The organism is Tenacibaculum amylolyticum (assembly GCF_964511145.1).
Classification (GTDB): Bacteria; Bacteroidota; Bacteroidia; order Flavobacteriales; family Flavobacteriaceae; genus Polaribacter; species Polaribacter amylolyticum.
This window is the reverse complement of the sequence record NZ_CAZEFZ010000022.1, coordinates 1-53,633: the sequence shown is the minus strand read 5'-3', so window position 1 is coordinate 53,633 and position 53,633 is coordinate 1. Positions and strand designations below refer to the sequence as shown.

The 53,633-nt window shown below is 32.3% G+C and carries 40 protein-coding genes, 1 tRNA gene and 1 riboswitch; of the genes, 26 read left to right on the top strand and 15 right to left on the bottom strand.

Translation table 11 applies throughout. The features are described 5' to 3' along the window. Positions 1–79 precede the first annotated feature (79 nt). The 19 genes from ACKTTC_RS08280 to ACKTTC_RS08190 all read left to right on the top strand — a co-directional run bounded on the left by ACKTTC_RS08280 (position 80) and on the right by ACKTTC_RS08190 (position 23,811). A tRNA-Arg gene (locus ACKTTC_RS08280) sits at positions 80–153 on the top strand. Positions 154–300: 147 nt separating this feature from the next. Beyond that, the gene (gene cobW, locus ACKTTC_RS08275; protein ID WP_408039338.1) at positions 301–1,404 is read left to right on the top strand and encodes a cobalamin biosynthesis protein CobW; all 1,104 of its coding nucleotides are present in this window, start codon (positions 301–303) and stop codon (positions 1,402–1,404) included. Positions 1,405–1,407: 3 nt separating this feature from the next. Next, on the top strand, positions 1,408–1,989 hold the full coding sequence (locus ACKTTC_RS08270) for a cob(I)yrinic acid a,c-diamide adenosyltransferase (protein WP_408039337.1): 582 nt from the start codon (positions 1,408–1,410) through the stop codon (positions 1,987–1,989). A gap of 3 nt (positions 1,990–1,992) precedes the next feature. After that, on the top strand, positions 1,993–2,691 hold the full coding sequence (gene cobI / locus ACKTTC_RS08265; RefSeq protein WP_408039336.1) for a precorrin-2 C(20)-methyltransferase: 699 nt from the start codon (positions 1,993–1,995) through the stop codon (positions 2,689–2,691). Next, positions 2,688–4,055, top strand: coding sequence for a precorrin-3B C(17)-methyltransferase (cobJ, locus tag ACKTTC_RS08260; protein WP_408039335.1), 1,368 nt, complete (start codon positions 2,688–2,690; stop codon positions 4,053–4,055). The genes cobI and cobJ overlap by 4 nt, the downstream gene beginning before the upstream one ends. Position 4,056: 1 nt before the next feature. Next, on the top strand, positions 4,057–4,719 hold the full coding sequence (gene bluB, locus ACKTTC_RS08255) for a 5,6-dimethylbenzimidazole synthase (RefSeq protein ID WP_408039334.1): 663 nt from the start codon (positions 4,057–4,059) through the stop codon (positions 4,717–4,719). A gap of 208 nt (positions 4,720–4,927) precedes the next feature. Further along, the gene (gene cbiE, locus ACKTTC_RS08250; RefSeq protein WP_408039333.1) at positions 4,928–6,109 is read left to right on the top strand and encodes a precorrin-6y C5,15-methyltransferase (decarboxylating) subunit CbiE; all 1,182 of its coding nucleotides are present in this window, start codon (positions 4,928–4,930) and stop codon (positions 6,107–6,109) included. A 13-nt stretch (positions 6,110–6,122) separates the two neighbouring features. Then, positions 6,123–8,012: a precorrin-4 C(11)-methyltransferase gene (gene cobM / locus ACKTTC_RS08245; protein ID WP_408039332.1), complete on the top strand. Its 1,890-nt coding sequence runs from the start codon at positions 6,123–6,125 to the stop codon at positions 8,010–8,012. 135 nt (positions 8,013–8,147) lie between these two features. Next, positions 8,148–8,912: a precorrin-6A/cobalt-precorrin-6A reductase gene (locus tag ACKTTC_RS08240; protein ID WP_408039331.1), complete on the top strand. Its 765-nt coding sequence runs from the start codon at positions 8,148–8,150 to the stop codon at positions 8,910–8,912. Further along, complete coding sequence (locus ACKTTC_RS08235; protein WP_408039330.1) at positions 8,884–9,981, top strand: cobalt-precorrin-5B (C(1))-methyltransferase; 1,098 nt, start codon at positions 8,884–8,886, stop codon at positions 9,979–9,981. The genes ACKTTC_RS08240 and ACKTTC_RS08235 overlap by 29 nt, the downstream gene beginning before the upstream one ends. Next, positions 9,978–10,688, top strand: a complete 711-nt coding sequence (locus ACKTTC_RS08230; RefSeq protein WP_408039329.1) for a hypothetical protein — start codon at positions 9,978–9,980, stop codon at positions 10,686–10,688. The genes ACKTTC_RS08235 and ACKTTC_RS08230 overlap by 4 nt, the downstream gene beginning before the upstream one ends. 11 nt (positions 10,689–10,699) lie before the next feature. Then, positions 10,700–12,361, top strand: a complete 1,662-nt coding sequence (locus ACKTTC_RS08225) for an AAA family ATPase (protein ID WP_408039328.1) — start codon at positions 10,700–10,702, stop codon at positions 12,359–12,361. Between the two features lie 2 nt (positions 12,362–12,363). Further along, positions 12,364–14,412 carry a cobyrinate a,c-diamide synthase gene (locus ACKTTC_RS08220; RefSeq protein ID WP_408039327.1) on the top strand — a complete coding sequence of 683 codons (2,049 nt, stop codon included), beginning with the start codon at positions 12,364–12,366 and terminating at the stop codon, positions 14,410–14,412. A 273-nt stretch (positions 14,413–14,685) separates the two neighbouring features. Then, positions 14,686–18,432, top strand: coding sequence for a cobaltochelatase subunit CobN (gene cobN / locus ACKTTC_RS08215; RefSeq protein WP_408039326.1), 3,747 nt, complete (start codon positions 14,686–14,688; stop codon positions 18,430–18,432). A 173-nt stretch (positions 18,433–18,605) separates the two neighbouring features. Beyond that, positions 18,606–19,064: a hypothetical protein gene (locus ACKTTC_RS08210; RefSeq protein ID WP_408039325.1), complete on the top strand. Its 459-nt coding sequence runs from the start codon at positions 18,606–18,608 to the stop codon at positions 19,062–19,064. 1,123 nt (positions 19,065–20,187) lie between these two features. Further along, on the top strand, positions 20,188–20,601 hold the full coding sequence (locus ACKTTC_RS08205) for an immunity 22 family protein (RefSeq protein WP_408039324.1): 414 nt from the start codon (positions 20,188–20,190) through the stop codon (positions 20,599–20,601). Positions 20,602–20,764: 163 nt separating this feature from the next. Beyond that, a complete protein-coding gene (locus tag ACKTTC_RS08200) occupies positions 20,765–21,862 on the top strand; it encodes a toll/interleukin-1 receptor domain-containing protein (RefSeq protein WP_408039323.1) in 1,098 nt (365 codons plus the stop codon). A gap of 154 nt (positions 21,863–22,016) precedes the next feature. Beyond that, on the top strand, positions 22,017–22,835 hold the full coding sequence (locus tag ACKTTC_RS08195) for a hypothetical protein (protein WP_408039322.1): 819 nt from the start codon (positions 22,017–22,019) through the stop codon (positions 22,833–22,835). A gap of 139 nt (positions 22,836–22,974) precedes the next feature. After that, the gene (locus ACKTTC_RS08190; RefSeq protein WP_408039321.1) at positions 22,975–23,811 is read left to right on the top strand and encodes a HEPN domain-containing protein; all 837 of its coding nucleotides are present in this window, start codon (positions 22,975–22,977) and stop codon (positions 23,809–23,811) included. 1 nt (position 23,812) lies between these two features. On the opposite strand, the gene ACKTTC_RS08185 is transcribed toward ACKTTC_RS08190, so the two are convergent. Continuing rightward, positions 23,813–24,034: a helix-turn-helix domain-containing protein gene (locus ACKTTC_RS08185; RefSeq protein ID WP_408039320.1), complete on the bottom strand. Its 222-nt coding sequence runs from the start codon at positions 24,032–24,034 to the stop codon at positions 23,813–23,815. Positions 24,035–24,093: 59 nt separating this feature from the next. Between ACKTTC_RS08185 and ACKTTC_RS08180 the strand changes: the two genes are divergently transcribed. Next, entirely contained in the window at positions 24,094–24,300 is a 207-nt protein-coding gene (locus tag ACKTTC_RS08180) for a SymE family type I addiction module toxin (protein ID WP_408039319.1), read from the top strand. A 110-nt stretch (positions 24,301–24,410) separates the two neighbouring features. On the opposite strand, the gene ACKTTC_RS08175 is transcribed toward ACKTTC_RS08180, so the two are convergent. From ACKTTC_RS08175 to ACKTTC_RS08110, 14 genes are all read right to left on the bottom strand, one after another. Beyond that, positions 24,411–25,349, bottom strand: a complete 939-nt coding sequence (locus ACKTTC_RS08175; RefSeq protein WP_408039318.1) for a sirohydrochlorin chelatase — start codon at positions 25,347–25,349, stop codon at positions 24,411–24,413. Positions 25,350–25,366: 17 nt separating this feature from the next. Next, a complete protein-coding gene (gene cobA, locus ACKTTC_RS08170; RefSeq protein WP_408039317.1) occupies positions 25,367–26,089 on the bottom strand; it encodes a uroporphyrinogen-III C-methyltransferase in 723 nt (240 codons plus the stop codon). Next, positions 26,090–26,908, bottom strand: coding sequence for an SDR family oxidoreductase (locus ACKTTC_RS08165; RefSeq protein ID WP_408039316.1), 819 nt, complete (start codon positions 26,906–26,908; stop codon positions 26,090–26,092). Then, on the bottom strand, positions 26,898–27,737 hold the full coding sequence (locus tag ACKTTC_RS08160) for a (2Fe-2S) ferredoxin domain-containing protein (RefSeq protein ID WP_408039315.1): 840 nt from the start codon (positions 27,735–27,737) through the stop codon (positions 26,898–26,900). The genes ACKTTC_RS08165 and ACKTTC_RS08160 overlap by 11 nt, the downstream gene beginning before the upstream one ends. A 3-nt stretch (positions 27,738–27,740) precedes the next feature. Beyond that, positions 27,741–29,222, bottom strand: a complete 1,482-nt coding sequence (locus tag ACKTTC_RS08155; RefSeq protein ID WP_408039314.1) for a PepSY domain-containing protein — start codon at positions 29,220–29,222, stop codon at positions 27,741–27,743. A gap of 168 nt (positions 29,223–29,390) precedes the next feature. Then, a complete protein-coding gene (locus ACKTTC_RS08150; protein ID WP_408039313.1) occupies positions 29,391–31,730 on the bottom strand; it encodes a TonB-dependent siderophore receptor in 2,340 nt (779 codons plus the stop codon). Between the two features lie 92 nt (positions 31,731–31,822). Beyond that, positions 31,823–32,012: riboswitch (cobalamin riboswitch) on the bottom strand. A gap of 9 nt (positions 32,013–32,021) precedes the next feature. Next, positions 32,022–32,546, bottom strand: coding sequence for an AAA family ATPase (locus ACKTTC_RS08145; protein WP_408039312.1), 525 nt, complete (start codon positions 32,544–32,546; stop codon positions 32,022–32,024). Positions 32,547–32,555: 9 nt separating this feature from the next. Next, on the bottom strand, positions 32,556–33,485 hold the full coding sequence (cbiB, locus tag ACKTTC_RS08140) for an adenosylcobinamide-phosphate synthase CbiB (RefSeq protein ID WP_408039311.1): 930 nt from the start codon (positions 33,483–33,485) through the stop codon (positions 32,556–32,558). Next, on the bottom strand, positions 33,473–34,492 hold the full coding sequence (locus ACKTTC_RS08135; protein WP_408039310.1) for a pyridoxal phosphate-dependent aminotransferase: 1,020 nt from the start codon (positions 34,490–34,492) through the stop codon (positions 33,473–33,475). The genes cbiB and ACKTTC_RS08135 overlap by 13 nt, the downstream gene beginning before the upstream one ends. A 6-nt stretch (positions 34,493–34,498) precedes the next feature. Continuing rightward, entirely contained in the window at positions 34,499–35,971 is a 1,473-nt protein-coding gene (locus ACKTTC_RS08130) for a cobyric acid synthase (RefSeq protein WP_408039309.1), read from the bottom strand. Positions 35,972–36,198: 227 nt separating this feature from the next. Next, positions 36,199–38,502, bottom strand: a complete 2,304-nt coding sequence (locus ACKTTC_RS08125; protein ID WP_408039308.1) for a BspA family leucine-rich repeat surface protein — start codon at positions 38,500–38,502, stop codon at positions 36,199–36,201. A 189-nt stretch (positions 38,503–38,691) separates the two neighbouring features. After that, positions 38,692–39,237 (bottom strand): hypothetical protein, encoded by a 546-nt coding sequence (locus tag ACKTTC_RS08120; RefSeq protein WP_408039307.1) that lies wholly within the window; start codon positions 39,235–39,237, stop codon positions 38,692–38,694. A 20-nt stretch (positions 39,238–39,257) separates the two neighbouring features. Further along, positions 39,258–41,216 carry a T9SS type A sorting domain-containing protein gene (locus ACKTTC_RS08115; RefSeq protein WP_408039306.1) on the bottom strand — a complete coding sequence of 653 codons (1,959 nt, stop codon included), beginning with the start codon at positions 41,214–41,216 and terminating at the stop codon, positions 39,258–39,260. A 79-nt stretch (positions 41,217–41,295) separates the two neighbouring features. After that, the gene (locus ACKTTC_RS08110) at positions 41,296–43,194 is read right to left on the bottom strand and encodes a fibronectin type III domain-containing protein (protein ID WP_408039305.1); all 1,899 of its coding nucleotides are present in this window, start codon (positions 43,192–43,194) and stop codon (positions 41,296–41,298) included. A 168-nt stretch (positions 43,195–43,362) separates the two neighbouring features. On the opposite strand from ACKTTC_RS08110, the gene ACKTTC_RS08105 reads away from it, so the two are divergent. From ACKTTC_RS08105 to ACKTTC_RS08080, 6 genes are all read left to right on the top strand, one after another. Further along, positions 43,363–45,276: a tetratricopeptide repeat-containing sensor histidine kinase gene (locus ACKTTC_RS08105; protein ID WP_408039304.1), complete on the top strand. Its 1,914-nt coding sequence runs from the start codon at positions 43,363–43,365 to the stop codon at positions 45,274–45,276. 4 nt (positions 45,277–45,280) lie between these two features. Next, positions 45,281–45,919 (top strand): response regulator, encoded by a 639-nt coding sequence (locus tag ACKTTC_RS08100; protein ID WP_408039303.1) that lies wholly within the window; start codon positions 45,281–45,283, stop codon positions 45,917–45,919. 341 nt (positions 45,920–46,260) lie between these two features. Continuing rightward, the gene (locus ACKTTC_RS08095; protein ID WP_408039302.1) at positions 46,261–49,317 is read left to right on the top strand and encodes a sensor histidine kinase; all 3,057 of its coding nucleotides are present in this window, start codon (positions 46,261–46,263) and stop codon (positions 49,315–49,317) included. A 46-nt stretch (positions 49,318–49,363) separates the two neighbouring features. Continuing rightward, positions 49,364–50,083: a LytR/AlgR family response regulator transcription factor gene (locus ACKTTC_RS08090; RefSeq protein WP_408039301.1), complete on the top strand. Its 720-nt coding sequence runs from the start codon at positions 49,364–49,366 to the stop codon at positions 50,081–50,083. A 512-nt stretch (positions 50,084–50,595) separates the two neighbouring features. Further along, positions 50,596–51,177 (top strand): hypothetical protein, encoded by a 582-nt coding sequence (locus ACKTTC_RS08085; RefSeq protein ID WP_408039300.1) that lies wholly within the window; start codon positions 50,596–50,598, stop codon positions 51,175–51,177. Between the two features lie 181 nt (positions 51,178–51,358). Further along, positions 51,359–53,633 (top strand): hypothetical protein (locus ACKTTC_RS08080; protein ID WP_408039299.1); only part of this gene is annotated, 2,275 nt, incomplete at its 3' end.

Sequence of the window (53,633 nt, the reverse complement as noted above, 5' to 3'; positions counted from 1 at the left end):
TAGCCCGGTCATCGCGCCTGCTTTGGGAGCAGGAGGTCGCAGGTTCGAATCCTGCCACCCCGACTAAAAAAGAGTTACTGGTCGCGTAGCTCAGCTGGATAGAGCATCTGCCTTCTAAGCAGACGGTCACAGGTTCGAATCCTGTCGCGATCACAATAAGCCTTACTAATTTTAGTAAGGCTTTTTTGTTTTTAATAATGTCTCGTTCTTCAATTCTTTAAAATAAATTTCTTCAAATTAAAGTAGTTTAAAAAGAAATATAAAACCCTTATTTTTGACTCAAATAAATCTGAAGAAATCATGCTTACAAATAAAATACCAGTAACAATTATAACCGGATTTTTAGGATCTGGTAAAACTACTTTAATTCACCAAATTGCTAAAAATGCCAATGGAAGACGTTTAGCAATTATTGTAAATGAATTTGGAGAGTTAGGAATGGATGGTGAGATCCTAAAAGGAAATGATTGTGGTTGTGAAGAAGAAAATATTTTAGAGTTGAGCAATGGGTGTCTTTGTTGTACTGTACAAGAAGAATTTCTACCAACAATGCTGCAATTAATGGAGCGTAAAGACCAAATAGATCATATTATTATTGAAACGTCTGGATTAGCATTACCAAAACCTTTGGTAAGAGCATTTAATTGGCCAGATTTAAAACCACAAATTACAGTAGATGCAGTAGTTACTGTGGTAGATAGTGTAGGGCAAGCTACTGGAGAAATTTGTGATAGAGCAAGAGTACAAGAACAACGTTTAGCTGATGATAGTTTGGATCATGAGTCGTCTATTGAGGAATTGTTTGAAGATCAATTATCATGCGCTGATCTAGTTATTATGACAAAATCAGATTTAATTGATGAAGAGAAATTTAATGAAGTAAAAGACATTATTCAAAATAAAATAGGAAACCAGATTAAAATTATATCAGGAGTAAAAGGAGATATTCCTGTGGATGTATTATTAGGTTTAGATGCGAAATCAGAAGATTTTATAGAAGAAAAGCATTCACATCACGAAGAGCATCATCATCATGACCACGACCACAGTCATGACCATCACCACCATGATGATCATGGACATCATCATGATCACGACCATGATGAAACAATTAATTCATTAGTATTATCAGTTAAAGCACCACATACTCCAAAACAATTAATTAAAGCATTAGAAGAATTGGTTGCCGAATTTGAAATCTATAGAATTAAAGGAATTATAGATGTGCCAAACAAACCAATGCGTATGATTGTACAAGGAGTAGCGAGCAGGTTTGAAAACTATTTTGATAGAAAGTGGAAAGAAGACGAAATTAGAGGGACTCGTTTAGTAATTATTGGAGAAAAACTAGTAGAAAGCGAGTTAGAAAAAGCCATAGAAAGTAAATTAACCTTAGCTGTATAAAAGATGAAAATATATACTAGAAAAGGAGATGCAGGAAAAACAGGTGTGTTTGGAGGAAAACGTACCTATAAAAACTCTGCAAGAATAGAATGTATAGGAACTTTAGACGAAGTAAACTCTACAATAGGTTTGTTGAGAGCTAAATTAGGTCCAGAACACGAGTGGCAAACTAATTTACATCGTATACAAAAAGATATGATGGATATGATGTCACATTTAGCGCGTCCATCAGATTCCAAAAAAGAAAATCCAAACCCAAAACCTATAGATGGAGCCGCTTTTTGTGAAGAGTGGCTAGATGCTTTAGAAGCAAGTATTAGTTCTCCATCAGATTATTTTATTTTACCTGGAGGGAACGAAATTTCTGCATTATGTCATGTATGTAGAACACAAGTACGTAGAGGTGAACGTACCTTAGTAACACTTATGCAAGAAGATCCGGATAGCGTAGAAGAATACGTAATGGCTTATGTAAATAGATTGTCAGATTTATTTTTTACGATGGCAAGAGCTGAAATGGATAAGGAAGGTGTAGCTGAAGAAAAATGGCAATTGTTTCTTTATAAAAGAAAGAAGAAAAAATAAGATATGGTATATGGAGTGGCGTTAGGCCCAGGAGATCCTGAATTAATAACCATAAAAGGATTACGAGTTTTGCAAGAGAGTGACGTAATTTTTTATCCTGGCTCAACATTTAAAGGGATGCAAAAAAGTTATGTTTACCCTTTGTTATCATATCATAATTTAGAAGATAAAGATCTTAGAGGTTTTTATTTAGAAATGTCAGATGATAGATCACAATCTAAAAAAGTATATGAGAATACAGCCTCTGAGGTTCAGAAATTAGTAGCTGAAGGTAAAAAAGTAGCTATTGTATGCGAAGGAGATTTGAGTCTGTATGCATCTTTTACTTATATCATGGAACATTTACAACAGCTAAATATTCCCATTTCGTTAATACCAGGGATTAATTCATTTAGTTTAGGAGCTGCGAAACACCAAATACCACTAAGCCTTTTAAACGATAAAATAGCCATTGTACCTAGAGTAAAAACAATTGAAGAAATTAGCACCTATTTTAATGAGGTAGATACTTTGGTGTTAATGAAGGTAAAGACTAGTTGGCAGCATTTTTATCATAAGTTGAAAGAACAACCTTGGGCGTTTTATTATTGTGAACGTTTGGGTACAGATGAAGAATACATTACAACGAATTTACAAGAAATTTCAGAGAGAGAAATACCGTATTTCTCTCTTTTAATTATAAAAAAGCAACAAAACAAATGATTAAAGTTGTTGGGATAGGCCCAGGACATAGACAATATATGATTCCTATGGCAGTTGAAACAATTAAGAAAGCTACTGTTATCATAGGGTACCACTATTATTTTCAATTTATTCAAGATTTAATAGACCCAAATGCAGTTTGTATAGGAAAAGAGTTAAGCGAGGAAGAAAAAAGGGCAGAAATAGCGATTGAACATGCATTAAAAGGAGAAAATGTAATGGTTATAGGTTCTGGAGACGCGAGTATCTATGCAATGGCTTCTATAGTATATCAAAAAGTGGCAGAACAAAATTTAGAAATGCCTGTAGAAACGGTGCCAGGTATTTCAGCATTTATTACGGCTGGGAGTAAATTAGGAGCTATTTTAGGTCATGATTTTTGTTGTATTTCGTTGTCGGATTTAATGACTCCATGGACAACTATTGAGAAAAGAATAAAAGCGGCAGCTCAAGGAGATTTTGTTACTGGTTTATATAACCCAAGAAGTAAGAAGAGATATTGGCAATTACAAGCTTTAAAGAATATCTATTTAGAGCATAGAGAAGCTTCAACACCTGTTGCCATTTGTAAGCAATTAGGAAGAACTGAAGAAAACATACAAATTACAACTTTAGGAGAATTAAATGTTGAAGATGTAGATATGTTTAGTGTTGTTTTGATAGGTAATAGTCAAACATTTAGATACAAAAATCATTTAATTACGCCAAGAGGATATTTAAATAGAAAACCTGAAACTGGACAAGAAATTCAGGATGCCAGTTTTAAGGAAATTGTAGAAAACTTACCAGAAAATAATCTAGATAAAGATCATTTGTGGGCAGCAATTCGTTGTATTCATACTTCGGGAGATTTTGACTATATCAATTATATAGAAACTTCAAAAGAAGCCATTGAAAAATGGAATACTTATTTAAAAAACGGAGGTGTAATTGTTACGGATGTAACAATGGTAAAAGCAGGAATTACCAGAGCTTTTACAGGAAAATACGATAATGAAGTTGTTTGTTTATTAAACGATGAGGAAACACTAAAGTTAGCTGCAGAAGAAGGATTAACTCGATCGCAAGCAGGAATTAAAAGAGCCGCAGTAAAATATCCAAATGCATTATTTGTTATTGGAAATGCACCAACGGCACTTATCGAAATTGTAGACCAAGTCCATGAAGGAATTATTAACCCTGTGGGAATTGTTGGAGCCCCAGTTGGTTTTATTAATGTAATAGAATCTAAAGAACGTTTGAAAATGCAAAAAGACACCGCATATGCATTGATTTCTGAACGCAGAGGAGGTAGTAATTTTGCAGCAGCTATTGTAAATGCTGCATTTACTTTAGATGAAGTATCAAAATTAGAACTATTCTAAAATGGAACAAGAGGCGCAACGTTTTTTTACTGAATCAGAACAACAAGTTTTAGAAGAAATTTTGTTACATCGAAGAGATGTTCGAGGAAATCATTTTAAAAAAGATCCAATAGCAGAAGAAGATATAAATCGAATTTTGCAAGCAGCTTTGGCAGCGCCTTCAGTTGGATTTTCACAGCCTTGGGAATTTGTAATTATTCATGATGAAGAAACAAAAAAAGAAGTAAGAGCATCGTTTCAAGAAGAAAATGAGAAGGCCCTAGCTCAATTTTCTGATGAAAAACAACAAAAATATATTCGGTTAAAGCTAGAAGGAATTACAGAATCTCCTTTAAATATAGCAGTGTTTTATAAACCTAAAAACGAACCTGTATTAGGACAAACAAGTATGCCTAATATGGGAAAGTATAGTGTGGTATGCGCGATACAAAACATGTGGTTAATGGCACGTTCTCTCAATATTGGTATGGGCTGGGTAAGTATTTTAGATCCTGAAAAAGTAAAAGAGATTATAAATGCTCCTAAAGAAAATCAACTAATAGGATATTTATGTTTCGGATACACCGATAAGTTTTATAATAAACCAGAACTAGAAATAAAAAAATGGGATTATAAAAAACTACAACACGAAGTGGTTATTCAAGAAAAGTATAACAATCAATGAGTTCAACTGACTAATGAGTTTCAACTCATTGATATTGGTGTCTAATAAGTATTAAAAATATTAGTTAATTGTTTAAAAGCAATTTTAACCAATCAATGAGTTCAACTGGCCAATGAGTTTCAACTCATTGCATATTAATTAACTGCTTAAAACCAACTTTAACCACCCAATGAGTTTTAACTCATAGTACTAATACAAAGAAATTCAAATGATTTTTCATGTAATTGGCATAGGAAATAAGCAACCAGTTTTTTCAAAAGAACAAAAAAAACTGATTGATAACAACACAGTTTTTAGCGGAGGAAAACGTCATTTAGAATTGGTAAAAGATGTGCTTCCAGAAAACTATCAATGGATCTATATTAAAAGTCCAATGACTGCTGTTTTTAAACAGTATGAAGAAGCAAAAGAAACCATTATTGTATTTGCTTCAGGAAATCCGTTGTTTTATGGATTTGCTAACACACTTCAGAATAAATATCCACAGTCTAGTGTTTATACAGAACCTTATTTTAGTTCCATTCAATTATTAGCAAACAAAACTAGTACCAATAGTAATGAGTTGGTAACGATTAGCGTGCATGGAAGGAGTTGGGATGCTTTAGATGTAGCACTTATAGAGCAACAATCATTAATTGGAGTATTAACAGATGGACATAAAAATCCGAAAACAATTGTAGAAAGATTACTTCAATATGGATTTACAAACTATGAAATAAGTATTGGTGAAGATTTAGAAGGAGAGAATGAGAAAGTGCAAACCTTATCTTTATCAGAAGCAGTAACAAAAAACTATCACAAACTCAATTGTATTTTATTACATCGAAAAGAAAAGAGAAAGCAATACTTTGGAATAGAAGATAGTAACTTTGAAGGATTACCTGGAAGACCTAATATGATAACTAAAATGCCAATTCGTTTAACTACGTTGCATTTGTTAGAAGTATTAAATGCAAGTGTTTTTTGGGATATTGGATTCTGTACAGGTTCTATTTCTATAGAAGCGAAGCTGAAAAATCCGAATTTAGAGATTGTAGCTTTTGAAAAAAGAGAAGAGTGTGAAGAAATCTTATTTACAAATCAAAAGAGGTTTGGAGTGCCAGGAATTAACGGAGTGATAGGAGATTTTTTTGAACAAGATACAAGAACATTTAGGCAGCCAGATACTGTATTTATAGGTGGACATGGAGGTAGGTTAGAAGAATTACTTATAAAAGTAGATGAAGTACTTTCTTCGAATGCTATTATTGTTATGAATACAGTAAAAGAAACAAGTAAAAATACATTTAAGAAAAGCTGTGAAAACTTAGGTTGGAAAGTAAAAGAAGAGATAAATTTAACCTTAGATTTGCATAATCCTATATGCTTATTAAAAGCAATAAAAACATAAGGAACAAAAGAAGATGGCGGAACAAGTTTTAAAAGTAGCAATTGTTAGTTTTACAGATAACGGATTCGAAATAGCAAAAACTTTACAAAGTGAATTTTATAGAAGTAAAGTTTTTACTACTAGAACCGTAGAAGAAACAAAAGAAATAAAACGAATAGACTCAGTAATGGAGTTAATGGAAACTTCATTTCAAAAATACGATGCATGGTTTTTTATTGGAGCATTAGGAATTTGTGTACGAAGTATTGCAACTGTAATAGCAGATAAAAAAACAGATCCAGCTGTAGTAAATATAGATGATCAAGGAACTTTTGTACAATCGGTTTTGAGCGGACATATAGGTAGAGCAAACGAATTAACCACACAAATAAGTAGAATATTACAAGCAACTCCTGTTGTTACAACAGCTAGTGATTTACAAAACCTGTGGAGCTTAGATACACTTGCTGAACAATTTAATTGGGAGTCTAAACATAATGAAGAGCTAAATAAAATTATCTCTTTGTTTGTAAATAGAAAACCAACAGCCTTAGTTTTAAAAGTAAAAGACAAAGGAACTGAGTTTTTAGAAAAAACGTTTCCAGATTTTATTACAATTTATTACAATATTGATGAGGTAGATACTTCAAAATATGAAATGTTATTATATGTAGGGTATGAATTAGTTTCCCTGCTACTACCAACATTAGCTTTTTATCCTAAATGTATCGCATTAGGAAGTGGTTGTGCTAAAGACATAGAACCTGAATTATTTGAATTCGAATTACGAAAAGCATTAAAAAACGAAAAAATAGCCATAGAAAGTATAATGGCATTAGGTTCAGCAGATATTAAAGCAGAAGAACAAGCGTATTTAGATCTAGTTGCCAAATTAGATATTCCTTTTGTAACGTATACAGGAGATGAATTGAATTCTGTGACAGTTGCAAATCCATCAGAAGTCGTAAAGAAAAAAGTAGGAGTTTATGGTGTTTCAGAAGCTTCGGCAGGTTTATTATCTAACACAGAAGAATGGTTAGTTGAAAAAACAAAAGTCACTACTGAATCAGGTAAAAAGTTTACTTATGCAATAAGCTTGGTAGCTGATTATGAGCGAAGATCGAGTATTGCTATTGTAGGAGCAGGTTCTGGAGATCCAGAATTACTGACTTTGAAAGGACAGGCTATTTTAGAAGCTGCAGATTGTATTTTATATGCAGGAAGTTTGGTGCCAGAAGAGTTAACACATATGGCAAAAGAAGGAGCATTGGTTCGTAATTCAGCTTCTATGACACTTGAAGAGCAAATGGAAATTATAGATCGTTATTATGAACAAGGTAAAAAGATAGTACGTTTACATTCTGGAGATCCATCAATTTATGGAGCTATACAAGAGCAAATGACTATTTTCGATGCCAAAGGATATGATTATTATATAGTGCCAGGAATTTCTTCATTTCAAGCAGCAGCAGCGTATTTAAAATCAGAATTTACTATTCCAGAAGTTGCGCAGACTATTATTTTAACAAGAGGAGAAGGAAATACACCAACACCAGAGCATGAAAAAATAGCTGATATGGCAAAGCTACGTGCTACAATGTGTATCTTTTTAAGTGCAGGAATTGCTAAAAAAGTACAAGGAGAATTATTAGAACATTATCCGCCAGATACACCTTTAGCTGTTTTATATAGAGTTAGTTGGAAAGACGAAGAAGTATGGACAGGAAAACTAACTGAGCTTACTCAAATTATAAAAGATAATAAGTTAACCAGAACTGTTTTAATAGTAGTTGGAGAAGCTGTTGGAGCAAGAAAAAACCGTTCTTGGTTATACGATGACAAATGGTATCATATTTTTAGAAAGAAAGCTAACCAAGGAGTTTCAACTCCTGAATCAATGGGTTTAAACCCATTGGAAAACTAGAATAGCGTAACGAACTAAATAATCTCATAAATATTCAAGGGATTTCAACCCCTTGTATAACTTATAGAATTTACCCTATTGGAATAGAAAGATGATAACTAACCAAGGAGTTTCAACACCTTGAAAAAGAATAAAATGATACTCGTTTTTGGAGGAACAACAGAAGGAAAACAAGTAGCTTCATTTTTGGATGAAGTAGGACTTCTGTATTATTATTCCACCAAAACAAAAGTACCATTCACAGGAAAAGGAATTCCGATAGATGGAGCGTTAACAAAAGAAGCATTAGAACAGTTTTGTTCAGAAAGAAAGATTACTCATATTGTAAACGCTTCACATCCTTTTGCTGAAGTATTGCATACAACAGTAGCATCAATCGTAACCAATATTCCGCTTATTCGTTTTGAACGTGAATTTACACCAAGAGTAGCTCATGAATTAGTTACTTATGTAAATTCCTTTGAAGAAGCAATTTCATATTTTCAGGAAAAAGAATATTGTTCGTTATTAGCACTTTCGGGAGTGCAAACCATTGCAAAGTTGAGTAATTACTGGAAAAACAATAAAGCCTGGTTTCGCATTTTGGATAGAGATAGCTCGAGAGCAGTAGCAAAAAAAGCCAATTTTCCATCATCACAATTACTTTATGGATACCCTCAAAATAAAGCAGAAGAAGTGTTATTACTTAAAAACATAACACCAGATGTAATATTTACCAAAGAAAGCGGTGTTAATGGAAAGTTAGATCAGAAAATATCAGCAGCAATAACTACGCAGATTCCCATTGTCATTTTAAAGAAACCTTTGTTGTCAAATAGGTATCTTTGTATAGATTCAACAAACGAATTAGCTAAGATATTTAAGGAGCAAATTGAGCGAATTACAAAAAATACCCGATAGACCTTTACGCAAAGGTTATACTACAGGAGCCTGTGCTACTGCCTGTGTAAAATCAGCTTTATTGGGATTATTGACTAAAAAAACTCAAGAAAAAGTAAGCATTACTTTGCCTATAGGAGAAACAGCTACGTTTTATATAAAAGATCCAATTATTACTGAACATGAAAGCTCTAGCACTACAATTAAAGATGCAGGAGATGATCCTGATGTAACACATCTAGCAGAAATTACGGCAACGGTAGCATTAAACAACTTTCAAGAAGTACTTTTTAAAAGAGGAGAAGGAGTAGGGTTGGTTACGTTACCCGGATTAGAAATTGAAGTAGGTGAACCTGCAATAAATCCAGTACCTAGAAAAATGATGCGCACTGTGGTACATAAATTATTAGCCGATTTTAATCTAGAAAACCATGGAGTAACGATCACAATTTCAGTAAAAGATGGAGAAAAATTAGCAAAACGAACCTTAAATAGTCGTTTAGGAATTTTACATGGGATTTCTATTTTAGGAACATCAGGAATTGTAACACCATTTTCAGCAGCATCTTATATTGCTAGTATTCAACAAGGAGTAGATGTAGCTGTAGCAAATAATGAACAAGAATTACTTATTAATTCTGGAGCAAGAAGCGAAAAAATATTACGGAAGATATTTCCAGAAGTTAACGAAACAGCATGTGTGCATTATGGAAATTGGATACAAGAAACTTTTGAAAAAATAGCAATGACTCCAGAAGTAAGCACTGTAAACATGGGGATTATGTTGGGCAAGGCGGCTAAACTAGCAAAAGGAAATCTAAATACACATAGCGGAAAAACAACTTGGGATAAACAATTTATAGCAAAATTAGCTATTGAAGCAGGATATACTAAGGAAATAGCAGAAACTATTTTGTCTTTAAACATGGCGGGACGTTTACGTGAAATATTTATTTTTGCGCAAGATGAAAGGTTTTATCAAGTGCTCTTAAAACATTGCTTTATGCATTGTCAAAAAATAGTACCTAAAGTGAAACTAAACTTATATCTAATTAATAACGACGAGACGTATATAAAATATATCGGATGAATTTAATGAACCTAACCAGACCTTTAATAGCTGGTATTTTACACTCTTTTGAAGCAGATCATATGTCTGCGGTATCTGTATTAGCTGCTGAAAATGCAGTCAATAAAAAGAAAGTAACCTTTAAAACTGTTTTTACAGCTTCACAATGGGCATTAGGACATTCGGTAACTTTATTATTATTTGGAGGTATTGCATTATTATTTAAAACAGCATTATCGGCATTTATACATAATATTTCTTTTTGGGCAGAGCTTAGTGTAGGCCCAATTATGATTTGGTTAGGAATTGTTGCCATTCGAAGAAATCATAAGATCAAAGAACAATTGGCAGATCATAAGAAGATAGAAGAGCACGAGCATGCTGCTAATAATCCAATTCATTTACATGGAAAAAGAGGAGAAGAAATAGCAATGAATCCTGTAAATAGATCGTTTTGGGTAGGAATGGTACATGGTTTAGCAGGAACAGGGGGAGCACTTACTTCAGCTTTAATTATAGGAGCAAGTACAATGTCTGAAGCAGTTTTAATTTTAATAGTAGAATCTATTGGAGTTATTTTGTCAATGGCAATATATAGTTACGTATTGATTTATGCGATGAGTCGATTTATAGAAAGAAATGTAGCTATTTTTAAATGGATGAACGGAGTTGTAGGGGCAATTTCTATAATTGTTGGTTTTTACATGATTTACAAAACAGCTTTTTAAAACTAAAATATATGAATGCTCGTTATTGCTTTCCATTTACTGCTATTATTGGTCAAGATGATTTTAAACTTTGTTTACTATTAAATTTAATAGATCCAACTATTGGAGGAGTACTAGCTACTGGCGATAAAGGAACAGGAAAAACAACAACGGTTAGAGCATTAAGTCAGTTAATGGGAGCAGCGTTTCCATTTGTAAATTTACCTATCGGTGCTACTGAAGATCGTGTATTAGGAAGTGTAAATTTAGAGGCACTCATTAATCAGAAGAAAACAATAGTAGATAAAGGACTATTGGCAAAAGCACATCAAGGTTTTTTATACATAGATGAAATTAACCTACTAAACGATTATTTAATGGATGTCTTGTTAGATGCAGCTGCATCTGGAGGGTATCATTTAGAAAGAGAAGGAACTTCTGAATGGTTAGATAGTCGATTTTGTTTGGTAGGAACTATGAATCCTGAAGAAGGAGAATTACGTCCGCAATTAAAAGACCGATTTGGATTGAGTGTGCAAATCTCAACTCCTAAAGAGATAAGCATACGAAAGAAAATAGCTTTACAACGCTTAGAATTTGATACAAATGCTGAAGGTTTTTATAAGAGTATATTACAAGAAGAAACAGCGGTAAAAACAAAAGTTCTTCATGCAAAAGAAGAACTAACAAGCATAAAAATATCAGAAGAAGTACAAGAAGCAGCTGCAAAATTAACTATAGAAGCCAATGTTGAAGGATTACGAGCTGATATTTTGTTATTAAAAACCGTTCGTGCTTATGCTTCTTTTTTAGGTGAAGCAGAAACTACGGTAGCTATGCTATACAAAATAGCTCCTTTTGTTTTAGCACATAGAAGTAGTGACTTTACACCACCAAAAGAAGAAGAGAAATCACAAGACGAAACACCAAAGAAGGAAGAAAATAAAGAGACTGAAAACATACAGCAAGAAGGTGGTACTACTTTTCAACTTCCTGAAGCTATAAAAAACGGATTGAAATTTTCAGTTTCACAAGCGTCAAAAAAAAAAGACATAACACTTCCAACGAGTAAAGAACTCAAACGAAGCCCTTATATAGCAACTGAGTCACCCAATATTTCTTTAGTAAAAACAGTTAAAAACTATGTTGTAACGCAAAAGTTTACAAAGATCTATAAACAGGTAACTAAAAAAGCAACAGCGAAAATTGTTTTTTTATTAGACACAAGTGCTTCTATGGCAGTAGATAAGCAATTAGGATATATCAAAGGAATTGTTCAAAAGACAACAACTACAAATCCATCTAAAAAAATAGAATATGCTATTGTAGCATTAGAGAACTCTTCAGCAAAAATTCTACAATACTTTACAAGCGATAGTAAACGAATAGAAAAAGTAAGTTACGAATTAAGAGCAGGAGGAAAGACAAACTTAGGTAGTGCTTTCTTAAAAGTATTCGAATTATTAAAATCGATTAATATTAAAACGGTACAATTATTTGTATTAACCGATGGGAAAGTAAATGCTGGACACGAACATCCGTTTGAATTTGCTGTAAAAAATTACAAAACTTATTTATCAAAACTATCAAATACAACGATTGTGGATACAGAAAACGGTTTTGTAAAACTAGGGAGAGCAAAACGATTAGCAGATACATTACAACTGCGTTATATACCTTTTACATCTTTATAATTATGAGTAACGCATTTTTAATTGCAGCTCCTTGGAGCAATTCAGGAAAAACAACAGTTACACTTGGATTAGCACGTTATTTTAGTAACAAGAATTATAAGGTACAAACTTTTAAATGTGGTCCAGATTATATAGATACAATTCATCATTCTAGAGCCGCCAAAAGTCCTAGTATAAACTTAGATAGTGTATTAATGTCAGATGCACATATTCAAGATGTTTTTAGGAAGTATAGTAGTGCGTCAGATATTACCATTGTAGAAGGTGTCATGGGATTGTTCGATGGTGCGGTTAAAGATCAAGGAAGCTCAGCTGAGTTAGCAAAAAAACTTGATATTCCAGTAATATTAGTCGTGAATGCCAAAGCAATGGCGTACACTATAGCACCTATTTTACACGGATTAAGAACTTTTGATCCCGAAGTAAAGATTGCAGGTGTCTTATTTAATTTTGTAAAAACTGAGTCTCATTACGCATTTTTAAAAGAAGCCTGTGAAACAGTTGGAATTCCATCATTAGGATACATTCCCCCAAATGAAGACATCAAAATACCTTCTAGACATTTAGGTTTGCATATTGAAGATAAATTTGAAGAGTTAATAGAAAAAGCAGCGGAACATGTTGGGGGGCATGCTAAAACTGAAAAACTTCTCGAACTTACTCAACGAAATACATCCAATGGGATTCATCCAATTTACCAAATAACTGAATCTTTTATTAAGAAAGAGTCAGATAAATATCTAGCCAAGGGGATGAATCCCCTTGAAAAAAGATCTCTTAAAATAGCTATTGCCAAAGATGAAGCGTTTACGTTTACTTATGTAGAAAATTTAGCCTATTTAAAACAAATAGGAGAGGTCGTTTTTTTCAGTCCGATTCACGATACAAAATTACCTGAAGCAGATATTATCTATTTAGCTGGCGGATATCCAGAGCTCTACTTAGAACAATTAAGTAAGAATGTAGAAATGAAAAAAGCTATTAAAAAAGCAGTAGATACAGGAGTGAAAATATTAGCTGAATGTGGAGGAATGATGTATTTGGGGAATCAGATTATTAATAACGAAGGAAAACCTTTTGACATGGTTGGAGTTTTTGACTTTAGTACAACCATGGAGCAAAAGAAATTACACTTAGGATACCGAAAAGTAGTATTTGAAGACGAAACACTTTTGGGACACGAATTCCATTATTCATCAATTTTAGAAGATCATTATGCTTCAATAGCAGAAGTATACACAGCAAGAGATAGAGAAATAGAAACCAAAGTATACTCCTATAAAAATGTACTTGCGAGTTACATACACTTATATTGGGGAGAAGGAAATTTTAGCTGGTTGTCTAGAACCAAGAGGATTCATCCCCTTGCAAAAGAAGCAGAAGATAAGACAGATGATGTGCACTTAACCAATGGAACTTATCCCATTGCTAAGAAAACTATTGATAGAAAAGATGATGAACAATTGAACAATGGGATGAATCCCCTTGGAGAAGAGGAAATTGAGAAGACTGTTGAGCCATACACAACCAATGGGATTTATCCCATTGAAAACTCAGTTGAAGAAGAATACTACTTCGTAACCTTTGCCACAGCAAAATCTAGAATTTCAGATCGAATGGTAAAGTTTAACACACGAAGCTTTATAAGAAATTTAGAAGCTTTAACCTTTGAACAGAGTGATATAGAAAAAATGATGGAGCTATTCAAAGAAGCCTTTAAACGATATGAAATAGATGTTGTCTGTTTTAATATTTTACCAGATCATGTACACCTTTTATTAAAAGTTGAAGATGAAAAAGAGTTAATAACTCAGATTAAAAATTTAAAAGGATATACATCATTCAGCTATCAGAGATATAAAGAATGGGAGAAAGAAGCACAGAAAGTTTGGGCACAGAAATTTCATAGAAAAAGAATCTCAAAAGTAGATAACTCTATAGAAAAGGTGACCAATTATATTAAAAACAACCATTACAAACACGAAGCACGCTGGGGAGAAGAAATGAGTACATTTATTGAGTCACTTCATTCCCAAGAAGAAGAAAAGTAACCAAAGGGATTCATCCCTTTGTAAAATGAAAGAGGTAGTTCTAAATTGGACTAAAAACCAAGGAGATTTATCCCCTTGAAAAAGAAACGATTTTCAAAAAGACAAGACCAAAGGGATTTATCCCTTTGTAAAGAAAGGTAATTATCGAAAAAGTCTAAGACCAAGAGGATTCATTCCTTTTAAAAAGAAACGGTTTCGAAAAAAACTAAAACCAAGGGGATTCATCCCCTTGACAGTAAGCAGGGATTCATTCCCTTACATAAAAACAAAACTATGCATTTAATAGCTACAATACCAGGAGGGTGGAATCCAGATGATGACGGAGTATTTTACATAGAACAAAAACCAGGAGATATCGTTTTTTTAAGTGCGGGCGATACAGAAATACATACCGTAAACGAAGCCTATAAAACGTTATACGACCAAGAAGGGGAGAAGCTACCAAGTTTACGTATGACCAATTTGGTGTATCTAAAACAAGAACTGACGATAGATAACTATTTAGAAGATGTTTTAGAACAAGCCAAAGTTATTGTTTGTAGCCTTTTAGGAGGAATTAGCTATTATAAATATTTAGTAGAATCGTTAGTGGAATTGCAAGAAGAAACTAACTGCGTCTTGTTGTTTATTCCTGCGCATGAACCCGATTATGAATTAATGAAGTTGTCCTCTGTACCATTGCAAACAGTACATCATTGCCGACAATATTTACAACAAGGAGGAAAAACCAATGCCGTTAATTTTTTAAACTACATCCGTAAAAACTTCTTTAACCAAACAGTTGAGGTAGCAACAGCTGAAGATATAGAAGATTTATTTTTATATACGTTTGACAAAGGAATTGTAACACAAGAAGAACTGGATGCAAGTATAGACAAGGAGAAACCAACGGCTATTTTATTAGCATACAGAACACATTTTTTAGCAAACAACTTAGAGCCTTTACAAGTATTAAGTGAAGCTTTGGTAACACAAGAAATCAATCCTGTAGTTGCTTTTGCAAATAACTTAAGAGATCCAGATACATTGGTCAATCTTGAAAAATTGATGACCAACTCCGGCAATAGAAAAATTGCAGCGATGATTAATACAACTGGATTTACAATTAAATCATCTGATACCACAGACTTTATCTTTGATAGACTAGGAATTCCAGTATTGCAAGCCATTTTTTCTACTACAAACAAAACAGTCTGGGAAGAAGGAATGTTTGGATTACCACCTACGGATATTGCTATGAATGTAGCTTTACCAGAAATTGATGGAAGAATTATTGGAAGAGCCGTTTCTTTTAAAAAGGAAATAGAAAAAGACGAACTAACAGATAGTACTATTGTAAAATACGAAGCCCATAAACCAGCATGCGAATTTATGGCGCGATTGGCAAAAAACTGGATTTCGTTGCAAGAAAAGAAGAATGAAGAGAAACGAGTAGCTGTTATTTTACCAAACTATCCGAATAAAGACAGTCGATTGGCCAACGGAGTAGGCTTAGATACACCAGCAAGTTGTACTGTATTATTACAAGCATTACAAGAAGCGAATTATACTCTAGGAGAACAACTACCAACTTCGGGAACAGAACTCATGTACTGGATCACGCAAGCAACAACCAATGATACAAGCACCACGCAAACCAGACCACATGCAATTCTATATCGTTTAGAAGATTTTAATAAACGATTTGCATCTATTTCAGAAAAACTACAAGAGAAAATAGTAGCACAGTGGGGAACACCAGGTAACGATCCGTATTTTACCGAAGAAGGATTTATTGTATCAGGATTTTTATTGGGAAATATCTTTGTGAGTATTCAACCCTCAAGAGGATATAACCAAGATCCGCAAGCAATTTATCACTCGCCAGATTTAGCTCCCACATATCAATATTTAGCCTATTATTTCTGGTTACAAGATACGTATCAAGCAGATGCAGTCATTCATTTAGGAAAGCACGGAAACTTAGAATGGCTACCAGGAAAAAGTGTGTCTTTAGACCCAGAAACTTGTTTTCCAGCCATGTTGTTTGATGCATTGCCTCACTTTTATCCGTTTATAATCAACGATCCTGGAGAAGGAACACAAGCCAAAAGAAGGAATCAAGCGGTAATTATAGATCATTTAATTCCACCGATGACTCGTGCTGAAAGTTATGGGAGTTTAATGAAATTAGAACATTTAGTAGATGAATATTATGAAGCATCAAATTTAGATCCAAAACGTTCTAAAGTTCTAGAAGAAGAAATAGCCAATTTGGTAAAAGAAACACAGTTAAATGTTGATTTAGGAATTATTTCTGACGACGTAGATGAATTGCTAGTAAAACTAGACGGATATTTATGTGAATTAAAAGAAGCACAAATACGCGATGGCTTGCATATTTTTGGAAAAGCACCCGTAGATGAGCAATTGATAGACTTGTTAATTGCTTTGCACAGAATGCCAACTTATGAACAAAAAGGAATCACGCAAGTATTAGCAGAAGATTTTGGGATTGAAGAGAATATTTTAGCTTTAGATTATGCTGAAAAGTTAACACAACATATTGAAGGAAAAGACTGTAAAACGGTTGGACAAGTAGTTGAACAATTAGAACATGTAGCAAAACAACAGTTAATACAATTTTTAGAAGAAGATGTGTTGTCAACTTCGTATCCAAAACTGAATGAAGTACTAACAATTATAAAACAAAAAACCTTAGTTGCTGTACATAATACTACCGAAGAAATTACAAATTTATTATCAGGACTCAACGGACATTATGTGCCTTCTGGGCCGTCGGGTGCGCCAACAAGAGGGCGTGTAGATTTGTTACCTACAGGGCGTAATTTTTATTCGGTAGATGTACGTACCATTCCTACGGAAACTGCTTTCCGATTAGGAGAGAAAAGCGCACAACTCATTATAGATCGTTATATCCAAGAACATGGTGATTATCCTGAAACGATTGGAATTTCGGTATGGGGAACATCTACCATGCGAACGGGTGGAGACGATATAGCACAGGCATTTGCTTTAATGGGGGTAAAACCTATTTGGAAAAATGCCAACCGAAGAGTAAGCGATTTTGAAGTGATTCCGTTATTAAAATTACAACGACCAAGAGTAGATGTAACCTTACGAATCTCTGGATTTTTTAGAGATGCTTTTCCCGATGTCATTAATTTATTTAATACCGCAGTAGCTAGAGTTGCTGAGTTAGACGAATCTTTAGAAGAAAACCCAATTCGCAAACGTTTTTTAGCAGAAAGTAAAGATTGGGAAGCTAAAGGTTTAGATGTAGAAGAAGCAAAACAACGTGCATTATACCGAGTGTTTGGTTCTAAACCAGGAGCTTATGGAGCAGGTTTACAAGCGGTAATAGATGAAAAGAACTGGGAAACCCAAGAAGATTTAGCCAAAGTATATATCAATTGGAGTGGCTATGCGTATGGAACTTCAAAGAAAGGAGTTTCTGCACACGAATCTTTTACGCATCGTTTACAAGCCATGCAAATTGTAATGCACAACCAAGACAATAGAGAACACGATATTTTAGATAGTGACGATTATTACCAATTTCAAGGAGGTTTGGCTAATGCCGTAGCTACCGTAAGAGGAAGCGAAGCTGAGGTGTATTTTGGAGATCACTCTCGACCAGAAACACCAAAAGTTAAAACCTTAAAAGAAGAATTGTTAAAAGTGTATCGTTCTCGTGTTGTAAATCCAAAATGGATTGCAGGAGTGCAACGCCATGGATACAAAGGCGCTTTTGAAATGGCGGCAACGTTAGATTATCTATTTGCTTATGATGCCACTACGAATTTAATAGATGATTTTATGTACGAAGGCATTACAGAAAGTTATTTATTAGATGAAAAAAACAAAGCCTTTATCAAAAAAAACAATCCTTGGGCTTTAAAAGACATGAGCGAACGTTTACTCGAAGCCATTCAAAGAGGCATGTGGCAAGATCCTTCTGACGAAATTAAACAACAATTAGAAGAGTTGTATTTAGAAGGCGAGGGGATTGTGGAGTAAGGTTTTTGGCTAGTTATCGATAGTTCTGCTGAGCAAATCCGAAGCACAATTTTAGGTTGTTAGCACTTTGTAAAATCACTCGAACTGTGACAAAAAAACTTATCCAAGATTCACATTAAATAAGAAGAAAAAAAATACAGTTTTTATAAGATACTGTTAGATACAATTACTAAATGAACAGAAATTTAAAAAAAATAGCTATAGGGTTTGGATTAGTTTTTTCAATCCTTTTCGTTTATGAAAGATATTTCTTAACCAAATGGTATGATCTGAAAATGGGAAATATAGAAGTAGAGGTAATGTCAGATGAATGTGAGACTTGTTTTTCGGATTGGCCTATAGATCATACGATATGGATTAATTCTGAGGGAGGAATTAGTGAAACGTTTGAATTATACACAGAAGGCCCTCGTTTGGAGTTTGGATTTAATGAAGACAATTCTGAGTTAGTAATTAACTGCCCAGGTTTTTCGAATTTATTTATTGATGTCAAAAAAATGAAAGAAATAGATGTATCATATGTAGATAGAGATACTAAATTGGAAGAATATAAAATTCAATGGATTATAACTAGAAGTAAACAACTAGTACAATTAGATTCTTTAAGATTACCAGATAAAAACTGGGATTAAATAATAAAAAACACTTAATACTGTCAACAAAATAGGGCTCAGCAATAATGAAATTGATTATTACTTATAAACTCTCTCAGATCATTGATTTGGTATAGTTTCTAAGGTCAAAGTTTTGTTCCGCGTGGCTCGATGACGGTTTCTAAGTCTAAAGTTTTGTTCCGCGGAGTTCGCTGATGGTTTCTACGGTCAAAGTTTTGTTCCGCGTGGTTCGCTGACGATTTCTACGGTCAAAGTTTTGTTCCGCGGAGTTCGCTGATGGTTTCTACAGTCAAAGTTTTGTTCCGCGTGTGTCGCTGATGGTTCTGCAATAGAACAATGACATCAGCACAGTTCGTTGATGGTTTCTAAAGTCGAAGTAAAATTTTACGCCGTTAACACTTTGTAAAATTACTCGAACCGATAAAAAAAAGCGACCTCTGAATCAAAATTTTAAAAATCAAGGAAGCAGTGTTGGCTGAAAGATAAAAAGCTGTTTGAGCGTTAGCGAAATCGTAAGATTCATGAACTCATTAATGTAAAAATATAAGCATAAGCAAAGTGAATAATTCTTTTTATCAGCGGAAGGTTCCGTAGTATTTTCTTAAATTTTTATTCGAAGTCTTGATTTTTGTTTTCCTGTACTGAGTTTATCGAAGTGTTTTCATCAAGGAAAAGAAAGAGGAGTTAATTATTATTTTTTACTCTATTAACTTTTTAGAGCAATCGATCATAAAATCACTTTAGCAAAGAGAAAATTCACCTAAAGATTCACATTAAACCATACCCCAAACCATTATAATGTGCTCTAAGTGTATTCTGAACCTCGTAGAAGGAACACGAAAAACTTCCACTATATTAGGTTTTTTAGGAAGAACACTTTTAATGTATAAGGCCTTCCAGAAAATAATATATCAAACTCATATAAACTACTTTGTTTTACGGTAACTCGTATTAATTTTATACAGTATTTTGTATATTCAAACCTAGAAAAACTGAAAAAGAGTAGTCCCCCTAGCTGTTCCTTTTATTTTTCACCAATAGAATGTATTAAAATTTTAAAAATGTGTTTATACGCTTGTTTTTGTAGTATAAAGGCAACAAAAAAGAATATATAAATAAGTTGGCAAACATTTAAAAATCGATGATTAAAAAGATAATTTGCGTTTGGGTTGGAACTTTTGAATCTGAAGACAAACTCTACAAAAACTACTTGAATTTTAATTATGAAAACGATGACGAACCTGAATCGGAATTCGCAAAAGATTCTGGGTTAGAATTTTATGATGAAGATTTTATGGAAAGCTGGTGGTTTAACAAACTGGAATTAAATAAACTGACTGAATATAAAGATGACTTACTCGACTCTGAATATTTTTTCGATGAACTTATTGCGGAATTAAAAAACAGAAACTTAACTAATCGGAATTCGATTTCATTCTTGTTTGGAGAAAATGGAGAACATTCAACAAATGAAATGTTATTTAAATACAATGGAATGGAATCTAATGGTAAACCAATTGAATTTGTTTTCCGAAAAGAATACGAATTGAAATAAAAACGATTTGCCAACAACGTGTATAATTAATTACTTCTGAATTTCCTAAACGGAAATTCCTAACAATTAATTATCTTAGGCACTAATCGGAAAATGACTCGCGTCCTTTTCCGTAACTAATCATACACAAACACGTTGTGCATAATTATGACCAAAACACCGAATGGAAGAAAATAACCCAAAAGTATTTATAAGTTATAGTCACGATAGTAAGGAACATCAAGACAGAGTACTTGAACTATCGAATAAGTTAAGAAGTGAAGGTATCGACTGTTCTCTTGACCAATATGAAGACTCACCACCAGAAGGTTGGCCAAAATGGATGGACAGAAATGTAAAAAACTCTGACTTCATTTTAGTTGTCTGTACAGAAACCTATTATAAACGAGTTGATGGAACAGACGAAAAAGGAAATGGCATAAAATGGGAAAGTACTCTAATTTACCAACAGCTTTATAACGCAGGAACAAACAATACTAAATTCATTCCTGTCATTTTTAAAGATGGAGAATTTAAGTATATACCAGAGCCATTACAGGGTTCTACCTTTTATAATGTTGACGACAGTGATGAATACGAAAAGTTATATTGGAGATTAAGAGGTGTTAAAGCTACAAAACCCGAGTTAGGAAAATTAAGAGAGCTGCCTGAAAAGCCACGAAAAACTCTATTCATTTCGGGATTAATCGACCAGGAAAAATGGGATGATGCAAAATGGCAGGCGGGAGTTGCTTATTTATATTCAGCCGAGGGAGATTTACCACCAGTAATTACCGTTCTATTTAAAAACTTGGATTTAGGAAAAGAAATTTTTGAAGAAATAATTGAAAAAACTGGTGTAGAGGACAAAACCGAAAGGTTAAGAGTTTCGATTGTTGAAGGAGAAGTTCCTAATCAGGAATATGGTTACTTTGTAGTAATTGGTGAAAACGTGGAGTCGACAAATAATCTCATATCAAAACTTCCTGAAAATAAAGATATTCAATATGTAGGAATCAATCAGCGAATTCACAGAATGAAACCAAATAAAGGTTTAGACAATCTTTCCAATTTCAAAAGGGAAGTCGAAAAACACGGTTGCTATTATATTGCACCAGCTAAACAAATTAAAGACCCTGAAAAAGGAATTGGATATAAAATTGAAATGGACTACAAAATTTTGAAAAGAAAAATCGAATTCAGGGAATATGACGAAATTCCTGATAAAAATGATCCAGACAGCATTTTGAAATCTGAAGGAGTTCTAAAACACAAATTTTGAAAATAACTAAGTACAACAAAGGCTATAAGTAATTGCTTGTTCTCACTTGCTTCTGAAAATCATTGTGGATTTTCAGCTTGTTGTGTACTTGCAAAGTTAAGTACTAAACCACGCAACTACTCATAGCCGAGACCGTTAGTTGCAATATTAAAAAATGATAGATAAACTAAAAGAAGCATATAATTCAATTAAAGATTGGTTTTGGGCTCTTCCTGTTTGGAAACGAGCAATTTTCTCATCGATAATTGGTGCTTTTGGTGGCTCGTCAATGATTGGTTTTTTTAATAAATATGCATTGTATTATTATTCTGTTTGTCAAGATTTTAGGGTCCAGATTGAAGGTGTTGAATATATAAATCTTGCTATAACAATAATTTCATTTGCATTTATTATTATTTCGATTGCTGGAACAATCTTAATCTATAGTATTTTAAAACTTTTATCGAACTTTTTCACATATCTAGTAGCACGAAAAGACAATTCAGAGCGTAAAAAGAAATTATCAAGGTCTTTTATTACTATTATCTCTATTGTAACAAGTTTACTTACAGTTGGATCTGCCCTTACCGACGTATTTCGATCAACCGAAATGTTTTCTGGTAAGCTCAGAATCCCTACTCAACTATTGGGAGTATTATTGATAATATTTACGATTATTTGGATTGGCTACATATTTGCTAAAAGTGATTCTGGACGAAAAGTTTTTACGCTAGTAATAGTGATTCTTGGCATTTCAACAGTTACTGCTTCATTATTTAACCAAGGTGTATATAAAACATTTCTAAAAACGATCAAATATGGTGGAGAACTACCTATTGAAATTGAATATAGGAAAGCTAATAGTACTTCTGCAAACTTAGATGGTATGCTGATGATAAAAACAAACAATAGCTTAATCCTTAAAAACAAAAGTACTGGTAATATTGAAGAAATTCCTATTGAAAGAGTTTCAAAAGTGATTTATAACAAATAAAGCCAGCTAGTACCGTGTATAATTAATTGTGGCTAAATTTCCTCTCCAGAAATTGAATCTTATTAATTATCTTTCCGAAACAATGTAAAAAGTCATACACAAATTCGTTGGGAGTAATTAAAGAAATCTATAAAACAAGATGAATGAACCAATACCCAAATTAGAACCATTATCGGATAATCTTAAAGACTTGGATATTGGTGAATTTTTAAAGTCAAGAGAATTTAAACGTTATTGCATTAAAGCTGGATTAGATGGTTATTGGAGAGATTTATATAATCACGTTAAAAATAATCGTACATATTTATCACTTGGTATGGATCATGAAAAATATGATTCAATTGATGCTTTAAATTTATTATTAAATAATCTTTATCAAGATTACAATAATCAATTCTACAATTTTATAAAAGACTTCTTGTACGCATTTTCAAATTGGACAAATGAAACATTGAATCTAAGAAAAATAGTTGAAGATTTAGAATTATTAAATTGTCCAAAAGAAATACTTGAAGTTGTATCAAATTTAGATAATTTCAACACAAATGCAGTTCCAAAATCTGATATTCCAGATATAGTAGATAATGCGAGAAAGCTAGAAGAATCTCTTGAAAAAATGGACGGTTCAATTAGAAACAATGAATTTAATCTGACTTTAACATATGCCTATTCCTGTCTAGAAGGTATTTTTAAGGCATATGTAGAAAACAAACAATTACCGGAGAGTAGTGAGACTGAATTATCTAAACTCTCTAAAGCGGTAAAAACAAATTTAAAACAACATTTTGAAGAAAATGGCAAAAAGTACCCTGAACAAATGTTGAATTTAATTAGTACAATAACTAATGCAGTATCTAATGCAAGAAATAATTTTAGTGAATCTCATTTTGATAAAAATTCTGATAAGTGGTTGGCTGAATTTGCAAGAGATTGTGTTAATTCAATTGGAAGGTTAATATTGAAATTTGTTGAGTGATTTAACTCTTCAAAAGCTCACTAATTGACATATCTAATCCATCAGCAATTTTTATTAGAGTAAGTAAACGTGGGTTTGTTCTACCTTTTTCAATCATATACAATTGAGTTCTACCAATTTCACAATCAAAAGCAAATGACTTTTGGTCAATCTCCTTTTCTTCTCTTAATTGCTTGATTTTAGTACCTAGTTTTTGAAAATATTTAGATTCTTTCGTGTTCACTATACCGAATTTCGATAAAATATTTATATCTTGTGTTCGTAATAACGAACAGTGCTTCAGTGAGTCGATTTAGAAAACTTAAAATCTATAAAAAACACCAGTCTCGTGATTGGAGTGAATATGCTATTGTTCCTGAGATTCGACTTGAGGGGAAATGGTTAAAAGAACTTGGATTTGAAATTGGAAAAGAAATAGAAATTAAGCAGCAAAAAAATAAATTAACTATTACACTGATTGATAAAAAGGAGAAAAATTATATTGATTAAGGTTTTTAGTATAAAAATAATTCAAAGTGAAAGTCTTATCTTTTAAAAAAGATTCACATCAAATAAAACTAACAATTACTCCAAAGGGTTTAAACCCCTTGGAAATCTTACTAGATCCCTAATATCTTTTTAATTGTATTTCCAATACCACCTTTCTTATCACCAGGTTTTTCGTCTTCTTCAAACAAAATTCCTTTTACATTTAAATGATGTCCTATTTGTTCTTGTCCTACATACTCTTCAAAACCAACTACTTGTTTTCGGTATTTACATAGCTGACAGTTCATATTAGCCACACCGTTTTTAGCTTCTTCTAATCGCTCATCAAAAGCTTTCAAAATTAACTCGTCGGTACCAAAAGGATCGGTATATACATATTCATTTTCAGAAATTTCGTTCCTGTCTTTTACAGCGTCATAAATACGCTCTAACAATACACCTGTAAAAAAGAAAAACGGAATAACAATAGTACGTTTAAAACCTAATTTATCTACCATGGCTAAACTTTTTTTAATATTAGGATAAGCCGTACCACTATATCCTACGGTAGCAAAACCAAAACCAAGACCTTCCCATAACATATTGGTTAGTTTAGCAACATCGCTATTAGCATCAGGATCTGTAGTTCCTCTACCCACAACAACCAAACAAGTTTCTTTACGATCTATAGGCGAAAGTTGCGCTTCCGTTTCTTCAATACGTTTTACAGATAAATCTAATAAGAACGAACTTACACCAATATGTTTTGCCATAGAAATAGTTAAATCATCGTGATAAGTTTGTAAGGTGTTTAGCTCAAAAGGAATATCATTTTTAGCATGCGAACCTGCAAATAAAATAATAGGCAAGGCATATATTTTTCGTACACCATTTAAGTACATACGCTCAACAGCAGCCTCATAGGTAGGATGATTAAACTCTAAAAAACCGTAATCTACTTCATACGTATCTTGATAACGTTCTTTTAAAATACTAACCAATCGTTTAAACGATGTAACGGCAGCTTCTCTTCTAGAACCATGTCCGCATAATAAAATTCCTTCTTTCATCTATCTTGTATTTTATTTTAATGTATTGGTGTAGCCCCGATAATAAAAACTACGGGCATTGCCATATCGCTTTTGGCTATTTCAGTTTCTATAGTTCCTAAACTAGCGGTAATAATTTCCTGTTTTTCTCTAGAAACATTAGAAATGGCATTTACAGGAATGGTTTCGTCTTTACAAACTTCTAACAATTTAGGAACAATTCTGTGTAAACTTTTTAAGCCCATATAAATAGAAATGGTATTGCCTGCTTTTAACATGTGCGCAATTCCATTAAGTTGTTCAAAAGAATAATCTGCTGTATGTGCGGTGCAGATTAACATGGCATTGGAATGGTTGCGTTCTGTAATAGGAATGTTCAAGGTATTTGCCGCAGCAATAGCTGCTGTAATTCCCGGTATAACTTCAAAAGGTAATTGATGTGCTGTTAAATAACGTGCCTCTTCCGCAGCTCTTCCATAAATATAAGGATCGCCCGATTTTAAACGGACTACTTTTTTTCCTGCTAAATACTGTTCGTGCAATAACTGATTGATGCGATCTTGTCGGCTAATTTGATCTGATTTATCTCCAAACTTTCTACCTACATATATTTTTTCAGCCTGTGCATTAATGGCTAAAATTTCAGGAGATACCAAGTTATCGTGTAAAATAACATCAGCATCAGTAATAAACTTGTGTGCTTTTACAGTAAGTAATTCTGGATCTCCAGGGCCAGCTCCTATAATAGTTATTGTATGCATTTATGTAACAAGCGTTAAAGGATCAGGGTACTTATAGGTATAGTTTAATAAAGTCTTACTTTTTGTATTCGATATCTTTTTAAACTGAACAGTATCAGATTTTTTAAACTGAGGCGGTACCAAACCTACCTTTTCGGCGGCTAAGATATAAAATGTTTCTCGTAACGGATGCTCATCTGCACAACCATTAATAATGGTTCCCCATGCATTTTGAGTGATAATAGCATTGATCAACCCAATACAATCGTCTTGATGAATAACATTGATTGGAGCTTTGCCATTGGCCACTTCTTTTTTCTTAGCTAAAAAACGACCAGGAACTCTATCGTAACCAATCAATCCAGCCAAACGAAGTATCGTAAGATTTTCTTTTAGGTGCGATTGTAATAGTTGTTCAACAGCTAAAACTGCTTTTCCAGATTCTTTTTCAGGATGATTTTCAATCGCTTCAGTTACCCAATCATTCGTGTTTTGATATACAGAAGTAGAACTTACAAAAATTACTTTCTGTGTTGATTGTATATACGGTAAAAGTGCATTGATCTGTTCTTGATAAATAGTAACGATGTCTGGAATGCGTTTAGGAGGAAAGTTGATAACAATGATTTCGCTATCGTTTACAAAATCCTTTAGTATTTCTTCGTGATTCTTTTCTCCTAATCTAAAGACATAAGGTTGAATAGCAGCATCTTTTAAAATCGGCTCTTTTTCCTTAGAAGTTGTAGAGCCTTTTATATGATATCCTTTGGTAATAAGGTGTTTGGCTAAGGGAAAACCTAGCCATCCACATCCTAATATGCTAATTTGTTTATTGTTCAAGAGACACAACTATTTTAGGGTTTTTACTATCCATACTTAAATAAATACTAAGAATGTATTCCCAAAGTGCATTGTTACTTTTAGGAATGCTCAATAATACTAAAAACTTTCCTTTTCTGTTCTTTAAACGAATATGTGCGATGTAATCCGCATCTTTTTGTGTCCAAATAACTTCTGCAACCCCAACTTTTCGATCAATTATTTCTTGTGCAACTTCTTTTTCCATGGTCTTTGTAATTGGGCCAATGGCTAAAGTTAGATCTACTTCTGAATCACTTACCACAATATCAAAAGTATCGGTATAGGTTACTTTGTGTGATTCAGTTACTACTTGTGTACTTTGGTTTGGGAAAGTAACTTGTATTTGTGAAGGTGTTTCAAAAAGCTTTTTAAATAAAGGATATAAAAACTGATCTGAAGCTGGAGCTCTTGCAACTAAAACCTCACCATATTCAGCATCATTTTTTTCAGTAAAAACAACTGGTTTTACAGTTCTTTCATTATCAGATACTAAACTCTCATCACCATCTTTATATAACAAATAGGATTCAACAGGTTGGTTGGTTGTTGTATGCGCATCTATAATTTCAACTGCTTTTTCTGGAGTTAGGTTCTTATACCAGAAATTACCAGGTTGTACAATCCAAGTGGGAGCATCTTCACAACGTCCATTGCATCGTGTTCTAATAGAATGTGTGGTATCCCAAAGTCCTTCGTTTCTTAAATGTGCTCTTGCTTCCCTAACAGCCATTTCGCTTTTTGCTTTTTTGCAAGAACCTCCATCGCAAAATAAAAAGGTAGTTGTAGCTTTTGCTATGTTTTTCCCCATGTGTTACAACGATTTATGATTGAGTTTTTTAGTTTTTTTCTGTTGATGTTTTTTCTTTTTCCATTTTCTTTTTAAAAATCGATAGCCTAAAACAGTTCCGGTAAAACTAACAATAGTACCACCTATTAATAAGATAAACAGTGTAATATCCCAAAGTGGTCTATTCCATGCTAAGAAGGAAAAGTCTAAGCTATGCAAGCCATGATATATCCAACGTTGAATTCTATTTTTAGTAGCACACTTATAAAGAACTTTAGTGGTTTTAGGGTTTATATAATAACTTACATCGTTACTAGTATTTACCCGTATTACAGGCAGTTCTTTAGTGTTATGTCTACTATAATAATAGTTGTCGTACGAATCGAGTAAATTTACACTTTTAATAGGATTGTTTATGTTAAAAGATTGAACAGTAGCTGCATAATTTTCAACGGAAGGAAGTGTATTTGGTTGATTTAAATTGTAAAGTTCAGAAGCTACTGAGGTGTATACAATAGCAAAAGTCTCTTTATTAAACAATGTAAAACTACTTTCTTGGATGGATGTATGCTTTGTTTGATCTAAAAAGTTATTCCATATTTCAGGAGAAATATCAGACAATACCAAACTTCCTTTTTGCCATTGTTGTAGTTCGTGTTTGTTTAAACTCGTACTTGGTGTCCAGCTAAACGGCGTCATACTCATCCATCCACTAAATATCCAAGTACACACAAAAGTTCCGAAAAACAAACCAAAGTAATAATGGAAGTTATACCATTTATTTTTAAAACGCTTGAATTTCGCTTTTGGCTTCTTTTTATATCGAACAATTCCAGTAATAATTCCTGTAAGCACCATAAGAAATCCAAGTCCAGATAACCATACGATTACTTGAAACCATAAGGTATTGTGAATTCGGATGTCTTTAAAATAAATCCAATGAGGAATAGCACCTAACCACGACCAAAATCTTTCAGAAACAGTATTGGTTGCTAAAACTTCTCCTGTAACAGAAGAGAGATATGCATAGGTTTTATCTGGATTTTGAAATGTGATTTTATAAATAGGGATGTGCTTTAGAAAACGCGTTCTAGGAATCCATTGATCTAATTCTGCGATAGCAGTTACTTGTGCAGACGTATTAATTTTTAAATTTTCTTTAGCAATGGCTAACGCTTTTGTTTCAGAAATATCAACAGGATTTCCCGTGTCTGCATAGTTAGATACTAATTTTCCAGAAGGTGTTATTGCATGAAATACAGGTTTACCTAATTGAAAGTTAAGCGTAAGACTGTGAATACTATCTATCGCATTGTTTTTAAATACTTCTTTAGGACTCAAAATGCTATCTATTTGCTCAGAAGGAAGCATCGCTCTTTGTTGGCTTTTACTTAAAAACGGAAATGTATGATACATCATAACAAAACCAGATAAAAACCAAATAAGAAAGAGTACACTAAAAAAGGTACCTAGCCAATGATGTAAAGAAATTATTTTTTTGATCATAAAAAGAATTAGGCTAAAAACGATGCTATAACGTCATTACAAACGGAGTTTACGAAGTGAAGTAATCTTTTGATCGATATATAGATTGCTTCTTTACACTGAGTTTTAATCGCAATGACGTATAAATAATATTCGCTGATAGATTGTTTCTTAGCGCTTTCAATGTTTTTAAAATGTATAACTAATATTTACTTTATAATTTCTTCCTTGTCCTACAAAAAACTGATTTCCGTAAATAGCATCTGTAAAATACAGTTCGTCTGTTATATTGTTTAGATTAAATCCAACTCTTATTTTCTTAGCTTGGTAGTATATGGTTCCGTCTAAAGTAGTATAAGCAGGGAGTTCGAAGGTATTGGCAGAATTAGTGTAATTACTTCCTACATAGTTTCCTCCGAGTCCAATTCCTAGACCTTTTAATGTTGGTGTTTGAAAATCGTAGTTAACCCAAAAGTGGGCAGAATTTTTAGGAGCAAAACGAAGTTGGTTTCCTGGAGCAATTGTTTGAAGAGTTTCACTATAAGATCGTACTTTGGCATCTACAAAAGCATATCCTGTTTTTACATATAATCCTTTAAGTGGTTGCGATTCAATATCAATTTCAAACCCTTTAGAATCTGCTTCTCCAATTTGCTGAAAATCGTTTACATTAGTTCTTTCTACAATATTGTTTTTTAGCATATAATACGTAGAAACCGTTGCTGCAAATAGATGGTTTTTCTGAAATTTAAAACCTCCTTCAATTTGATATCCTTTTTCAGGATCGAAAATTGTACCGTCTGGCGCAATTCTTCTAGAAGGTTTGAAATAGTTTGAGTAAGAACCAAAAATACTTAGTGCGTTTTTAATGGGCTGATATACTAAACCAGCTCTATACGTAAATGCATCTGAAGGAATATTTGTTCGATCGCCATTGGTAATAATATTTCGATCATTATCAATCATATCTCGGTAATATGTACCATCAAAAATGTCGTAGCGTAATCCAACCAAAGCTTTGAATTTATCTGAAAACTCTAACCAATCTTGTACATAAAAACCACTAACGGTTTCATTGGTAACATCCACTCTTTCATCTACGGGTTCTATATGCCCTTGGTTTAAAATAGGATTTTGAATAGCAATTGTTGTAAAAGTCCCTGGCCCTATAACACTTCCTCTAAATGTTTTACGATCTAAATAACTGAACGAGTTTCCTACAAGGATTTTATGTTTGATACTTCCTGTAGTGGTAGTGTAACTTAGATCTAATTGATTTTGAATTGTTTTTGTTTGATGATTAAAATAAAACGGAAAATCTCTTCTAAGAGAATCTTTTGTGCTGTTGAATACTAAAAGTTCTGTAGATAAATAATCGATATCATCGTCTGAATACGAAAGATGGTTGGTCAATTTAAAATTTGCATTGAATTCGTGTGTATATTTTAATTGAAAATCGAATCGTTTGTGTTTTAAATAATCTTGTGGATCGTTATATCTCGTTTCAGGATTCATTCCAGGAACTAAAGAACCATCATCATCTACAGGAATTCCTGTATCAGTATCATATGTGTCGTTATTAGCTTGCGCGTAAAACTCAAAGATATCTTTATCTGTAGGCGTATATTCAAAAGTAATAGAACCGTTATTAGTTGCTACACCATAGTCTCTCCACCCATTGGTACGCGTCATTCCAAAATCTGTCCTATATCTCAACTTCTCAGAGATAGCACCTCCAAATCCAGCAGATAAATTGTAGGTATCAAAACTACCATAAGAAGCACTAAAACCACCTTGATCGTTTGCTGTTGGCTTTTTTCTTACAATATTAATAATTCCACCTAAAGTAGAATGACCATACAATACACTCGCAGGGCCTTTTAAGACTTCAATTCGTTCTACATTGGCCAAGTTAGTAGTAGGAGCACTGGTAGAAATATTATGTCTTTCATCTCTAACCCCATCGATTAACAATACAAAATTGTTAAATCCACGAATTCTAAATGTTTGGAAACCACCGTATCTATTTATAGGACGTACTCCAGTAGCACTTTTAACTGCGTCGCCTAAATCGGTAACATTACGAAGTTGTATCAATTTAGAATCTACACTGTTAGTCGTAATAGGAGCGTCTATATCTTTAACAGGTAATTTACCTACATTCAATACTTGGTCTTTTAACTTTTTTTGTTTTGAAGTAATGGTAACTTCATCTAAAGCAATGTCTTGTTTTTGTAGAAAAACTAGAAGAGGTTGTTTTGCATTGTTGTTACTAATATTTTTTTGAAGTGTTTGGTAGCCAACTTTCGAAAATCGTAGCGTTGTATAATTTTCTGGAAGTGTAATGGTGTAGTTACCATTAGCATTAGTAGTTGTTCCTTTAGTTAAATTTTGAATGATAATTGAAACATCAGGAATACTTTTGCCCGTTTTAGCGTCTTTTACTGTTCCTGTAATAGTAGTGTTAGATTGTGCTATAGCAAAATTAGCTAATAACAAAAACACACTGCATAATACTAATCTTTTCATTATAAAGAAAATAAGTTTTGTGCAGGTAATTTGTAGAAAATACTACGGATGTGTAGTTTAAATTTTCCAACCCTTTACCCGAGAGTTATTAATTAATGTAATGATTTGAGGCAGGTCTCCTGACTTGGTTCCAACGGTATCGCCTTCCCACTTATTAAAAAGCAGTGGCATATTGATATGTTGTTTTTAATGAACCTTACAGTTGCGGGAACAGTTTTGGATTTGCACCAAATTCCCTTTTAATTTTTACTGTCATAAAAAACCAAAAATCAGCGGCAAATGTACTGTTTTTTATTTTAGAGTAGTTGTAATGAAATCTAAACGTTGTTCAACTGTAGTTTTAGGAACGAACACTATGGTAAACCCTAGCTCCTTGTAAGTATTTAAAAGTAACCGTTCTAATTGTTGTACTTCTTCAAAAGATTGTAAACGTTGTGGATCTTGTATATAAATCTCTTTCCAAAGTGGACAAAAGAAGACGGTATTATGATATGGTTTTTGATAATTGAATTGTAAGAAACAATTAGCAATAGGTTGCTGTTTTAACTGTAAATAAGCAATATTATCGGCTAAACCTCTATCTACAAAAGCATGTTGTTTTATGGGAGTTTCGAGATTCTTAAGTGTTTGTTGATATACTAATTTTGTAAATCCAGTAACATCTTCCCAAGGAGTTTTATTTCCATTTGTTTGCTGCTGAACACGAATTACTTTTCTAGATACTTCCTCAAATACAATATGTCCGTTTTGTTCTAATGCGTTTATAAGAGTTGTTTTTCCTGTACTCGGTGCGCCTGTGATGATGTATCTTTTCATATATCTATATCACAAGCAAAAATAATAAAGCAAGCTACTTAGTACAAGAAAGAAAAATGTAGTAGCATGGTTTATTTTGGCAACGGTAGAAAAATGATCATTTGCTATTTGTCTATTGTGTTCTCCAATAAAAGGTTTGTCTACCAATTTTCCATGGTAATAATTAGGACCTCCAAATCTACATTTCATAATATAAGCCAAAGCAGCTTCTGGATAACCAGCATTTGGACTTGTATGTTTTTTTCCTTCTTTAAATACGGTAGCTACATATTGAATTTTACCTGTAACAATAAGCATGATAATCGCTGTAATTCGTGCAGGAATATAATTAAAGACATCGTCTAGTTTAGCTGCAAATTTCCCAAAATAGAAATAACGATCGTTTTTATACCCAATCATAGAATCTAAGGTGTTTACCATTTTGTATAACATAGCTCCGGGTACGCCTAATATTGTATAAAAGAATAGTGGTGCAATAACGCCATCGCTTAAATTTTCTGATAAGGTTTCGAATACAGCTGTTTTTATTTGTTGTTCATTCAATTGAGAAGTATCTCTACCTACAATCCATGAAAGTCTTTTTCTACCTTGAACGATTCCTTTGGCAAGTTCATCAAATACAGCTTTACCTTCTTGTATCAAACTTTTATTAGCTAAGGCATAGAATACAAAAATACTTTGTACGATGATATAAAGAACTGGATACGGTTTTAAAAGTATTTGTATTAGATAAAAAAAAGTAAATGTACTTGTTGTGAGTACAATGGTTAACAAAGCTCCTTTTAAAAAGAGAGGTTTTACATTATTTAGTTTTCGTTCTCCAAAAGCAATTAAATTTCCAAACAATCGAATAGGGTGGGGAAGCCATCTAGGATCTCCTAAAAGCAAATCGAGGAGATAGCCAATAATTAACGGGAGCAAGAACATTAGTTTTTCCATTCACGTAAGGCTTTAATCAACAAGTTATTCTTTTGTGGAGTTTGACTAGCAATTCGAATATAATGCTCATCTAGAGTTCTAAAATTTGAAGCATCTCGTATTAATAATTGATGTGTCTGTACTAAATACGATTTTAATTCTGAGGCTTTTGGTTGAGATAAGCGAACTAAAAAATAGCTTGTATTTGTAGGAATTACTTCAAAACCATCTAAAGCATTTATTTCGTTTTGCAATGCTATTGCGTCTGAAAAATAGTTTTTGAAATCAGGTAAAAGATCGATGTAGTTTTGAAATATAAATTCACCTGCATGCAGCGCAATACTGTTTACATTCCAAGGCATTTTGTGTTGCATGAATTTAGAAATAATAGCACTATTACCAAGTATATACCCTAAGCGTAATCCAGGAATACAAAATAGTTTGGTCAATGATTTTACAAGAATAATATTTGAGTGTTTGAGAAGCAATTCTACACAAGAAATAGTACTGCTAGTAAAGTCTGTATAAGCTTCATCAATAATAAAATACGTGTTTGGATGTTTTGCAGCTATGGTTGCTATTTCATCACTAGTGTTTTCATAACCATCTGGATTATTAGGATTGCAGATAAACGCTAACTGCGTTGTAAATTGATGTTGAAGAATTGACTTTCTATGAATAAATTCTATTTGCAAATTATTAGCCATACAGGCTTGCTCATACTCGGAAAAGGAAGGTGTGCAAATAGTTACACTACTACCATGAAAAGTATTAGCAATTAGATAAAATGCTTCTGTAGCTCCATTGGTTACCAAGCAATTTTGAGTAGCCATTGCATGATGTTTCGCAATAAGTTCAGTAAGTATTTCACTACTAGGAGCAGGATAACTTTCTATAGTATCTAACTGTTCTTTTAGATATTGTTTCAGCTGATTATTGGCTCCTAAATTATATACATTGGAACTAAAGTTCGCTTTAAAAGTAATTCCGTTAAACTTATATTGATCGTCTCCGTGTCCGTAATCCATAACGATTTATAATGATGATTGCATTTGAGCAATGATATAATCCATATCTAAATTAGATACTAAATGTGCCGCTAGCTTGTCGTAGTTTTCCTCTTTGTATTTTTTATAGTCAAATGTTTCTGAAGTGTTTTCTATTGAAAAATTTTTAAGAAGATCATCGATTACAATACTATTATCAAAGATTCCATGAATATAAGTTCCCCAGCAATGTTCATCCATATAACCTTCTGGAGTATTATTAATAGTATTTAATTTTTGTTGATGTTCAAAAGAAGTTATTCCCATATGAATTTCATAACCTGTACATGTTTCTTCGTATGCTTTGAATGTGAAATTACATTGTGAGGTAGTCTTTTCAGCAGCCATTGTAGTATGTGCAGGAATAATGCCCAAACCAGGAATAGTGTGGATATCATTTTCCACATGATGCGGATCAGAAATAGACTGACCTAACATTTGAAAACCGCCACAAATACCAATTACTTTTTTCTTTTGTTCGTAAGCGTTTAATATTTCTTGAGCGAGCTCAGCATTTCTTAAAAACTGCATGTCGGCAATGGTGTTCTTACTACCAGGAATGATAATGATATCAGCTTTTTTAAGATCTTCTTTAGAGCGAGTGTAAAATAAATGAACTCTTTCATCTTTTTCTAATCGGTTAAAATCAGTAAAATTTGAGATAAAAGGTAGTAATACAACAGCAATATTAATCTTACCAGTTGTTATAGCTTTGTTCTTCGTATCTAAAGCTAAGGAATCTTCTTCTTCAATATAAATATCTTTAGCAAAAGGAATGACTCCTAATACAGGGACATTCGTAAGATCTTCGATCATTTTTTTTCCTTCTTCAAATAACGAAATGTCGCCTCTAAATTTGTTAATGATAATGCCTTTAATGAGTTTTCTTTCATCTTCATCTAATAAAGCAATACTACCGTACACACTTGCAAAAACGCCGCCGCGATCTATATCTGCAACCAAATATACAGCTGCATTGGCATATTGCGCCATACGCATATTAACAATATCTCTGTGTTTTAAATTTAGTTCGCTAATACTACCGGCACCTTCTAATACAATTGGACTGTATTGTGCTTGTAGTTTGGTAAAAGCTTTTTTGACTTCCTTAAAAAGTTCCTGCTTGTTATTTCCTAAAAAGTAGGAGCGAGCAGTTTGATCGCCAATAGGTTTTCCATGTAAAATGACTTGCGATTTATTAGCTCCTGAAGGTTTTAGCAAAACAGGATTCATTTCTGTAGTACACGAAATACCTGCTGCTTCCGCTTGTACCGCTTGTGCACGTCCAATTTCTAAACCATCTTTAGTAACAAAGCTATTTAAAGACATGTTTTGCGCTTTAAAAGGAGCAGGAGTATATCCTTTTTGTTTTAAAATGCGACAAATACCTGTAACTAATATGCTTTTACCCACATCTGAACCTGTACCTACCAACATTATTGGACGTAAATTTTTGGTCATTTTAATTTCAAATAAAAATGCTAAAATAACAAACATTCCTAATGAAAAGCTTTCTAATCAGAAAGAAGGTTATCCTAATAAGTTGTATCTATATTTTAATATGATATATCTTTTTAGAGAAGACTGAAAGAAAAATAATAATGATCCTTTTTAAATAAAAAACACCGAGATAAAAACCTCGATGTTTTATTATGTGTATTAAAACGTATATATATTAATACTGATTCTTATGGAGTACAATTGGTAAAATTTGGACGATTGCTATTAACAAGTGCAGAATAAGAGTTAGTAAAATGGGCGCATTGAGTTACATTAGCTACATCCCATCCTGTTAAATCTTGATTAAAAGTTGAGTTATCTGCAAACATATAGCGCATATTTGTTACATTACTCACATCCCAACTACCAATATCTTGATTAAAAGCTGAATTATTTGCAAACATATATGACATGATAATAACATTACTTACATTCCATCCACTAATATCTTGATTAAAGGCAAGAGCAGCTTCAAACATTCTATCCATATTTACGACTTTATCCACTTTCCAGTTCCCAATATCTTGGTTAAAGGCTTCTGCATGACGGAACATAAATCGCATACTTGTTACATTACTTATAGTCCATCTACTTAAATCTTGGTTAAAAGCTATTGCATTTTGAAACATACCTGCCATACTTGTAACTTTCTCTGTCTCCCAATTCCCTATATTTTGATTGAACTTACGAGCGCCGGCGAACATAAATGACATGTTTGTAACATTACTTACATTCCATCCACTAATATCTTGATTAAAGGCAAGAGCAGCCCCAAACATAGATTCCATATTGGTAACATTACTCACATTCCAACCACTAATATCTTGATTAAAAACCTCTGCACCGGAGAACATAAGAACCATATTTGTTACATTACCTACCTTCCAGTCTCCTATATTTTGATTAAAAGCATTAGCACCACGAAACATACCTGACATATCAGTAACGTTATCTACTTCCCAGTTACTAATATCTTGATTAAAAGTAGTAGCACCACGAAACATACTTGACATGTCAGTAACGTTATTTACCTTCCAACTGCTAATGTCTTGATTAAAAGCAGTTGCTCCTGTAAACATAGCACCCATGTTTGTTACATTATCTACATTCCAACTATTAATATTTTGATTGAAAGCCTCAGCTGATTCAAACATCCCTCTCATGTTTGTTACATTATCTACTTTCCAATTTCCGATATCTTGATTGAAAGCCTTTGCTAAAGTAAACATCCCTCTCATGTCTGTAACATTATTTACCTTCCAATTTCCGATATTTTGATTAAAAGAGGAAGCAAAATTAAACATTGATGCCATATTTGTAACATTGTTTACCTCCCAATTACTAATATCCTGATTAAAAGCAGCTGCTCCTGCAAACATTCTATCCATATTTTCAACATTACTCACATCCCAGTTACTAATATCTTGATTGAAAGATATTGCACTTTGAAACATTCCAGTCATATCAGTAACATTAGATAAATCTGGCGCATCGGTAGCTAATTCTTTCATATTTATACAATTCTTAAAAGCAAATCTCATGCTTTGCCAAGTAATTTTTCCCCATTGGTCAATAGATTTAAGTTTTTTTCTATTTTCTTGAGAAGAAGCAAAAAAGCTTATTGCTGGAAACGTTCCGGTAATTGCTACTTTATAAGTACCTGCGTTAGCATATATATGTGTTGCATCACCAGATACACCAGTATCTATAGTACCGTCACCCCAATTAATGGTATAATTATAAGTAAATTCAGGTTGGTTCGCATTTGTATAGATTATGATTTCCTCATTAGCTGTAGTGGTTTCCCAGGTAGTAATAAAAGCGTCAGTTTCATCTACATCGGTTACATTTATAATAATAGAGGCTGTGCTAGAAAGCATACCATCGCTTACAGCTACTTCTAATGTATAACTTGTAGTAGTCTCATAGTCTAGTGCAGTTAATACTTGTAATTCACCATTAGAAGCTATACTAAATTCAGTACTTTGTGTAGTTAAGCTATAAGTTAGTGCATCTCCTTCTGGATCTGTAGCTACAACTTGTCCAATAATTGCATTTGCAGCATTATTTTCGGCAATTTCAAATATTTGATTCGCAATTACTGGAGCCGTATTTTCGTTAACATCTACCACATTTATGGTGATTGTAGCTGAAGCTTCAGCTTCACCATCGCTTACTTTTACAGTAATAGAATGTGAAGTGGCTGTTTCAAAATCAAGACTTTTTCCTGAGGCTAAACTCAGTTTACCTGCATCAGTAATTTGAAATAAGTCATTGTCATTAGTACTAATACTAAAAGTAAGTTCTTCATTAGGATCGGCATCAGATGCTTGTATATTTCCTATCGTTTCTGTATCTGTTATTGCTTCCGATACATTAAATGATTGTGCCTCTATTACAGGCGCTGTATTTTGAATACTATCATCATCTTTTCCGCAAGAAATAGCAAAGACTATTAAACTTGCTAATACTATTTTTTTAAAGGTTCTCATTTTAGGAATTTAAAGTCATTTTATTCCGTAAATGTATAGTTGATAGTAAAATGATTTTTAGAGCAATTGCTGAAAAGCGGTTTTGAGTTGCTAAAATGATTTTTATGGACAATGCTATAGTAAATAGGAGGTTAGCACGCTTTTGAAAATAATGATTTTAGGATAATAATTGTATTTCTATTAAGTGAATTACCATAATAGAAACTGAAGTTCAAAACTAGTTAATTCTGATAGCGGTTTTATATGCACACCAGCTAGTTTAAGCTTGTCAAACTTTTCTTTAAGAAATGTATTGATAACACGAAAAGAACCATATTTCCAACGTAAATCGAAAATTGGCAATACTCCAACTTGTGTTTGATCAATGTCAAAAGTTTTGGCTGGATCAGTTCCTAATGTTTTGTTTTGAATATCAGGTACTTTGAGAACTAGGTTGTATCCTGTTTTTTTATGTCCGCTTTCATTTAGTACTAGTCTAACAGGTTTTATAACAATAGGAAGTTCTAGTGTTTTTAAAACTCCACATATTTTATCGGAATATACATTAAAACCGCCGCCACCAATAATATCGCTCCAAAGTTCAGGTTGTACTACAGTTATCTTATTGTCTTTATAAATAATAACATCTGGAACCCTAGTAGTTTGTTCATCTCGAAAAAAAGTACTGTCAATAGAATTGTATCCAGTGCGTTTTTCACACACTTTTTTATGTTGCCCTATAAAGTAGTATTCCATTATGAATAGAATTTAGCTTTTTAGTTTTTTATGATTTTAAATGTAGTGTTTATTTTTTTTGATTGAATTGTAACTAGATAAACTCCTTTAGAAATATCAGCCAATTCAAGGTTGATTGTTTTAGCTGCTAGATACTTTTTTTCAAAGATAGTTTCTCCTAAAATAGATTGTAAAGAGATGTTTACGTTTGCTACTTCTTGGTCTAATTTTATAGAAAATTGATCTTCAAAAGGATTAGGGAAAAAAGTTATTTGTTTGGTTATTTCATCTTGAGGCACATTTAATATTCCTTGATCGTTAGCAAGAATCCAATCCCATGTTCGTACAGAGTTAGATCTATGTTGCCAATTCCATAATCTAGGAACTATGGATATTGCTGCACAATCAGATGTAAATATTCCAGCCCTTAGTTTATCTAATCGAGCTTTCAATCGAACTTTATTAGAAGGATCAGTTTCGAAATAATAAGCAGTACCTAACACTAAAATAGCTTCAACATTGTGTGTACTTGTATACCAAGGATACCAATCGTCTGAACTGATGGTGTCTTCAGAAGCATATGCGCTTGCAAAATAAGTTAAATCCAACCCTTTTCTGTCATTCATACATGGATGAGAGCGACTATTTATGGAAGCGAAAGGTGTTTTAAAATCATAGTTGTTTGTAGTAGAATTATAAGACGTTGTGAAACCATATCGCTCAACGGCATTACCAAGTTGTCTGAGTATTTCTGGGATATCAGGATTATTGGTAATCCAATACGCGCTCCATAAGAAATCGGTAATATTTTCACTCATCCAAGGAGAAAAACCTCTGTCGTTTGTATTGGCAAGAGGAGCAGAAGAAACAGAATAATTCCCTTCATGAACTCCTACAGAATGTGTAAAAGCTCCACTTTTAGGTGTCCAATTATTAGAAATATCCCAGCTTTTAGAAGTTTGTTGCATATCTTTCAAGCTAGCAATGCGTTCATTCATATGGTTTAAAATTGTAGCATCGCCAGTAATTTCATAGCTAAATAATTCGGTCATACCTACAATTCCTGCAGCTCTTTCTGTAAAACCTTCTGTTTCTTTATCGTATGTGTCTCTGGTTCTGTACTGATTCCAACCTAAGTCTGCCTGTAAAGCCATATCTATAATAAGTTGGTTTGTCCATTGACTTTTATCTCCAATTAATCCAAGCAAAAGTTTTGCAGGTTGTGTATAAATATACTTTCCATCTGCGCAGGCTGTTGCACCCCATGTCCAACAACCATTTCCTCCTTGAGCAGCAGGAGTAGTTTCGTCTTTTCTTATGTGTTCAAAATAAAATTGTTTTGATAAAAAAGCTTCTTTTAAATATTTGACATTACCAGTGGTCATATACGCTTTTGCCATTGCAGTAGCCCTATCGAATAACCAGTTTCCATTACTAGAATTGGGGTAATCTAAAGATCCAGCCCAATCATCAAATTGTTTTTCTTTATATAGTTCAATTGCATCTGTATTAGATGGAGCAGAAATATAGGGAGGAACTAAATTACTTTCTGATAAATATACGATATCATGGAGTACAAAAATTCTAGGATAAGACATATTACTTTTATTTGCACCAGCTTGTACCCATCCATTATGATGAGGTAGCATAACTAAATCATTTGCCGTATTCCTACCATCATCAGTAATTGTTAAAGAAACATTACCTTTTGTCATGTCAACTCCTTGTAATTGTATAATAACAGAACGAATTGAATTATCTGACCACCAGGTTAATCCTTTTTCTATACTAATAGCTTGTTCAGTACTCCCAATTGTTACTTTAACATCGGTAAGATTTGTTAAAAGTCCTTTTTTAATAGGAAGCCCAAAGGTTACCAATTCATTATTAGTTGGAGTAATGTCAGTATCAGTAACCAACTCAACTGTTGTTTGTAGTTGAGCGATTACAAGAGTGCTTGTAAAATAAATCCAGAGGAATAAGATGTAAAATAAACGCATAAGGGGGATGTTTGATTAAACTTTGTATTAATTGAAACTTTATAAAGAAGCAACTGTTGTGAAAAAGGAAATTTGTTAGTTATTCAGAACAATTACCATTTAAAATCTCTTCAGGAGTAGGATTGTATTTATTTTCTTTAATAATTAATCTTCCACTGCTAGCTGAATCAAAACTATCTTTGATTCCACAAAAATTATCTAAAGAAGGATTATTGGAAAAGATCCAAAAAATATCAGCTTTCTTTTGAAGAAAAGATAAACCGTCAAGATTTTCTAATTTGTCATTATTACTTATAATGAGAGCTCCTGGTAGAAGGTTATCTACCATTTCACCTTCTAACGATTTTAAATTTGGATTACCATACCACCTAGCACTTAACCAATACTTTAAATCTGTTTTTAACAGGTTTTGATTAAAGAAAAAAACTGAAAAGCCAACTCTAGCTTGTAAAGAAACTTCTTCTAGTTTATTACAAGTACTAACTTGAAGAGCTATGATTTGTGTTACGTTTTCTAAGAAATCTAGATTACTTAATGCTGGAAGGTGTGAAAGCCTGACTTGTTCAATATTTCCTGTTAATGGAAGATCTATTTTAGTTAGTTTTTCATGCCCATAAAGTTCTTGGGCATTAGCCTCATAAGCATCAACTATAAAGTCATCATTTCTTATAGAAGTATTAGGAAGCTTTCCAATTGAAATAGCTAATAGATTGGTAAGTTTAGACATAATTATTCCCTCAACTTGATTATTGCCAAGTAGTTCTAATTCGCTCAATTCTTTTAATTCAGGAAAGTTAATACTTGTGATTTTAGGATTATCTTTAATGCTAATGAGTCTTCCATTTTCTAATAAAGGAAAGCTTACAGGACCTGTGAGTAAAGAGTTTTTTTCTATGGTTATATTTGCTTGAGAATTTATTCCTCGTAAGAATTTTAAATTACTAAAAGCATTAAGATGCGTTAGATTTGAACTTTCAGAAACTTGTATACCACCAATAATTTCAGTGTATTTTTTCTCGGCTATACTATCTGCTTCTTCCTGAGTTTTTATCATAAGATCTCCAACATAAAGGCGTGTTCTTTCATTTTCTTTAAAAGTTACATCGAAAGTTGTTCCTCTACCACTTAGATTACCATTGCTATCAATTATATTAAGTCGGAAATAATATTTTTTATCATTTTCTAAATTTGTAAAAGTATAAGAAGTATCACTAATTTCTTCTCCAATAAGTTGATAGTTAGATGGTGTTTCACTCATATAAATGTTATAGCTTACTGCATTATCTATTGGTGCCCAATCTATAATACGTTCAGTAGTGCCAGCAGTATTAAAACTCCATGTTTCACTTGCCTTTTCTGCAATTCCAGATCTAGCAACTACTTTCCATTGATAGGTTGCATTTGGAGACAATCCAGAAACTTCATAAACTGGTTGTGGAATATTTGTAGCAGTAGGAGTTTCAGGTAAAGTCTCTCCAAAATATACATCATATACTAAATCACCATCATCGTATTGTGCATTCCAAGTTAATTCAAATACATTTTCAAACTCAGTTAAAGTTGCTTCGTTTGCAGGTGCTGTTAGATTAATTGTAGGTAAGTTCCCCGTAGAGAAATTTCTAATTTCACTACTTGTTTTATGAACTCCATCTGTAACAATTACTTTCCACTGATACGCTTTTCCTAATTCTAAATTTTCGAGTAAGAAAGAGCTTTCTGTTAAGTTCGTTTTAAAAGGAGTAGCTTGTACTGTGTTACCAAAATATAAATCGTATAAAAGGTTATTGGTATCAGCATCATCTTGTCCTTTCCATTCTAATAAAACAGAAGTACTGCCAGGTTGCACTTTAAATTGGTCTATAGGACTTTCTAAAGTAATCGTAGGAGGTTCGTTTATAATTTCATCTTTATCGCAACTGTTAAAAATGATGAGTATTAGTAGAGAAATTATGTAACGTAATGTAGTCGATTTTTTCATTTTATTTTTTCTTTGGTTTTTATCCAAAATTAAGCTCAGTCTGAATTATAACACTCATTAGAAATGAGTATTTTTAAGTATAAAGAAGAAGAAAAGAGGAAATACATGGTAAATCGATGTGCCTAATTTGTACTTTTAAAGAGTATAATTTTATGAGATATGCTAACTATGCTAGAAAAATACTATAGAAGTTTCTTGTTTTTTGTTTTGATGTCTATTGTTACTTTTGGACAAGATAAAAACGAAGAAAAGTTATTAGATACGCTATATTATTTTGCAGTATATAATAAAGATAAAGAGTTTAAAGATTTAGCATATAAAGTACTACACAATAGTAAAAGTGAAACAACACGTATAAAATCGCTAACAACCCTAAGTTTTTATCATCAAAAAAAAGGGAACTACGATTCTGTTATTTATTATTCAAACAAAGCTTTAGAAATTCTTAAAAACAAAGAAGACACTCTTAGTTTAAAAAGAAAAAATAGAGAGTATCATACTTTGGGTGTAGTTAATAATAGTAAAGGTCTTCTAGAAAATGCTATTGAATGGCATATTAAAGGGATAAATACTTCAGAAAAAATTAAAGATAGTTTAATGTTGCTAAGTCATAAACAAGGATTAGCAGAAGTATATAGAAAAAGAAAAGAGTACCAAAAAGCATTAGCGTTGTATGAATTCTCCTTACAGCATGCTAAAGATCCAAATGTTATTATGAGATCCTATATAAACATTGGAGTATTATTGGCAGAGGAAAAAAAGATAAAAGAGTCAGAAATATACTTTAAAAAAGGATTGGCATTTGCCAAAGAATCTAAAGATCTTATAGCACAGGTAGTCATACTTATCAACTTAGCAGAAAACAATCACTATGAAAGTAAAAATTATAAAGAAGCAATTATCTATTATAAGAATGCAATTGAATTAACAAAAAAACATGATTTTAAATATTATCTCTCCGTAGCTGAATTAGGTTTGGCAAGAGTTTATGTAATTCAAGATAAATATAAAGAAGCTTCGAGAACATTAAAGTTACTTTTAAAATTAGCAAAAGAGGAACATTATTATAAGCTAGAGAAAGACATATACGATTCTTATGAAAAATTATATGTGAAGCAACAAAATTATAAAGAAGCATTTACAGTAAGTAGGAAAAGGCAATACCTATCAGATTCTATACAAGCAATTCAGAGAGATAAGGAAATTAAAGAGTTAGAAGTTAAATTTAATATGCAGCAAAAACAAAATGAAATTGCTTCTTTAAAAAAGGAAAATCAATACAAAGCAAAAGAACTTAAAACACAAGAAAAACTGAAATTTTTACAAGCAAGTTTTTTAAGTATCTTTTTGTTGTTGAGTATTATTTTAGCCATTGTTTTTTATCAAAAATGGAAAACTCAAAAGTTACATGCAATTAAACAGGAAGAGTTGAATACAGAAAAAGTACTTTCTATTTTAAAAGACCAAGATTTAAAAATTGTAAAAGCAAATTTACAAGGACAAGTAAAAGAACGAAAAGAAGTAGCAAAAGAGTTACATGATAATTTGGGGAATTCAATTGCTAGTATTAAACTGCAAGTAAACGCTGTTAAAAAAAGTAGCATGCAGTTAGAGTCGGTTATTCATCAATTAGATAATTTATATGATGTTGTAAGAAATTTTTCACATGATATTTTAGTAAAAAGATATGTAAAAGATAATTATGTAAAACAAATAAAAGATTACATTGAAGAAGTAGGGAAGGCAAGTAGAATTAAAACAGAGGTACATTTATATCCTGAAGAAGAAATTGATGCTTTAGATATAGAATTGCAATACGAGTTTTTTTCCATCATACAAGAGTTAGTTACGAACACTATAAAGCATGCAAATGCAAGCTTTATTAGTTTAGATATAAATGTATTAGAAGGAAGTATAAATATCATTTTTGAAGATAACGGAGATGGTTTTGAAATTAGCCAAAAACACAAAGGTATTGGCCTGACTAATTTAGAAGAACGAATAAGTTTTAGAAAAGGAAAAGTAAGTATAGATAGTTTATTAGGAAGAGGTACCATTATAAATATTGAAATACCGAATTAAGTATATGGAACAAATTCGATTATTAATTGCAGACGACCATGTGTTATTTCTAGAAGGAATAAAAAAGCTATTACAAACAAATCCTAAGTTTGAAGTTGTAGAAACTGTCACTAATGGTATAGCGTTGTTAGAAGCGTTAAAAAAGAAAACAGTAGACATTGTTATTCTAGATCTTAGTATGCCAGAAATGGATGGGATAGAAGCATGTAAACATATGAGAAACAAATTCCCAGATATTAAAATATTAATATTAAGTACTCATAGCCATTTACAATTAGTTGTTCGTTTAATTAAATACGGAGTTAGCGGATACTTGTTAAAGAATATTGTACAAGAAGAATTGTTTTTGGCTTTGGAGGAGATTTATAAAGGAAATACTTATTTCAGTAAAGAAATCCAAGAAAAAAAAGAAGATAACGATAGAAAAATACGCATACATAAAAACTCCATTACAGAATTAAGTAGGAGAGAAAAAGAAATCCTACTTTTAATAGTAGCAGAAAATACTACACAAGAAATTGCTGATAAAATTTTCATTAGCACTAATACTGTTAATACACATAGAAGAAACTTATTATCTAAACTTAATGTAAAAAACACTGCGGGTTTGGTAAAATATGCGTACGAAAACGGATTGGTTTAAGGAAAAATACATTCTTTAAATTGTAATCGTAAGAAGTGTAAGTTTAATATTTATTACGATATTCTTAATTTTTTTATGAAATCTAAGAATAATTTGTATTTTGCTTCCCAAGTTACCCCTCAATCTATTAATATGATAATAACTTCGATTCAATCTATTTCATTAGTATTTATAAAAATTGCCACATTACAGAAAAATAAAAATATAAAACCCTGCAAAATAATAGTCTAGAAAATAATTGCTAAAAGCACATTGAATATTTAAAGTTTTAAAACTTGAGGGAAGGGAGGTCGTTTTTATCCTCTTTGTTTTATAGTTCTGTTTCATAGAGGTTTTATTTTATGTTGTATTTAAATCGTAGTTGTTTACTTACTTTTCTTTTTATTTTAGTTAAAGTTACATCACAAACTCATCCTACTTATCAAATAGATGTTTCGTATAAAACTCGTAACTCTATACATAGTAATATTGTTTTAGATAAAAACGGGTATCATTGGTACGCTACAATAGATGCATTGGCTAGAAGTGATGGAGAAGAAAGAACAATAATACCATTAAAATTTACAGACAATAATGTAAAAGGTCTATACGAGTATAATGCAAAAAGAGGAATTACAGGAGTTAGAACGTATGAAGATAATTATGATAATTTAGGAATAGACGTATCTCAAAACCTTTACATGACTTCCCATAGAGGACTTTTTGTGATAGATTCTTTAGGGAGAAATGTTCAACTCATTCAATATAAACTACCAGAATCCGATAAAATAACTCCGTTAGCTTCTTTAATTGTAAATGAGAATGTTGTATATGTAGCAGATAAGTTGGGATATTTTTTTAAAGTTACTAATGGCAAACTAAAGTTATTAGGAAAAGTTAGCGAAGAATTTACTGCAGATGCTCGGTTAAAAATAAATGACTTAGGGCAAATAATATTGATATATCATAAATCTATTTATGTTTATAAGGATAATAAATTACAATTAGTAAAAAAGAATTGTTTTCCAAATTCGGAGAACATAATATCCTTACTAGGAATAAAGAATGTTCCTAATTTTTTTAAAGATAAAGGAAGCTACTATTTTAATGGAAGACCATATAAATACATTTACCTTCCGGAAATAGAAGAGTACTGTTTAGAAATTCCTTTTGATAAACTATTATTTAATAAAACACTAGATCCAAATTATAGAATTGCTTTTAATAGTGTAGAGCACCCAGGATTACTATTTGGAAAATTTTATTCAGATGAAAAAGGAAAAATTACCTTACGCCCGATTGAAGAAGTAAATAAATTTGAATATATAAATGACCTTACTTTTGATAAGAAAAAGAATGTTTTATGGTTGAACAAGCGAAATTCAATTATAAAAATTAAAATTCTAAAAAATAATTTTGTCTCGTACCTCAAAAATGCCCCTCGTAAAAATGTTTCCTGTAGAGCTATCCATCCTACTAAAGACGGAGGAATTTATGTAAATTCTTATTCAGGAATTTTTGAATTGAAAAAAGATAGCACGAAACTTATTGATGGAATGAGTATCTATACCATGATTAGAGAAAATGATTCTACATTTCTAGCAGTTACAGAAGGACAACGTGCAGCAAAATTCAATGAATTTCAAAAAACGATTTCTAAATTTCATATAAATCATTTGAACAGTATTGTTGAACAACGTGACTCCTTAACATATTGGATGGGAGGTAGACATGGAATTTCCATTTTCGATAAAAAACTAGGAAATACAATAGCACATAATAAATTAAATGATAAAGTTGATTTAACAAATTACTCAATCAATGATATACTACCATCAAAAAATAAAGAAATAGTATGGTTTGCAACAGATAGAGGTGCATTTAAATATAATTTAAAAACAAAAGAAGTAACTATTTATACAGTTGCTACAAAAGGAATTACAAGCAATATTGTTTTTGATGTTCACGAAAGTGATAATGGAACCATATGGTTAGCTACAGACCATGGTGTAAATAAAATATTAGCGAACGGAAAACTAGAAAAGCTCACGAAGAAAAATGGTTTATATAATGAAACTGTATATGCCATTTTAGAAACAAAAAATAATTTGTGGTTAAGCACTCATAATGGTATTTCTTATGTAAACCTCAAAACAAATAAAGTAAACTCCTTCTTTGTTTCAGAAGAACCAAATGATAATGAGTTTAATAAAAAATCGGCACTAAAACTCAACGATAGTATTCTATATTTTGGAAGTGTAAATGGACTTTATAAATTTAATGTGAATGAGATTTTAAAAAATGAATATTCCCAGCCCAAAATCTATACAAAAGAAATTATTTTTTTCGATGAAGAATCTAACAAAACAATCCAAAAATATGACCTATACAATAAGTTAGATCAAATAGAATTGGCTTATAACAACAACTCTTTTGAATTAAAAGTAGGCTTATCAGATTTTTTTAATCCAGAAAATAATCAATATCGCTATACAATTAACGGACTATCAAATCAGTGGATAGATAATCAAAATGCTACAACTATTAGAGTATATGGAATTCCTCCAGGAAACTATACATTAAAAGTAGTTGGAGTAAATGATTATGGAGAAACGTCTAAAAATGTTTTAACAATACCAATTAAAGTACATCAGATATTCTATAAAACCAGTCTATTTATTATTGTAACAATAATCGTAATACTCCTTGTAATCTTTTTATTAATATTCAATTATGTACATAAGAAAAAAGAACAAACCAAGGTTAAAGCAGGAATTCATGCCTTAAAGCTTAAACTATTGCGTTCACAATTAAATCCACATTTTATTTTCAATATCATAAACAATCTTCAGAGCGATTTGGTATTGAAAAACGAAGTAGATGCAAATGAGTATATCAATTCCTTTTCAAAACTACTGCGAATTACAATGGATATGATAGATTATGATACGCATACTTTAGAAAAAGAATTACAATACTTAAAGAGTTATATAAACCTTCAAAAATTAAGATTAGATAATAATTTAGAATATAAAATTAAAGTAGAACTGAAAGGAAGCAAAGCAGAAAACGTACTAATTCCATGTATGCTTTTACAGCCTATTGTAGAAAATGCCATAATACATGGTTTAGAACCAAAAGATAAAAATAGGATGCTTTTATTAAACTTCATAGTAACAGGAAATGAGTTAATAGTAGTGATAGAAGATAATGGGGTAGGAAGAAGTAAATCGAAAAATTCAACAGGTAAAAAAGATTATAAAGTTCATGCATTAGGAATGCTGGTTAATAAAATAACAACTATTAATCAAATGAATAATAAGAAAACAGTGCAAATGAAAACAATAGACTTAATAAACAATGGTGAAAAAGCAGGAACAAAAGTAGTTTTTATAATAACTACGAAACAAGAAAGATAAAAAAGAGCAGATCCAATAAAATATAATTAGATTTAATCCCCCTCGAATGAAAAAATATGATTCTATCATTATAGATGATGAACCTAAAAGTGTAAAGTTATTAGCTCATTTCTTAGATCAATATTGTCCAAATATAACTGTAACCAATACAGCCTATAGTTTTAAAGATGCTATTCAAATCATACAAAACAATACTCCAGAAATTGTTTTTATAGATATTTATTTAAAAGAGTTTTTGGCTTTTGATATCTTAGAAGCGACCAAGCATCTTAACTTTCATATTATTTTTATTTCTAGTTACGATAAATATGCTGTAGAAGCTATTAAGTATGGGCCAGTAGGGTATTTACTGAAACCTTTTTGTATTAAAGAATTAGTATTGTCTGTAAACAAAGCTATAGCAAAAATAGAATCTGAAGCAACGCTGAAAAAAGAAGAAATGGAGATTATAGCAATTGCTAATGGTGATAAAGTTAAAGTAATTAAAGATAAAGATATTATCTTCTGTGAATCTTCAGGAAACTACACATTATTTCATTTTAACGATGGATCAACTTTTTTAGCTGCAAAAAATATAGGGTTTTATGAAGAAATATTACCAAGCAATATGTTTTTTAGAATTCACCGAAGATATATTGTAAACCTTAGTTATATAGAAAGCTTATACAAAAAAGACGGTGGGTATTGTAAGCTAAAAAACGATATCACATTAACTATTTCTAGAAGAAAGCAAGAAAAACTACAAACTATTTTAAATTTAAAATAGAACATAACTGCCAACCGTACTGCGAGAAGCCTCTGAAATGAAACAGAATCGTCAGCCGTTCAGCAGGAAGCCTCTGAAATGAAACAGAATCGTCAGCCGTACAGCAGGAAGCCTCTGAAATAGAACAGAATCGTCAGCCGTACAGCGAGAAGCCTCTGAAATAGAACAGAACCGTCAGCCGTGCAGCGGGAAGCTTCTGAAGTAAAAACAGAGCTGCCAACCAGATTACAAAAAACTCTGTAAAAAATAAGCCATTAAGCACTTCACTTCAAAAAAGTAGTCCATTAACTATAAAATATAAACTAAAAGGAGCTCGATATAAGAAGTTTATACAAGAGCTTGTAAATCATTATGCTACCTCATTATGAAGCTTGAAAGACAGAAGAAACCTTTCATTTGTCTATAATAACCGTTTATTTACAAAAACAACCAGTAATGTATTTTTTTGCTTCTGCTACAAAATGTTGATCTACATTTAGGTAACAATAATTCAGAAGTCAAACCCCGATACTATGAAACAATTTCTACTATTCTTAGGGAAAGATAGAAAGCTGTCTTTTTTTAAACATCTCTACTCTAATAAACTTCATTTTTATGTATGTATTGCACTCTCGTTTGCAAACATATCAGTAAGAGGATTCAATAAAAAGATAAACAATACCCAAGCATCAGCAGAAATTGTAGACTATGTTGTAAGGAATGCAAACGATTTCACAGAAAGATCGGTACGACGAGTAACTACTATAACATCAGAACTTACTAAGATTTCAATAGACGGAATCAGTATAAACGAAAATATATCAGAAAATACCATTCATGGAAATGTAAATTATGGTATGTATAATCAAGGCCCAAATGGGGTAAACTACACACACAATTTTATATATAACAACGAGATCTCGGGGATTATAATCATTAGAGGAGGAACTAATGAATTACAGAACTTAGATGAAGACTTGGTATGGTTGTCTTCATTTACCAGTGTCGGGAGTGGGAATTACGAGGTGCAATTTACACTCCCTTCCTTCTGTAACAGTTGTGCTATAGAATTTTACACAAACAACATGGGAAATACCCCATTTGAAGGCCTTTAATATACTAGAGTTTTCACAGAATTAGTAAATACTGTATTTAAAAACACTAAGTGTAAAGGAACTACATTAAACGGTTAAGAATACCGCATTTATTAGAATAATTGAAAAGCATTCATTTTCTATATATCCCCTAAGAAAATAGAGTAGAACTTATAAGATTAACCTTAAAAACGTATTGTTTATGAACAAAAAATACTTTTTACTATTAATTGTATTTCTTACAGTTAATATATACCATTGTTTATCCCAATCTCCAGGAGGAGTCACTACGGATTTATCACTATGGTTAAAATCCAATAATGGAATTAGTCAAACAGATGGGCAAGCGGTTGATTCTTGGTCAGATCAATCAGGAAATGGAAATAATGCAAGCCAAGCAACTGCAGCAAGTCAACCCATATTAAATAGCAATACTATAAACTTTAATGCTGGTTTAAACTTTCAGAATGATTTTATGCTTTCTGCTACACCAAGTGTGTTAGGAATTCAAAACTCAGATTATGAAATATTTGCTATCTATAAATCAAATACGGTTCAAAGCGGAAATGTAGATTCAGAAATTCAATTCATCACATCAACAAATGATACGAATGCAGGGCATTTTGAAATGCTTGTGAACAACGGTACTTTTGGAGACCATGGTTTTGTTTTTTTACCACTCACTTCCCAAGTTATAGGACAAGGTGTTAATGGAGATTATACGAATCAAAACCCTTACCTGTTTTTTGGAGGGATAAATGCTGATGTAGGTAACACAGGAGTAAATGGATTAAATGTTCCTAAGATTACTCCAAGTGGTGTACGTTCTTCCAATAATGCTGCTTTACGAATAGGAAGTAGAAACTCTAATGGTGAATTTCCTTTAAATGGGGTCTTATCTGAGTTGATCATTTATAGTTCAAGTAATACAACAGTACAAAGAAATCAAATTCAATCCTACCTTTCATTAAAATACGGTATTACTTTAGATCAAACGTCAGCGACTGCTTATATAGCATCAGATGGCACTACGAAGATGTGGGATGAAACCCTTAATACATCGTACAACAACGATATTTTTGGTGTAGGAAGAGACGATAATTCAGGTTTGAATCAAAAAATAGCGAAATCAATTAATACAGGAGCTGTTTTTACGGTTGCTTTAGATAATGATTTTACAGTAGCAAATAACGATGCTACGAGAACAACTACTTTTAGTAGTGATTTACAGTTTTTAACCTTTGCCAATGATGGAGGAGCAACAACTACGCAAACAACAGAATTAAATACTACGGCATATAATATGCGTATTACCAGAGAATGGCAAGTGCAAAATGTAGGAAGTGTAGGTGCTGTAAATGTTAAGTTTGAAGGTTTTGGAGGATATGATGTACTTTCAGATACGGATGGAGATTTTTCTACGACAGGAGATCAAACTGTCTTAGGGAAATTAGATGCCAATGGAGAGTTAACTGGGGTTACATTTACGAATGGAGCGTATATAACGCTAGCTTTTTTAACTCCTTCTCCTGGAGGGGTGCTGGGAAGTTTAGAGTTTTGGGTAAAAGCAAATGGAGATGTCACTGTTTCAGGAGGATCGCCTACAGATTGGAATGATGAAACGAATAAACATACAGGAGAAATTGTTTCAGGAGGTGGAGCTGCTATGACATATACAAATGATGGACATAACTTTAATCCTTATGTAACTTTTAATGGTAATGGGCTTACGAGTGGGCAATTTTTTAATTATGGGGCAGATGTTTTTTTAAGCGGTGCCACCAGTGCTGAAGTTTTCTCAGTAGTAGAAGCAGGTGTAGGACACACTGTAGATGGAGGGTTTCCTTATCAATTTGCAGGAAATGCTGGAAGTTCAACTCAAGAATATGACTTTTCTAATGGACATATTTTTGATACATTTGGTGCTACTTTTCCAGGATTATCACATAATTGGAATCCACTAACACCTCCAATTGGTTCCGCTGTTGAGATTCAAGATCCTCATATCTATAACACCCATAGTGCAACCAATGATTGGGCAGCATCGTTTGATGGGGCATTAAATTATACTTCTACAACAAATACAACTAATTTTGCATCGAGACAATCTCCAGAAACTTTTGTTGGCGCAGCTGCTAGCTCAGTATTCAACGGAAATATTTCAGAAGTTATATTACATAATAATAAGCTTACAGATCAAGAGCGTCAACGTGTAAATTCATATTTATCATTAAAATATGGAATTACTTTAGATCAAACTTCTGCTACAGCCTATCTGGCATCAGATGGAACGACGAAAATGTGGGATGAAACGCTTAATACATCCTATAACAATGATATTTTTGGGATTGGTAGAGATGATAATTCAGCTTTGAATCAAAAAGTAGCAAAATCGATCAATGCGGGAGCTATTTTTACGGTTGCTTTAGATAATAATTTTATAGTAGCTAATAATGATGCTGCAAGAACAGCTACTT

What these genes read in the sequence shown, in the direction of transcription:
- ACKTTC_RS08150 (WP_408039313.1), bottom strand. Translation starts at nt 31,730, where the DNA reads ATGAAAAGATTAGTATTATGCAGTGTGTTTTTGTTATTAGCTAATTTT.
- ACKTTC_RS08230 (WP_408039329.1), top strand. Translation starts at nt 9,978, where the DNA reads ATGAATTTAATGAACCTAACCAGACCTTTAATAGCTGGTATTTTACAC.
- ACKTTC_RS08115 (WP_408039306.1), bottom strand. Translation starts at nt 41,216, where the DNA reads ATGCGTTTATTTTACATCTTATTCCTCTGGATTTATTTTACAAGCACT.
- ACKTTC_RS08105 (WP_408039304.1), top strand. Translation starts at nt 43,363, where the DNA reads ATGCTAGAAAAATACTATAGAAGTTTCTTGTTTTTTGTTTTGATGTCT.
- cobA (WP_408039317.1), bottom strand. Translation starts at nt 26,089, where the DNA reads ATGCATACAATAACTATTATAGGAGCTGGCCCTGGAGATCCAGAATTA.
- ACKTTC_RS08095 (WP_408039302.1), top strand. Translation starts at nt 46,261, where the DNA reads ATGTTGTATTTAAATCGTAGTTGTTTACTTACTTTTCTTTTTATTTTA.
- cobW (WP_408039338.1), top strand. Translation starts at nt 301, where the DNA reads ATGCTTACAAATAAAATACCAGTAACAATTATAACCGGATTTTTAGGA.
- cobM (WP_408039332.1), top strand. Translation starts at nt 6,123, where the DNA reads ATGGCGGAACAAGTTTTAAAAGTAGCAATTGTTAGTTTTACAGATAAC.
- ACKTTC_RS08195 (WP_408039322.1), top strand. Translation starts at nt 22,017, where the DNA reads ATGATAGATAAACTAAAAGAAGCATATAATTCAATTAAAGATTGGTTT.
- ACKTTC_RS08145 (WP_408039312.1), bottom strand. Translation starts at nt 32,546, where the DNA reads ATGAAAAGATACATCATCACAGGCGCACCGAGTACAGGAAAAACAACT.
- ACKTTC_RS08200 (WP_408039323.1), top strand. Translation starts at nt 20,765, where the DNA reads ATGGAAGAAAATAACCCAAAAGTATTTATAAGTTATAGTCACGATAGT.
- ACKTTC_RS08175 (WP_408039318.1), bottom strand. Translation starts at nt 25,349, where the DNA reads ATGAAAGAAGGAATTTTATTATGCGGACATGGTTCTAGAAGAGAAGCT.
- cbiE (WP_408039333.1), top strand. Translation starts at nt 4,928, where the DNA reads ATGATTTTTCATGTAATTGGCATAGGAAATAAGCAACCAGTTTTTTCA.
- ACKTTC_RS08210 (WP_408039325.1), top strand. Translation starts at nt 18,606, where the DNA reads ATGAACAGAAATTTAAAAAAAATAGCTATAGGGTTTGGATTAGTTTTT.
- cobI (WP_408039336.1), top strand. Translation starts at nt 1,993, where the DNA reads ATGGTATATGGAGTGGCGTTAGGCCCAGGAGATCCTGAATTAATAACC.
- cobN (WP_408039326.1), top strand. Translation starts at nt 14,686, where the DNA reads ATGCATTTAATAGCTACAATACCAGGAGGGTGGAATCCAGATGATGAC.
- ACKTTC_RS08120 (WP_408039307.1), bottom strand. Translation starts at nt 39,237, where the DNA reads ATGGAATACTACTTTATAGGGCAACATAAAAAAGTGTGTGAAAAACGC.
- ACKTTC_RS08135 (WP_408039310.1), bottom strand. Translation starts at nt 34,492, where the DNA reads ATGGATTACGGACACGGAGACGATCAATATAAGTTTAACGGAATTACT.
- ACKTTC_RS08125 (WP_408039308.1), bottom strand. Translation starts at nt 38,502, where the DNA reads ATGAGAACCTTTAAAAAAATAGTATTAGCAAGTTTAATAGTCTTTGCT.
- ACKTTC_RS08090 (WP_408039301.1), top strand. Translation starts at nt 49,364, where the DNA reads ATGAAAAAATATGATTCTATCATTATAGATGATGAACCTAAAAGTGTA.
- ACKTTC_RS08190 (WP_408039321.1), top strand. Translation starts at nt 22,975, where the DNA reads ATGAATGAACCAATACCCAAATTAGAACCATTATCGGATAATCTTAAA.
- ACKTTC_RS08130 (WP_408039309.1), bottom strand. Translation starts at nt 35,971, where the DNA reads ATGACCAAAAATTTACGTCCAATAATGTTGGTAGGTACAGGTTCAGAT.
- ACKTTC_RS08155 (WP_408039314.1), bottom strand. Translation starts at nt 29,222, where the DNA reads ATGATCAAAAAAATAATTTCTTTACATCATTGGCTAGGTACCTTTTTT.
- ACKTTC_RS08110 (WP_408039305.1), bottom strand. Translation starts at nt 43,194, where the DNA reads ATGAAAAAATCGACTACATTACGTTACATAATTTCTCTACTAATACTC.
- cobJ (WP_408039335.1), top strand. Translation starts at nt 2,688, where the DNA reads ATGATTAAAGTTGTTGGGATAGGCCCAGGACATAGACAATATATGATT.
- ACKTTC_RS08085 (WP_408039300.1), top strand. Translation starts at nt 50,596, where the DNA reads ATGAAACAATTTCTACTATTCTTAGGGAAAGATAGAAAGCTGTCTTTT.
- ACKTTC_RS08270 (WP_408039337.1), top strand. Translation starts at nt 1,408, where the DNA reads ATGAAAATATATACTAGAAAAGGAGATGCAGGAAAAACAGGTGTGTTT.
- bluB (WP_408039334.1), top strand. Translation starts at nt 4,057, where the DNA reads ATGGAACAAGAGGCGCAACGTTTTTTTACTGAATCAGAACAACAAGTT.
- ACKTTC_RS08225 (WP_408039328.1), top strand. Translation starts at nt 10,700, where the DNA reads ATGAATGCTCGTTATTGCTTTCCATTTACTGCTATTATTGGTCAAGAT.
- ACKTTC_RS08205 (WP_408039324.1), top strand. Translation starts at nt 20,188, where the DNA reads ATGATTAAAAAGATAATTTGCGTTTGGGTTGGAACTTTTGAATCTGAA.
- ACKTTC_RS08220 (WP_408039327.1), top strand. Translation starts at nt 12,364, where the DNA reads ATGAGTAACGCATTTTTAATTGCAGCTCCTTGGAGCAATTCAGGAAAA.
- ACKTTC_RS08100 (WP_408039303.1), top strand. Translation starts at nt 45,281, where the DNA reads ATGGAACAAATTCGATTATTAATTGCAGACGACCATGTGTTATTTCTA.
- ACKTTC_RS08160 (WP_408039315.1), bottom strand. Translation starts at nt 27,737, where the DNA reads ATGGGGAAAAACATAGCAAAAGCTACAACTACCTTTTTATTTTGCGAT.
- cbiB (WP_408039311.1), bottom strand. Translation starts at nt 33,485, where the DNA reads ATGGAAAAACTAATGTTCTTGCTCCCGTTAATTATTGGCTATCTCCTC.
- ACKTTC_RS08240 (WP_408039331.1), top strand. Translation starts at nt 8,148, where the DNA reads ATGATACTCGTTTTTGGAGGAACAACAGAAGGAAAACAAGTAGCTTCA.